Source organism: Brachybacterium sp. (assembly GCF_052095815.1).
Lineage (GTDB): Bacteria > Actinomycetota > Actinomycetes > Actinomycetales > Dermabacteraceae > Brachybacterium.
This window is the reverse complement of sequence record NZ_JBQDLF010000020.1, coordinates 3,165-60,835: the sequence shown is the minus strand read 5'-3', so window position 1 is coordinate 60,835 and position 57,671 is coordinate 3,165. Positions and strand designations below refer to the sequence as shown.

Annotated in this window: 53 protein-coding genes (1 of these 53 only partly in view); 6 read left to right on the top strand and 47 right to left on the bottom strand. The window is 67.7% G+C overall.

Annotation, left to right across the window (positions count from 1 at the left end):
- A protein-coding gene (locus tag ACTH43_RS09770) for a nucleoside hydrolase (protein WP_441444707.1) crosses the window boundary here: on the top strand, positions 1-619 show its 3' portion. It extends 356 nt beyond the left edge of the window; only the last 619 of its 975 coding nucleotides appear in the window; the start codon falls outside the window, past its left edge; its stop codon occupies positions 617-619.
- Between the two features lie 64 nt (positions 620-683).
- On the opposite strand, the gene ACTH43_RS09765 is transcribed toward ACTH43_RS09770, so the two are convergent.
- From ACTH43_RS09765 to ACTH43_RS09755, 3 genes are all read right to left on the bottom strand, one after another.
- The gene (locus ACTH43_RS09765) at positions 684-1,658 is read right to left on the bottom strand and encodes a MaoC/PaaZ C-terminal domain-containing protein (RefSeq protein ID WP_441444710.1); all 975 of its coding nucleotides are present in this window, start codon (positions 1,656-1,658) and stop codon (positions 684-686) included.
- 41 nt (positions 1,659-1,699) lie between these two features.
- Entirely contained in the window at positions 1,700-3,040 is a 1,341-nt protein-coding gene (locus ACTH43_RS09760) for a 3-oxoacyl-ACP reductase (RefSeq protein WP_441444706.1), read from the bottom strand.
- An 88-nt stretch (positions 3,041-3,128) separates the two neighbouring features.
- Complete coding sequence (locus tag ACTH43_RS09755; RefSeq protein ID WP_441444705.1) at positions 3,129-4,451, bottom strand: acetyl-CoA C-acetyltransferase; 1,323 nt, start codon at positions 4,449-4,451, stop codon at positions 3,129-3,131.
- 175 nt (positions 4,452-4,626) lie between these two features.
- On the opposite strand from ACTH43_RS09755, the gene ACTH43_RS09750 reads away from it, so the two are divergent.
- The 3 genes from ACTH43_RS09750 (at position 4,627) to purL (ending at position 9,947) form a co-directional block, all read left to right on the top strand.
- Positions 4,627-5,283, top strand: a complete 657-nt coding sequence (locus ACTH43_RS09750) for a TetR/AcrR family transcriptional regulator (protein WP_441444704.1) — start codon at positions 4,627-4,629, stop codon at positions 5,281-5,283.
- On the top strand, positions 5,280-7,478 hold the full coding sequence (locus ACTH43_RS09745) for an acyl-CoA dehydrogenase family protein (protein WP_441444703.1): 2,199 nt from the start codon (positions 5,280-5,282) through the stop codon (positions 7,476-7,478). Before ACTH43_RS09750 ends, ACTH43_RS09745 begins: the two co-directional genes overlap by 4 nt.
- A 120-nt stretch (positions 7,479-7,598) precedes the next feature.
- Entirely contained in the window at positions 7,599-9,947 is a 2,349-nt protein-coding gene (gene purL / locus ACTH43_RS09740; protein ID WP_441444702.1) for a phosphoribosylformylglycinamidine synthase subunit PurL, read from the top strand.
- A 157-nt stretch (positions 9,948-10,104) separates the two neighbouring features.
- On the opposite strand, the gene ACTH43_RS09735 is transcribed toward purL, so the two are convergent.
- The 21 genes from ACTH43_RS09735 to rplN all read right to left on the bottom strand — a co-directional run bounded on the left by ACTH43_RS09735 (position 10,105) and on the right by rplN (position 24,491).
- Positions 10,105-11,151, bottom strand: coding sequence for a polysaccharide pyruvyl transferase family protein (locus tag ACTH43_RS09735; protein ID WP_345077094.1), 1,047 nt, complete (start codon positions 11,149-11,151; stop codon positions 10,105-10,107).
- A 166-nt stretch (positions 11,152-11,317) separates the two neighbouring features.
- Positions 11,318-13,279, bottom strand: coding sequence for an S-layer homology domain-containing protein (locus ACTH43_RS09730; RefSeq protein WP_441444701.1), 1,962 nt, complete (start codon positions 13,277-13,279; stop codon positions 11,318-11,320).
- A gap of 475 nt (positions 13,280-13,754) precedes the next feature.
- Entirely contained in the window at positions 13,755-14,315 is a 561-nt protein-coding gene (gene rplQ, locus ACTH43_RS09725) for a 50S ribosomal protein L17 (protein WP_441444700.1), read from the bottom strand.
- 27 nt (positions 14,316-14,342) lie between these two features.
- Positions 14,343-15,338 carry a DNA-directed RNA polymerase subunit alpha gene (locus ACTH43_RS09720; RefSeq protein WP_441444699.1) on the bottom strand — a complete coding sequence of 332 codons (996 nt, stop codon included), beginning with the start codon at positions 15,336-15,338 and terminating at the stop codon, positions 14,343-14,345.
- A 154-nt stretch (positions 15,339-15,492) separates the two neighbouring features.
- Positions 15,493-15,897 carry a 30S ribosomal protein S11 gene (rpsK, locus tag ACTH43_RS09715; RefSeq protein ID WP_441444698.1) on the bottom strand — a complete coding sequence of 135 codons (405 nt, stop codon included), beginning with the start codon at positions 15,895-15,897 and terminating at the stop codon, positions 15,493-15,495.
- 104 nt (positions 15,898-16,001) lie between these two features.
- A complete protein-coding gene (gene rpsM / locus ACTH43_RS09710) occupies positions 16,002-16,376 on the bottom strand; it encodes a 30S ribosomal protein S13 (RefSeq protein WP_441444697.1) in 375 nt (124 codons plus the stop codon).
- A 216-nt stretch (positions 16,377-16,592) separates the two neighbouring features.
- Positions 16,593-16,706, bottom strand: coding sequence for a 50S ribosomal protein L36 (gene rpmJ / locus ACTH43_RS09705; RefSeq protein ID WP_299298739.1), 114 nt, complete (start codon positions 16,704-16,706; stop codon positions 16,593-16,595).
- A 22-nt stretch (positions 16,707-16,728) separates the two neighbouring features.
- A complete protein-coding gene (gene infA / locus ACTH43_RS09700) occupies positions 16,729-16,950 on the bottom strand; it encodes a translation initiation factor IF-1 (RefSeq protein ID WP_299298742.1) in 222 nt (73 codons plus the stop codon).
- A gap of 330 nt (positions 16,951-17,280) precedes the next feature.
- Positions 17,281-18,129 (bottom strand): type I methionyl aminopeptidase, encoded by an 849-nt coding sequence (gene map, locus ACTH43_RS09695; RefSeq protein ID WP_441444696.1) that lies wholly within the window; start codon positions 18,127-18,129, stop codon positions 17,281-17,283.
- Positions 18,126-18,731 carry an adenylate kinase gene (locus tag ACTH43_RS09690; RefSeq protein WP_441444695.1) on the bottom strand — a complete coding sequence of 202 codons (606 nt, stop codon included), beginning with the start codon at positions 18,729-18,731 and terminating at the stop codon, positions 18,126-18,128. The genes map and ACTH43_RS09690 overlap by 4 nt, the downstream gene beginning before the upstream one ends.
- Positions 18,728-20,032 (bottom strand): preprotein translocase subunit SecY, encoded by a 1,305-nt coding sequence (gene secY / locus ACTH43_RS09685; protein ID WP_441444694.1) that lies wholly within the window; start codon positions 20,030-20,032, stop codon positions 18,728-18,730. Before secY ends, ACTH43_RS09690 begins: the two co-directional genes overlap by 4 nt.
- 153 nt (positions 20,033-20,185) lie before the next feature.
- Positions 20,186-20,644 (bottom strand): 50S ribosomal protein L15, encoded by a 459-nt coding sequence (gene rplO / locus ACTH43_RS09680; protein ID WP_441444693.1) that lies wholly within the window; start codon positions 20,642-20,644, stop codon positions 20,186-20,188.
- Between the two features lies 1 nt (position 20,645).
- On the bottom strand, positions 20,646-20,825 hold the full coding sequence (gene rpmD / locus ACTH43_RS09675) for a 50S ribosomal protein L30 (protein WP_441444692.1): 180 nt from the start codon (positions 20,823-20,825) through the stop codon (positions 20,646-20,648).
- On the bottom strand, positions 20,825-21,514 hold the full coding sequence (rpsE, locus tag ACTH43_RS09670; protein WP_299298757.1) for a 30S ribosomal protein S5: 690 nt from the start codon (positions 21,512-21,514) through the stop codon (positions 20,825-20,827). The genes rpmD and rpsE overlap by 1 nt, the downstream gene beginning before the upstream one ends.
- A 37-nt stretch (positions 21,515-21,551) precedes the next feature.
- The gene (gene rplR / locus ACTH43_RS09665) at positions 21,552-21,938 is read right to left on the bottom strand and encodes a 50S ribosomal protein L18 (protein ID WP_441444691.1); all 387 of its coding nucleotides are present in this window, start codon (positions 21,936-21,938) and stop codon (positions 21,552-21,554) included.
- Positions 21,939-21,940: 2 nt separating this feature from the next.
- Positions 21,941-22,483 (bottom strand): 50S ribosomal protein L6, encoded by a 543-nt coding sequence (gene rplF / locus ACTH43_RS09660; RefSeq protein ID WP_441444690.1) that lies wholly within the window; start codon positions 22,481-22,483, stop codon positions 21,941-21,943.
- 22 nt (positions 22,484-22,505) lie between these two features.
- Positions 22,506-22,904, bottom strand: coding sequence for a 30S ribosomal protein S8 (rpsH, locus tag ACTH43_RS09655; RefSeq protein ID WP_299298766.1), 399 nt, complete (start codon positions 22,902-22,904; stop codon positions 22,506-22,508).
- Positions 22,905-22,976: 72 nt separating this feature from the next.
- Positions 22,977-23,162, bottom strand: a complete 186-nt coding sequence (locus ACTH43_RS09650) for a type Z 30S ribosomal protein S14 (protein WP_193103395.1) — start codon at positions 23,160-23,162, stop codon at positions 22,977-22,979.
- Between the two features lies 1 nt (position 23,163).
- Positions 23,164-23,733 carry a 50S ribosomal protein L5 gene (rplE, locus tag ACTH43_RS09645; protein ID WP_441444689.1) on the bottom strand — a complete coding sequence of 190 codons (570 nt, stop codon included), beginning with the start codon at positions 23,731-23,733 and terminating at the stop codon, positions 23,164-23,166.
- Position 23,734: 1 nt separating this feature from the next.
- Complete coding sequence (gene rplX / locus ACTH43_RS09640; protein ID WP_441444688.1) at positions 23,735-24,121, bottom strand: 50S ribosomal protein L24; 387 nt, start codon at positions 24,119-24,121, stop codon at positions 23,735-23,737.
- A gap of 1 nt (position 24,122) precedes the next feature.
- Positions 24,123-24,491, bottom strand: a complete 369-nt coding sequence (gene rplN / locus ACTH43_RS09635) for a 50S ribosomal protein L14 (RefSeq protein ID WP_089064412.1) — start codon at positions 24,489-24,491, stop codon at positions 24,123-24,125.
- A gap of 486 nt (positions 24,492-24,977) precedes the next feature.
- Between rplN and ACTH43_RS09630 the strand changes: the two genes are divergently transcribed.
- Positions 24,978-25,385 carry a hypothetical protein gene (locus ACTH43_RS09630; RefSeq protein WP_441444687.1) on the top strand — a complete coding sequence of 136 codons (408 nt, stop codon included), beginning with the start codon at positions 24,978-24,980 and terminating at the stop codon, positions 25,383-25,385.
- A 144-nt stretch (positions 25,386-25,529) separates the two neighbouring features.
- Here the strand turns inward: ACTH43_RS09630 and rpsQ are convergent, their stop codons facing one another.
- From rpsQ to ngcE, 14 genes are all read right to left on the bottom strand, one after another.
- Positions 25,530-25,856, bottom strand: coding sequence for a 30S ribosomal protein S17 (gene rpsQ, locus ACTH43_RS09625; protein WP_441444686.1), 327 nt, complete (start codon positions 25,854-25,856; stop codon positions 25,530-25,532).
- A gap of 20 nt (positions 25,857-25,876) precedes the next feature.
- On the bottom strand, positions 25,877-26,110 hold the full coding sequence (rpmC, locus tag ACTH43_RS09620) for a 50S ribosomal protein L29 (RefSeq protein WP_345077038.1): 234 nt from the start codon (positions 26,108-26,110) through the stop codon (positions 25,877-25,879).
- Entirely contained in the window at positions 26,110-26,529 is a 420-nt protein-coding gene (gene rplP / locus ACTH43_RS09615; protein WP_441444685.1) for a 50S ribosomal protein L16, read from the bottom strand. The genes rpmC and rplP overlap by 1 nt, the downstream gene beginning before the upstream one ends.
- A 5-nt stretch (positions 26,530-26,534) precedes the next feature.
- The gene (gene rpsC / locus ACTH43_RS09610) at positions 26,535-27,386 is read right to left on the bottom strand and encodes a 30S ribosomal protein S3 (protein WP_441444684.1); all 852 of its coding nucleotides are present in this window, start codon (positions 27,384-27,386) and stop codon (positions 26,535-26,537) included.
- A gap of 10 nt (positions 27,387-27,396) precedes the next feature.
- Positions 27,397-27,750, bottom strand: a complete 354-nt coding sequence (gene rplV / locus ACTH43_RS09605) for a 50S ribosomal protein L22 (RefSeq protein WP_299298804.1) — start codon at positions 27,748-27,750, stop codon at positions 27,397-27,399.
- A 53-nt stretch (positions 27,751-27,803) separates the two neighbouring features.
- A complete protein-coding gene (gene rpsS / locus ACTH43_RS09600; protein ID WP_015776373.1) occupies positions 27,804-28,085 on the bottom strand; it encodes a 30S ribosomal protein S19 in 282 nt (93 codons plus the stop codon).
- An 18-nt stretch (positions 28,086-28,103) separates the two neighbouring features.
- Complete coding sequence (gene rplB, locus ACTH43_RS09595) at positions 28,104-28,940, bottom strand: 50S ribosomal protein L2 (protein WP_441444683.1); 837 nt, start codon at positions 28,938-28,940, stop codon at positions 28,104-28,106.
- A 46-nt stretch (positions 28,941-28,986) separates the two neighbouring features.
- Positions 28,987-29,289: a 50S ribosomal protein L23 gene (gene rplW / locus ACTH43_RS09590; RefSeq protein ID WP_441444682.1), complete on the bottom strand. Its 303-nt coding sequence runs from the start codon at positions 29,287-29,289 to the stop codon at positions 28,987-28,989.
- Positions 29,286-30,218: a 50S ribosomal protein L4, sunset domain variant gene (gene rplD / locus ACTH43_RS09585; protein ID WP_441444681.1), complete on the bottom strand. Its 933-nt coding sequence runs from the start codon at positions 30,216-30,218 to the stop codon at positions 29,286-29,288. The genes rplW and rplD overlap by 4 nt, the downstream gene beginning before the upstream one ends.
- 5 nt (positions 30,219-30,223) lie before the next feature.
- On the bottom strand, positions 30,224-30,904 hold the full coding sequence (gene rplC / locus ACTH43_RS09580) for a 50S ribosomal protein L3 (protein WP_441444680.1): 681 nt from the start codon (positions 30,902-30,904) through the stop codon (positions 30,224-30,226).
- An 11-nt stretch (positions 30,905-30,915) separates the two neighbouring features.
- Complete coding sequence (gene rpsJ / locus ACTH43_RS09575) at positions 30,916-31,224, bottom strand: 30S ribosomal protein S10 (protein WP_015776378.1); 309 nt, start codon at positions 31,222-31,224, stop codon at positions 30,916-30,918.
- A 456-nt stretch (positions 31,225-31,680) separates the two neighbouring features.
- Positions 31,681-32,592 (bottom strand): carbohydrate ABC transporter permease, encoded by a 912-nt coding sequence (locus tag ACTH43_RS09570; RefSeq protein WP_441444679.1) that lies wholly within the window; start codon positions 32,590-32,592, stop codon positions 31,681-31,683.
- Positions 32,589-33,560, bottom strand: coding sequence for a carbohydrate ABC transporter permease (locus tag ACTH43_RS09565; protein ID WP_441444678.1), 972 nt, complete (start codon positions 33,558-33,560; stop codon positions 32,589-32,591). Before ACTH43_RS09565 ends, ACTH43_RS09570 begins: the two co-directional genes overlap by 4 nt.
- Positions 33,557-35,020 carry an N-acetylglucosamine/diacetylchitobiose ABC transporter substrate-binding protein gene (gene ngcE / locus ACTH43_RS09560; RefSeq protein ID WP_441444677.1) on the bottom strand — a complete coding sequence of 488 codons (1,464 nt, stop codon included), beginning with the start codon at positions 35,018-35,020 and terminating at the stop codon, positions 33,557-33,559. Before ngcE ends, ACTH43_RS09565 begins: the two co-directional genes overlap by 4 nt.
- A 173-nt stretch (positions 35,021-35,193) precedes the next feature.
- Between ngcE and ACTH43_RS09555 the strand changes: the two genes are divergently transcribed.
- Positions 35,194-36,138, top strand: a complete 945-nt coding sequence (locus ACTH43_RS09555) for a general stress protein (RefSeq protein WP_441444676.1) — start codon at positions 35,194-35,196, stop codon at positions 36,136-36,138.
- 381 nt (positions 36,139-36,519) lie between these two features.
- Here the strand turns inward: ACTH43_RS09555 and tuf are convergent, their stop codons facing one another.
- The 9 genes from tuf to rplL form a co-directional block, all read right to left on the bottom strand.
- Entirely contained in the window at positions 36,520-37,707 is a 1,188-nt protein-coding gene (gene tuf, locus ACTH43_RS09550; protein WP_441444675.1) for an elongation factor Tu, read from the bottom strand.
- Positions 37,708-37,837: 130 nt separating this feature from the next.
- A complete protein-coding gene (fusA, locus tag ACTH43_RS09545) occupies positions 37,838-39,985 on the bottom strand; it encodes an elongation factor G (RefSeq protein ID WP_441444674.1) in 2,148 nt (715 codons plus the stop codon).
- Between the two features lie 90 nt (positions 39,986-40,075).
- Entirely contained in the window at positions 40,076-40,546 is a 471-nt protein-coding gene (rpsG, locus tag ACTH43_RS09540) for a 30S ribosomal protein S7 (RefSeq protein WP_299298842.1), read from the bottom strand.
- Entirely contained in the window at positions 40,546-40,920 is a 375-nt protein-coding gene (gene rpsL / locus ACTH43_RS09535) for a 30S ribosomal protein S12 (protein WP_345076990.1), read from the bottom strand. Before rpsL ends, rpsG begins: the two co-directional genes overlap by 1 nt.
- A 582-nt stretch (positions 40,921-41,502) precedes the next feature.
- Positions 41,503-42,735, bottom strand: coding sequence for a resuscitation-promoting factor (locus ACTH43_RS09530; RefSeq protein ID WP_441444673.1), 1,233 nt, complete (start codon positions 42,733-42,735; stop codon positions 41,503-41,505).
- 562 nt (positions 42,736-43,297) lie between these two features.
- Entirely contained in the window at positions 43,298-47,182 is a 3,885-nt protein-coding gene (locus tag ACTH43_RS09525) for a DNA-directed RNA polymerase subunit beta' (protein ID WP_441444672.1), read from the bottom strand.
- A gap of 114 nt (positions 47,183-47,296) precedes the next feature.
- The gene (gene rpoB, locus ACTH43_RS09520; RefSeq protein ID WP_441444671.1) at positions 47,297-50,785 is read right to left on the bottom strand and encodes a DNA-directed RNA polymerase subunit beta; all 3,489 of its coding nucleotides are present in this window, start codon (positions 50,783-50,785) and stop codon (positions 47,297-47,299) included.
- 617 nt (positions 50,786-51,402) lie between these two features.
- Positions 51,403-56,745 (bottom strand): S8 family serine peptidase, encoded by a 5,343-nt coding sequence (locus ACTH43_RS09515; RefSeq protein WP_441444670.1) that lies wholly within the window; start codon positions 56,743-56,745, stop codon positions 51,403-51,405.
- 324 nt (positions 56,746-57,069) lie between these two features.
- Positions 57,070-57,456 carry a 50S ribosomal protein L7/L12 gene (gene rplL, locus ACTH43_RS09510; RefSeq protein ID WP_441444669.1) on the bottom strand — a complete coding sequence of 129 codons (387 nt, stop codon included), beginning with the start codon at positions 57,454-57,456 and terminating at the stop codon, positions 57,070-57,072.
- Between the last annotated feature and the right edge of the window lie 215 nt (positions 57,457-57,671).

Here is a 57,671-nt window from a genome sequence, read left to right as displayed (position 1 = left end):
GGGTCTGGTGCTCGGCCCGCACACCAACCTGGCCCTCGCCCTGGAGATCGAGCCGGAGCTGCCACGGCTGCTGAAGCGCCTGCACATCATGGGTGGGGCGATCAACCATCGCGGCAACACCGGGCCCACCAGCGAGTGGAACGTCGCGGTCGATCCGGAGGCCGCGCAGCGCGTCCTCGCCGCGTTCTCCGCCGCGCCGCGACGTCCGGTGCTGGGATCGCTCGAGGCCACGGAGAGCGTCCGCTTCAGGCAGCGCGAGCTGGATCGCTTCACCGAGCTCGCCGAGCGCACCGGCCATCCGGTGGCACAGATCCTGGTCGACGCGCTGCGCTTCTACTTCGAGTTCCACGAGGCTGACGGTTTCGGCTGGTCTGCGCATGTGCACGATCCGCTGGTCACCGCTCACGCGGTCACGGGCGACTTCGCGTCCACCCGCCCGCTCGCCGTGGACGTGGAGCTCGCGGGCACCCTGACCCGCGGTCAGACCGTCGGCGACGAGCTGGGCCGGTGGGGCCGGGAGCCGAACGTGGACGTGCTCACCGAGGTGAGGGCCGAGGAGTTCATCGACCACCTGCTGGAGACCCTGGAGACCGGACTCGGCGGGCCCGTCGGCGGCTGAATCCCAAGAGTGCATCTCCGCCACCACAGGTGCTGCGACCCGGAGGCGGCGGAATCCGCGGAGCTCACTTGCCCAGCATGGTCACCTCCACCTCGAAGCAGCGCCGCGGGCCCTTGTCCCCGCGACCGGCGCGCCAGCCCACGCAGCGGACGCTTCCGGTGTCGTGGTCGTCCTCGAACGCGACGAGGACGGTGCCCGGCAGGGTGACGGGGGCGTCGAAGGAGACGTCCCAGCGCAGGGGCCGGGAGAGGTCCACGCGCGCCTCGGTGAAGGCTCTCGAGGCGGTGTACATCCCGTGCGCGATCGCTCTCGAGAAGCCGAAGGCCTTCGCGCTGAGAGCCGACATGTGGATCGGGTTCACGTCGCCGGAGACCGCCGCATAGCGCCGACCGGCATCGGCAGGCAGGGACCAGCGGCCCGTCGGCGTCGGCGCCTCGAAGGCACGACGCTCGGCGCGACCGCCGTCGGCCGAGGATGTGTCGCGCGCCGCCTGCTCGGCGGCCGGCGACTGCTCGGCGGACGCCGACAGCGCAGGAGACGCCGACGGCGCGGGGGACGCCGCGCCGCCCCTGGTCAAGTAGGTCGACACATCGGTGGCGATGATCTCCCCGTCCTCGCCGAGGATCGTGGAGACCGCCTCGAAGGTGCGCCCCTTGCGGTGCGGGCGCAGGTCCCGCACCCGGCATTCGATGTCCACCAGCTCCCCCACCCGCACCGGGCGGTGCTGGAGGATCTGGTTGCGCAGGTGCACCAGGCCCAGCAGGGGGAAGGGGAAGTCCCGCCGTGCCATGAGGGCGAGGGAGACCGGGAAGGCGAGCACGTGCAGCACGCCCGGGTGGACCAGGTCAGTGGCGGGTCCGCCCATCAGGTGGTCGAAGTCCCGGGCGCGCTCGGCATCGATCCGCACGGAGCGCACCCGGTAAGCGGTGCTCGGGAGCACCGGTTCACCGCGGGTACGGCCACCCCGGGGGTCGAGCGCGGCGGCGTAGACGGCGGGGAAGGAGGGGACGTCGGTGAGGTCCTTCATCCGCTCGGGCATCCGCTCAGGAGCGTTCTGCGGCGAGGAGCTCTGCACGGCGCTCACTTCCCGACCATGTTCTGGCCGCACACCCGCAGCGTCTCACCGCGGATCCCGCCGGCCTCATCGGAGGAGAGAAAGGAGATCGTCTCGGCGACGTCGATGGGCAGCCCGCCCTGCTGGAGCGAGTTGACCCGGCGGGCGACCTCGCGGGTGAGGGCCGGCATCCGGGCGGTCATCTCGGTCTCGATGAATCCGGGGGCGACAGCGTTGGCGGTGCCGCCCAGCGGCTCGAGTTTTCCGGCGAGCGCGTCGACGAAGGCGATCACGCCTGCCTTCGAGGCGGCGTAGTTCGTCTGGCCGCGGTTCCCGGCGATGCCGCTGGTCGAGGCCAGGGACACCACCCGGGGCTGCTCGCCGAGCACGTCACCCGCCTCGATCAGCGCCTCGGTGAGGGTGATCTGGCTGGTGATGTTGACCGCGAGGACGGGGTCCCAGCGGTCGGCGGTCATGTTGGCCAGCAGCTTGTCGCGGGTGATGCCGGCGTTGAGGACGATCACATCGAGGGTCAGTCCCCGCTCGCGGAGGACGCCGACCAGCCGCTCCCCCGCGCCCACGGAGGCGACGTCGAGCTGGATCGGCACTGCACGCAGCTCGTTGGCGAGCCGTGCCAGCTCGGTGCCCGCACCCGGGACATCGAGGACCACGAGCTTCGCACCGTCCGCGGCGAGCGTGCGCGCGATCGCCGCGCCGATGCCGCGGGCGGCGCCGGTGACCAGAGCGGTGCGCCCGGCCAGCGGCAGCGTGTCGTCCTCGGTGCGGCTGCCGGCATCGGTGGAGACGGTGAGCAGCTGCCCGGTGACGAAGGCGCTGCGGGCGGAGAGGAAGAAGCGCAGCGCCCCGATCACGCCGGGAGCGTCAAGCTTCACACCGTCTTCGACAAGGACGCCGTTGGCGGTCGCCCCGCCGCGCATCTCGTGGGCGAGGGAGCGCAGGAAGCCCTCGACCCCACCGCGCGCGGCATCCTGTGCCGGATCCTCGCCGCGCGCGGGACGGGACAGGGTGATCACGCGGGCACCGGGGGAAAGGCTGCGCATGGCACTGCCCAGCGGGAGCACCAGCGGGCCGAGATCGGACGGGGAGGTGATCTCGTCGGCCACCACGATCACGGAGCCGATCTTCCGCAGCTCCTCGAAGCGGCGGCGCACGTCGGCGCCCCACTGCAGGAGCAGGCGCGCGATCTCGTCGGCTCCTGCGGAGTCTCCCAGCACCACGACCGGGTCGAGCACGGGTCCGGGCCGGTCCGCGCGGCGCGGAAGCTTCGAGGGGCGTGGCAGACCCAGCTGCTTGGCGAGGGCACCACCGGGGGCGGAGCGGATGAAGCGGGTATAGGCATCGGTCATGGGGACCTCCGGTTCAGAACTGCGGGCACGGGGCTGCGGATCGGGGCGTGAAGGGCTCAGCCGATCAAGGGCTCAGCCGGTGACGGGATCAGTCGGTGACGGACTCGAGCAGCACGACGGTGCCCTGGCCGGCAGCGGCGCACACCGAGATCAGCCCGCGCTGGACGCGGCCGGTCTCCTTGGCCCGCTCGTGCAGGAGCTTGGCGAGGGTCGCGACGAGACGCCCGCCGGTGGCCGCGAAGGGGTGGCCCACCGCGAGCGAGGAGCCCGCGACGTTGAGCTTGGCGCGGTCAATGCTTCCCAGTGCTCCGCCTCGGCCCAGCCGCTCGCGGCAGAACTCCTCGGACTCCCAGGCCTTCAGAGTGCTCAGCACGGTCGAGGCGAAGGCCTCGTGGATCTCGTAGAAGTCAAGATCCTGGAGGGAGAGGTGGTTCGCGTCCAGCAGCTCCGGCACGGCGTAGGCGGGGGCCATCAGCAGGCCCTCGTCTCCGTGCACGTAGTCGACGGCGGCGCTGCGGGCGTCGACCACCCGTGCGAGCGGCGTGAGACCGCGCTCGGCGGCCCATTCGGCGCTGCCCATCAGCACCGAGGATGCGCCGTCGGAGAGCGGTGTCGAGTTACCGGCGGTCATGCTCGGCTCGGCGACCTGCGGGGACTTCACGCCGAAGACGGGCTTGAGGGAGCCGAGCTTCTCGAGCGAGGAGTCGGGGCGCAGGTTCTGGTCGCGTGAGAGCCCGCGGTAGCCGGTGATCAGATCGTCGAAGAATCCGGCGTCGTAGGCGGCGGCGAGATGCTGGTGGGAGGCGAGTGCGAGCTCGTCCTGGTCCTGGCGGGTGATGCCCCACTGGGCGGCGGTGAGCGCCTGGTGCTCCCCCATGGACAGCCCGGTGCGGGGCTCGCCGTTGCGGGGTGGGACCGGGGCGAGATCGGCGGGGCGGATCGCGCTGAAGGCCTTGACGCGCTGCATCGCGGTCTTCGCGGCGAAGGCGCGATGGAGGATGCGGCGCAGGCGAGGGGTGACCTCGATCGGGGAGTCCGAGGCGGAGTCGACGCCGCAGGCGATGCCCGAGTCGATCTGGCCCAGCTGGATCCGGTTGGACACGTGGATCACGGTCTCGAGGCTGGTGGCGCAGGCCTTGGACATGTCGATCGCCGGGGTGCGCGGGTCCAGGGGTGTGCCCAGGGCGCTCTCGCGGGTGAGGTTGAGGTCACCGGCCAGCTTGAGCACAGCGCCGCCGGCGATCTCGCCGAGCTTCTCACCCTGCAGCCCGAAGCGAGCCACGAGGCCGTCGAGCGCCGCGGTGAGCAGGTCCTGGTTGGAGATGCCGGCGTAGGGGCCGCCGGAACGGGCGAAGGGGATCCTGTTACCGCCGAGGATCAGGGCGTCGCGCGGGGAGTCGTGCTGGGTCACTGGGTGCACCTCTTCGTGGTCACTGCGGTCTTCATGGTCACTGCCGTGGTTCGTGGAGATCCTGGGCCGTGGGAGCCCGGGCTGCCGATGCGCTCTCGCTCCCGCAGGAACTCGCCGGAGGATCTTCTCCGGAGCACTTTACATAGAACCGACGGTACTTGATACCCTAGGTCTCGTGAACGCGACGACGCAAGCCCCCGTGGACGGCCGATCGGCCCGTTGGGCCCGCCACCGGGAAGAGAGACGTGCCGAGCTGCTCGACGTGGCCCGGCACCTCATCCATGAGCAGGGTCCCGATGTGACGATGGAGGACATCGCCGCAGCCTCCGGCACCTCCAAGTCCATCGTCTACCGCTACTTCGAGGACAAGGCCCAGCTCCAGCGCGCGCTGGGGCGCAGCATCCTGTCCACGATGCACGGCAAGCTGCTGGAGGAGATGCGAGCCCTCGAGGCTCGCGTCGGCCGCGAACCGGAGGCCGACGAGCGGATCCACGCGATGATCCGCGCCTATGTCGAAACGGCCCAGCGCTCCCCCGGCGTGTACCGCTTCGTCACCCGACCCAGCGACGGGCTGAACCACTTCCTGTCCTCGGTCTCGCGGCTGGTCGCGACCTTCCTGCCCGCCGAGATCCCGGCGCCGCAGGTCTGGGCCCACGGCTCCGTCGGCTTCGTCGAACGCGCCGTCGACATCTGGATGACCGGCCAGGACACCGCCGTCGCCGCCGACGGCTCGCAGGACACGGGCAGCGCTGCCCGACCCTCCACCCCACTCACCTCCGATCAGCTCGTGACCCACCTGGTCACCTGGCTCATGAAGGGACTGCACGCATGACCACCGATTCCCGCACCGCACCCGTCACCTACGACACCACCACAGCCACCCCGATCGCCGACACCTCCGACGCGACCACGACGGCCAATCCCACCGGACCCATCTCGATCCCGCCCGGGGGCAGCCCCCGCCTGGACATCGCGCAGGTCTCCGAGGCCCTGCTCGGCAAGTGGGCCGACGCCCGCCTCGAGGCCCGCGAGCGTGCCGCTCGCCCGGAGCTGCATCGACCGGTGGATGTGACCGTCGCCGAGCACCGCGAGCGCGTCTTCGAGCAGCTCCAGCTCCTCGCCGAGGAGGACGTCTCCCATCTGATGCTGCCCGAGCACCTCGGCGGCCCCAACGACAACGGAGGCAACGTCGCCTCCTTCGAGGAGCTGGTCGTCGCCGACCCTTCCCTGCAGATCAAGGCCGGAGTGCAGTGGGGCCTGTACACCTCGGCGATCATCCAGCTGGGCAGTGAGGAGCAGCAGCACGCCTGGGTGCCCGATGCGATGGACCTGACCACCCCCGGCGCCTTCGCGATGACCGAGATCGGCCACGGCTCCGACGTGCAGGCGCTGGCGACCACCGCCACCTTCGACCCCGCCGGCGGGACCGATGGGGAATGGGTGATCCACACCCCCTTCCGCGCTGCCTGGAAGGACTTCCTGGGCAACGCCGCGATCCACGCGAAGGCAGCGACGCTGTTCGCACGCCTGATCACGAACGGCGTGGACCACGGCGTGCACTGCTTCTACGTCCCGGTCCGGGACGCGGCCGGGGAGCTGCTGCCCGGCATCTCGAGCGAGGACGACGGCGAGAAGGGTGGGCTGAACGGCATCGACAACGGACGCCTGGCCTTCGACCAGGTGCGCATCCCCCGCACCAACCTGCTGAACCGATACGGCGACGTCGCACCCGACGGCACCTACACCTCCCCCATCGAGTCTCCCGGCCGCCGGTTCTTCACGATGCTCGGCACCCTGGTCCAGGGCAGGGTCTCCCTGGACGGCTCCGCGATCCGGGCCAGCCAGCTCGCCCTGCATATCGCGATCACCTACGCGACTCAGCGCCGCCAGTTCAGCGCCGCGGATCCCACGCAGGAGACGGTGCTGATGGACTACCAGGCACACCTGCACCGCCTGCTGCCGAAGCTCGCCGAGACCTATGCCGGCGCCTTCGCGCACGAGCAGCTGCTGCAGGCCTTCGATGACGTGTTCTCCGGCCGGGCCGACGACCCCGAGTCCCGTGAGGACCTCGAGACCCTCGCCGCGACCCTCAAGCCCACCTCGACCCGGCTCGCGCTGGACACCATCCAGGAGTGCCGCGAAGCCTGCGGCGGCTCCGGCTTCATGGCGGAGAACCAGCTGGTGGGCCTCCACCAGGATCTGGACGTGTACGCCACCTTCGAGGGTGACAACACCGTCCTGCTGCAGCTGGTCGCCAAGCGTCTGCTCTCGGACTACACCTCCGAGCTGAGCAGCGTGGACCGGGCGGGGATCGGCCGCTTCATCGCGCAGCGCGCCGAGGTGCTCGCCAAGCGCCACACTCCCTGGGCGCGCCTCGGGCAGAGCGTCAGCGACCGCGGCAACGCCCGGCGCGCCTTCGATTCCATGCGCCAGTCGGAGTTCCAGGAGGAGCTGCTCGCCGACCGCGCCCGCGTCAAGGTCGAAGAGGTCGCTCTCGCCCTTCGCGGCGCCGCGAAGATGAGCCCGGCCGACGCCGCCTCCGAGGTCAACAAGCACCAGGTGGAGATGCTGGACGCCGCACGCGCCCACGCGGACCTGGTCCGCTGGCGCGCCTTCACCAGGGGGATCGAGGCGCTCACGGATGAGGGCTCCCGGGCGGTGCTCACCGATGTCCGGGACCTGTTCGGGCTCACCGCGATCAACGACGACCTCGCCTGGTTCCTGCTCAGCGGGATGATCTCCACCCAGCGCGGCCGCCAGATCGACCATGATCTGCGCCGGCTGCTGTGGCGGCTGCGCCCGCATGTGCTCGATCTGGTCGCCGCCTTCGACGTGCGCCCCGGTCACGTGCGAGCACCGATCGCTCTGGGCGGGGAGCAGGAGCGGCAGGACGAGGCCGCTGTGTACTTCCGTGCGCAGCGCGCCAGCAAGTCCGCGCCGGTCAGCGAGAAGGTCCTGCGGGACCGGGCGAAGAAGGCGAAGAGGGCGAAGCAGGGGGCCGGCCCGCGCGGCAGCGGCGCCCGCTGACCGCTGCAGGGCGGTCCGGGTCTCAGCACCTGCCCCGGTCCGCCCTGTCGTGCGCCGCGATCGTAGACTGTGGTCGCCGGGTCCGGGCCCTCACGGCCCGCCCGCACCCCAGCCCTCGTGATGAACGGACCCGAAACCGCGATGACCGCCGACCTCGCCCCCTCCACCCCGCACGGCACGCCCGCGGACGTCGACACGGTCGAGCATGCCGCCTCCACCCCTGACCAGGCTCAGCCGTACGCCGATCTCGGGCTCAAGGAGGACGAGTACGCGAACATCCGCGAGATCCTCGGCCGCCGTCCCACGAACGCCGAGCTCGCCATGTACTCGGTGATGTGGTCCGAGCACTGCTCGTACAAGTCCTCCAAGAGGCACCTGAGCACCTTCGGCAAGCACACCACCGAGAAGATGCGCGAGAAGCTGCTGGTGGGCATGGGCGAGAACGCCGGCGTGGTCGACATCGGTGACGGCTGGGCGGTGACCTTCAAGGTCGAGTCCCACAACCACCCCTCCTACGTCGAGCCCTACCAGGGCGCGGCCACCGGCGTCGGCGGAATCGTGCGCGACATCATCTCGATGGGTGCCCGCCCGGTCGCGGTCATGGATCAGCTGCGCTTCGGCGCGATCGACCACCCCGACACCGCCCGCGTGGTCCACGGCGTCGTCTCCGGAGTGGGCGGCTACGGCAACTCCCTCGGCCTGCCGAACATCGGCGGCGAGACCGTGTTCGATGCCGCCTACCAGACCAACCCCCTGGTCAACGCGCTCGCACTCGGCGTGATGCGCCACGAGGACATCCACCTCGCCTCCGCGACCGGCCCCGGCAACAAGGTGGTGCTCTTCGGTGCCCGCACCGGAGGGGACGGCATCGGCGGCGCCTCCATCCTCGCCTCGGAGACCTTCGAGGAGGACGGCCCCCTCAAGCGCCCCAGCGTCCAGGTGGGCGACCCCTTCATGGAGAAGGTGCTCATCGAGTGCTGCCTCGAGCTGTTCGCCGCCGGCACCGTCGAGGGCATCCAGGATCTTGGCGCCGCGGGCATCTCCTGCGCCACCAGCGAGCTGGCCGCCAACGGCGCCTCGGGCATGCACATCCACCTCGAGGAGGTGCTGCTGCGCGACCCCACCCTGAACGCCGGCGAGATCCTGATGAGCGAGTCCCAGGAACGCATGATGGCCGTGGTGAGCCCCGAGAAGCTCGAGGAGTTCCAGGCGATCGCCGCGAAGTGGGATGTCGAAGCCGCGGTGATCGGCGAGGTCACCGGTGACGGCCGCCTCACCATCGACCACCACGGACACCGCATCGTCGACGTGGACCCGGCGACGGTCGCGATCGACAGCCCCGTCTACGACCGCCCCTACGCCCGTCCCGACTGGCAGGACGCCCTGCAGGCCGACACCGCGGAGGTCCTCCCCCGCCCCGGCACCGCCGAGGAGCTCGCGGCGACCGTGCGCACCCTGATCGCGTCCCCGAACCTCGCCTCCAAGAACTGGGTCACCGACCAGTTCGACCGTTACGTGGGTGGGAACACCGCGCTCTCGATGCCCGACGACGCCGGCGTGCTCCGGATCGACGAGGCCACGGGCCGCGGCATCGCGCTCGCGACCGACGCCAACGGCCGATACACCAAGCTCGATCCCCGTACCGGGGCCCAGCTCGCGCTGTCCGAGGCCTACCGCAACGTGGCGACCTCCGGCGCGGTGCCGCTCGCGATCACGGACTGCCTGAACTTCGGCTCCCCCGAGGACCCGGGCCCGATGTGGCAGCTGGTCGAGGCGATCGTCGGGCTCGCCGAGGCGTGCGAGACGCTCGAGGTGCCGGTCACCGGCGGCAACGTCTCCCTGTACAACTCCACCGGCGAGCCGGGCCTCATCGATTCCGCGATCCACCCCACCCCGGTGGTCGGCGTGCTCGGCGTGTTCGAGGACGTCGCGCGCCGCGTCCCCTCCGGCTGGCAGGCAGAGGGCCTGTCGGTGCTGTTGCTGGGCACCACGCGTGAGGAGCTCTCGGGCTCGGCCTGGGCGGATGTCATCCACCAGCACCTGGGCGGCATGCCGCCGCAGGTCGACCTCGAGGCCGAGCGCTCGCTGGCCCGAGTGCTGATCACCTCCGCCGAGGAGGGGCTCGCCACCGCGGCGCATGACCTCTCCGAGGGCGGTCTGGCCCAGGCCCTGGTGGAATCGGTGACCCGCTTCGGCACCGGTGCCCAGGTGGATCTCGTGGGCCTGACGGAGCGCGACGGCGTGGATCTCGCCAGCGCTCTGTTCTCCGAGTCGCAGGGTCGTGCTCTGGTCGCGGTCCCCGCCGAGCAGGAGGAGCGGCTGACGGCGCTGGCCGCCGAGCACGGGGTGCCGGTGCTGCGTCTGGGCACCACCGGCGGCAGCGCCCTGGCGGTCGAGGGTGTGGGCACCTTCACCGTGGGTGAGCTGCGGGAGCTGCGGGACGGCACCCTGCCTCGCTACTTCGGCTGACCGCAGAGAGCACGAGGGCCTCCCGGCACACGCGACTGCGTGTGCGGGGAGGCCCTTCTCTGCGAATTCCCCTCTCCGCTCTCGGCTCCGGTCTCTGGCGGCGACCGCTGAGAGGGGATGCCGCGCCGAGAAGAACGTTCCACGGAGCGGCGGACGCTCAGTCCGCCCGGTAGAGACGATGCGCCTCGGCGAGCTTCTCCTCGACAGCCGCTGCGGCGGAGGCGGGCGTGGACAGCCCGCCGAGGTCCAGCACGGGCCCCGTCCCGTCGGAGATGGTCCATCCAGTTCCGCCCTCGACGAGGGAGCTGTGCTTCACGTCGTAATATCCCGGCTTCGCCGTGAGTGCGATACCGCGGGCCCCGTGGAGCGAGGCGACCAGGTGGTGGTGGAAACGGGTCGTGATCCAGCGCTGATGTGCGGCTGGCGTGAACTCGCCGCGCCAGAACTGGGTGAAGGGGACGAACCCATCCTCGGCCACCAGATCCCGAAGCCGGTCATATCCTGCGTAGTCCCCACCGGGCAGTGCCTCCACATAACGAGTCCGCTCTCGCGGGATCCCTGAGGCCTCCACGGTCCTTCGCACATAGTCCAGCAGCTGCTCGAAGGCGCCGACGTCGATAGCGTCCGACTGGACGCACAGCACCAGCTCCGGCGGTGCGGAGCGATCGAGGGCCGGCAGGGCTTCGAGGAGATAGGCGTCGTCGACGCCACGGGCGATTCCCCGTAGCTCCGCACTCGGAGCGTCCCGCACGCTCACGTGGTCGAAATCCTGCAGGAACTCTTCTCCGAAAGGGGCGAAGCCCTGGCCGGTCGCGAGCAGCGGTGCGCCACTGAGACGGGATGCTGCGCGCATGGTGCGGACGATGAGGTCGTTCTCCGGCCACACCGCGTTGAGGAAACCGCCGCCGAGCAGGTGCAGGCTCTGTGCCTCGCGCAGGGCGAGCAGAGACGCGTCGTACAACGGAGTGCCGAGCTCCGTGACGATGTCTTCCACGCTGCGTCGAGAGCCGTGCCGGGAGTCCTCGACCGTACGGAACACCGCATCGGTCACGCGGAGCCGTGGGTGGATGCTGCCGAACAGCGCGGTCGCCGTCCCCGGGTGTCGGACGTCCAACCAGACATCGTCCTCAGGGCGGTGGCGCGCCAGATGTTCGAGCCAGCGCCGCGCGATGAGCTCATCCCCGTAGTTCGGGTAGGACGCCATCGATACCAGGTAGAACGGCGCCCGCGCGGGCCCCTCGAACTGCACTGGTGCTGCCTGTTCAGCACCCGGAGAGCGTGCTGAGCGAGCACCGGGCTCGGGTGCCGGGACACCGGCCGTCGCTGCCGCAGAGGAGGACGCCGGGCGCTGCCGACGGAAACTGAACATCTCAGGCGCGTCCGGTGTGCTTCATCCAGCGCATCACGAAGGTCGCCATCTGGTCGCGCTTGATATAGGCGTTGGGACGGAAGGTCCCGTCATCCCAGCCACGGCTGATCCCAGTCTTCGCGAGCCAGCCGATCTCCTTGGCGAAGACGTGGCTGCGGGGAACGTCCTTGAAGCGATCAGCGTCCGACGTGCTCGCGGCCGGCGATCCGGCGGCTCGGTAGAGGAAGGCCGCCACTGCATCGCGCTTGACGGGTTCAAGGGGCCGGAAGGTGCGGTTGTTCCCGAAGCCCCACCCCTCGGTGATGCCTTCCTTGTACGCCCAGCAGATCTCCTTGTAGAAGACGAAGCTCGGATTCACATCCCGGAAGGGCGAGGTGCGCGGGGGTGTGTACGCCGGCGCGCCCATCGCACGGTGGATGAACACGATCATCGCGTCACGGAGGTTGTTGCTGTTGGGCTGGAACGTGCGATTGCTCCCGTCTCCCCAGCCCTTGGTGACACCGGCGGCGAAGAGATCCTGGATCTCGAGGAAGAACACCCGTGACGGGGAGACGTCGCGGAAGGAGGGCTTCACGAACCGGGTCCTGCTGCCCTCGCGCGCTGCGAGACCGTTCTGGAACGGCTGGATCTGACGGTCGCCGTCGGTAGACGCGTTCCTGGCAGGACGACCCCAGGAGCCACCCCACTGGGGGCCGAACGGCGTCGCATAACCGGCGGCCGAGCCGCCCTCCTGGAGGACCAGCCCCTTGGTGAGTGCGGTCGCGGTGTACTTCCCGGTGCGGTGGGCGCTCTTGACGACCGTGCCGAGCTTCGCCGCGCCGCCCGCTCCCTGGAAGGCCCAGAGGTGCTCTTTCCAGCCGCCGTCGATGAAGCTCTGCGCCTCGCCGCGGATGGTGTCGAACTGGCCGTAGAGGCTCAGCCCCGGGCATTCGGTGAAGTTGACGTCGCGGTGGCCCATCATCTTCGCGAGCGAGATGGTCTTCCCAGCGGTGAATCGCGTGCCGGTGCCGGGAGTCCAGGAGGACTTGGCCCACACGCTGGTCTGGAAGGTGTTCAGCAGCTTCCATCCCACCAGCTCCGCGACGGCGACCCTGGCGGCGCGCGGCGGGGCGGTGTTGCTGTAGTCCCCCATCACCGAGACGCCGAAGGAGCCGGTGTTGAAGCCGTAGGCGTGGGCACCGGTGATGTTGCGGTGCAGACCGCCGCTGCGACCCTCGAAGATCTGGCCGTACTTCGAGACCAGGACGTTGTAACCGATGTCGGCCCAGCCCATGGTGCCGGTGTGGTAGCTCAGGATGCCGCGCACGATCTGCGCGGACTGCGAGGCGGAGTAGTTGTTGGTGCCTGCGGTGTGGTGGATGACCACGGCCTTGAGCTGATCGGCGCCACTGGTGCCGCGCACTACCGATTCGTTGGCACCCCAGCCTGCGCGGGAGACGTACGACGGAGCTCCGGGTCCGAGGACGGGTGTGGCGGGATTCGTCGAGGCGACCGCGGCCATCGTGGTCACCTGATCGGCCTGGGAGACCCGGGCCTCGGGACCGGTGAACTGCTCGACCTGGCTGTCGGCCGGAGCCGGCGAGGTGGTCACCACATGCGCGATCAGGCCCTCGGTGACGTCGGCGCCTTCGAGCTCGGCCCGGATCTGCAGGGCGGAGACCACCCCGACACAGGCGACCTCGGTGCCGGCGGCGTCCTCACCGGTCTCGGGGTTCTCCGCGGTCTCCAGCAGGAGCCACTCGGTCCACTCGCCGTCCTCGCCCCGTCCACGGGCCTGGACTTCCGGGGCATCGTTGTCATTCGGCCAGGTCACGCCGACCATGGTCGCCGGCTGATCGGCGAGGTCGCGCACCTGCGCGTCACTGTCATCGAGCAGCGGGACATCCGCCAGGGCGATGTCGACGATGCGGGTTTCGCCATCGGTCACCGAGGGGTCGGCGAGAGCGGGCGCGGTGCTGAGCACGGCAGCTCCGGCGGGAACTGAGGCGGCAGCGACAAGCAGTCCGCGCCGCGAGAGTGGCGAGATGCGGCGAGTGTCGGGGGCGGGGGGAATGTTCCGCGTAGACATGTATGAACAGCTCCGAATGAGAAGTGGTGGGGCGCGACTGTCGATGCCGAGCCACACCACACACACCACGTGCTCAGAGAACGAGACGAGGGTGCCCGGAGAGCGGACATCCGTCAATCACCGTAATGCACTAAACCCGCGCAGAATCTCTCGCTCGGGTCACGATCAGACAAACTCTGGAGATGCTGGTCTCAACATTGCTGGCCACATCCGGAATGCCCGCTATGCGAGCAAAGCCCTATATTCACTGATCTCGCCCCTCAGTACCTGCTGATTCCTGAACTTCTTCCGAAAAAAGGGCGGGCCGTCGGGATTTCTCCCGGCGGCCCGCCCTTGGTGCGAGGCGATGGCTCTGCTCAGAGCCGTGCGCTCACTTGGTGTCGGCCGTGTCCTCGGCGCCCTCGGCGGGTTCCTCCGGGGTGACGCGCTCGACGCCGGTGTCCTCGCCGGGCTGCTCCGCACCCTCGGCGGGCTCGACCAGGGCGATGTCCTCGGCAGCAGCGGTGTCAGCAGCCTTGGCGTCGTTCTTGGCGGCGCCCTCAGCCTCCTTCACCACGGACTGCTTGGCCGAGAACTCCTCGGTGACCAGCTCGATGACGGCCATCGGGGCGTTGTCGCCACGACGCGGTGCCACCTTGGTGATGCGGGTGTAGCCGCCGGGACGCTCGGCGAAGGTCGGTGCGATCTCCTCGAACAGCGAGTAGACGACGCCCTTGTCACGGATGGTCTCCATGACCCGACGACGAGAGGCGAGATCGCCCTTCTTCGCCTGGGTGATGAGACGCTCCGCGTGGGGGCGCAGGCGCTTGGCCTTGGTCTCGGTGGTGGTGATCGCCTTGTGGCGGAACAGCTCGGTCGCGAGGCTGGCGAGGATCATCCGCTCGTGCGCGGGGGATCCGCCGAGGCGCGCACCCTTGGTGGGGGTAGGCATGGTCGTTCTCCTAGTGAAAGATAAAGGTCAGTACTGGTCGCCGAAGCCGTCGGAGTAGGAGTCCAGGGCAGACGGATCGAATCCGGCCGGGGAATCCTTCAGCGACAGACCGAGGTCGGCGAGCTTCGCCTTGACCTCGTCGATGGACTTCTGGCCGAAGTTGCGGATGTCGAGCAGATCGGCCTCGGAACGGGCGGTCAGCTCGCCGACGGTGTGGACACCCTCGCGCATCAGGCAGTTGTACGACCGGACCGTGAGGTTCAGGTCGTTGATCGGAAGCGCCAGATCGGCGGCCAGAGCCTGATCCGTGGGCGACGGGCCGATCTCGATGCCCTCCGCCTCCTGGTTCAGCTCATGAGCCAGCCCGAACAGCTCGACCAGGGTCTTGCCGGCCGAGGCCACCGCATCGCGGGGCGAGATGGCGGGCTTGGTCTCGACGTCGACGATCAGCTTGTCGAAGTCGGTGCGCTGCTCGACACGAGTCGCCTCGACCTTGTAGGTCACCTTCAGCACGGGCGAGTAGATCGAGTCGACCGGAACCCGGCCGATCTCGCCGTCGACGCCCTTGTTCTGCGCGGCGGAGACGTAGCCGCGACCGCGCTCGACGATCAGTTCGATCTCCAGGCGGCCCTTCTCGTTCAGGGTCGCGATGTGGAGGTCGGGGTTGTGGATCTCCACGCCGGCGGGCGGGGTGATGTCGGCAGCGGTGACGCGGCCGGCTTCCTCGCGACGCAGGTACATCACGACCGGCTCGTCGTTCTCGGAGGAGACGACCAGGTTCTTGACGTTGAGGATGACCTCGGTGATGTCCTCCTTGACGCCGGGGACCGTGCTGAACTCGTGGAGCACACCGTCGATGCGGATCGAGGTGACCGCAGCTCCGGGGATCGAGGACAGCAGGGTGCGGCGCAGGGAGTTGCCGAGGGTGTAGCCGAAGCCCGGCTCGAGCGGCTCGATGACGAACCGTGAGCGGTTGTCCGACACGACCTCTTCGGTCAGCGTGGGGCGCTGTGCAATGAGCACTGTGGATCCTTTCAGCGAGCGTCCGCCATATGACGCTCAGAAGGGGGCGATGGGCCTAGAAGGTGAGTGGTGTCCAGGGTGCCGGGCGCGGCAGGAGCCCCGCCCGGCACGGAACGGCACAGCGGGGAGCAGAGCCCCGCCGTGACCGTAGAGGTCAGACGCGGCGGCGCTTGGCCGGGCGGGTGCCGTTGTGCGGCTGCGGGGTGACGTCCTGGATCGAACCGACCTCGAGGCCGGTCGCCGTGAGCGAACGGATCGCGGTCTCGCGGCCGGAGCCCGGGCCCTTGACGAAGACGTCGACCTTCTTCATGCCGTGCTCCTGGGCGCGGCGAGCGGCGGCCTCGGCGGCCATCTGCGCGGCGTACGGGGTCGACTTGCGCGAGCCCTTGAAGCCGACCTGGCCCGCGGAGGCCCAGGAGATGACGGCGCCGTTCGGGTCCGTGATGGACACGATGGTGTTGTTGAATGTGCTCTTGATATGAGCCTGGCCGTTGACAATGTTCTTCTTGTCCTTGCGGCGCGGCTTGCGCGCAGCGGCCTGCTGGGTCTTGGATGCCATGCGGCAGTACTCCTCTGGTGGGTTTCGGGTGCGCCGGGTCCCTCAGCGGCGCGAAGTGACTACGGGTCCGAAGACACTCGCGGTCCGACGGCGGAAGCCGTGGATCAGCGGGCCTTCTTCTTGCCGGCGACCGTGCGCTTGGGGCCCTTGCGGGTGCGCGCGTTGGTCTTGGTGCGCTGACCGTGCACCGGCAGACCACGGCGGTGGCGCAGGCCCTGGTAGCTGCCGATCTCGACCTTGCGGCGGATGTCACCGGCGACCTCGCGGCGCAGGTCACCCTCGACCATGTAGTTCTCTTCGATGTGATCGCGAAGCTTGACGAGGTCCTCGTCGCTGACCTCGCGCACGCGCAGGTCACCAGAGACGCCGGTCGCGGCCAGGGTCTCCAGGGCGCGGGTGCGTCCCACGCCGAAGATGTACGTCAGGGCGACTTCGAGGCGCTTTTCGCGCGGAAGGTCTACTCCCACCAGACGTGCCATGTGCAGATTCTCCTACTGTCTCGGAGGCCTGATCCGACAACTCGCCCGGGTCTGTTCCCTGGACGCCGCAGCCTCCGCGCTGCGGGTAGCCGACCCGAGGGCCGGTGGTGTCGTCTCTTCTTTTATGTGTGTCCGACGGATCGGACGGTGCCCTTCAGGGCTGCCGCCTCTGGGGCGGCTGTCACGACAGTTGCCGGGATGTGCGGAGTGCTCCGCTCAGCCCTGGCGCTGCTTGTGACGAGGGTTCGAGCAGATCACCATGACGCGCGAGTGGCGACGGATCACCTTGCAGTTGTCACAGATGGGCTTGACGCTCGGATTGACCTTCATAGCTTTCCTTCTCCCGGGACGATCACTTGTAGCGGTACACGATGCGGCCACGGTCGAGGTCGTAGGGGCTCAGCTCGACGACCACACGGTCCTCGGGAAGGATGCGGATGTAGTGCTGGCGCATCTTCCCGGAGATGTGCGCGAGCACCTTGTGCCCGTTGTCGAGCTCGACACGGAAACGCGCATTCGCGAGCGCCTCCGTCACCAAGCCCTCGACCTCGATCACGCCGTCCTTCTTCGCCATGCCTCCCCAATCTCTCGCCCCCGGCAAGCCGGTGCCGAGTTCCGCGTTCCTGATTACTCAGGCTGTGCTCACCGACCGTCAGGTGACGGGACGGTGGTCGACAAGGGTGCGCGTTGTGCGTGTCGTCGGCCTCGCTGATCTTCACGGCTGAGCCGTTGGATCGATCGGCGCGACGGGACTGCACGACCTGCGATGAGGACGACATGCACGGAGCACACCCGATGGATCAGCCTACACGCGCCTCGCGGATCAGGCGAGAGGCAGAGGCGATGACCCCGGTCACGTCGGGCCGGAATCCAGGCGATGAAAGGCCGCGCCCCGTCCTGGTCCTCACGTAGCAGGGTCGGCCAGCGGATCCGGCGCGGCCACGATGCCCCGCCGCGCGAGCTCGGCGGCACCGCCGTCGCCCTCGGTGAGCACCAGCAGCCCCTGCTCGGTCACGGCCACGGAGTGCTCTGCGTGGGCGGCACGGCCCCCGGCGGTGGCACGCACGGTCCAGTCGTCATCGTCCAGCGTCCAGTTGCCGGGACCCTGGATCAGCATCGGCTCGATCGCCAGGCACATCCCCGGGCGCACCCGGGGCCCTCGGGAGCGGGTGCGGTAGTTCATGACGTCAGGCGCCTGGTGCATCGCCGTACCGATCCCGTGCCCGCCGAAGCCCTCGAGGTGGGAGAGGGACTCCCCCGCCGCCTCAGCGACGTAGTCCTCGATCGCGGCGCTGATCTGACCCACCCGGTCCGCGGTCGCGAGCGCGGCGATGCCGGCCCAGAGCGCCTCGCGCGTGGTGCGGACCAGATCCTCATCGGCCACCGAGCGCGCCCGGCCCACGATGTGGGTGCGCGCCGCATCCGAATGCCAGCCCTCGATGATCAGGCCGCCGTCGATCGAGACGATGTCGCCCTCGACCAGCGGACGTTCATCGGGGATCCCGTGGACCACGACCTCGTTGACGCTGATGCACAGCGTCGCCGGGTACCCCTGGTAGCCCAGGAAGTTCGGGGTCGCACCCTCGTCGCGGATCATGTCGTGGGCGAGGGTGTCCAGCTCGTTCGTGGTGATGCCGGGCCGGATCTGCGCGGCGAGCATCTCGTGGACGCGGTGCAGCAGCATCCCGCTGCGGCGCATCACATGGATCTGCTCGGGGGTCTTGAGCTCCACGCGCTCCGGCAGGATGCTCATCGGTCGGCGAGGGCCTCGCGCAGCGACGCGGTGACGTCGTCGATCGTTGCCATGCCGTCGACCCGGCGCACCAGATCACGCTTCTCGTAGACGTCGATCAGCGGCGCGGTCTGCTCCGCATAGACCTCGAGCCGGCGACGGATCGTCTCCTCGGTGTCGTCGCTGCGGCCCTGCTGCTCGCCACGCTCGACGAGGCGGCCCACGACCTCCTCGGTCTCGACCACCAGCAGCAGCACCGCATCGAGCGTGGTGCCCAGCTCGGTGAGCATCCCGTCCAGCGCCTCGACCTGGTCGAGGGTGCGGGGGTAGCCGTCCAGCAGGAAGCCGTCCTGGGCATCGGCCTCGCCGAGCCGCGAACGGACCATGTCGTTGGTGACCGAGTCCGGAACGTACTCGCCCTTGTCCATGTAGGACTTCGCGAGCACACCGAGCTCGGTCTCGCCGGACACGTTGGCCCGGAAGATGTCGCCGGTGGAGATCGCCGGGATGGACAGCTCCTCGGCGAGGCGCACGGCCTGGGTGCCCTTGCCCGCGCCGGGCGGGCCCACGATCAGGAGGCGGCGGGCCTGGACGGGCGAGGCGGCGGAGGTGGGGGTGTTCACCGAAGAATCCCTTCGTAGTGGTGCTGCTGGAGCTTCGCATCGATCTGCTTCACGGTGTCGAGGCCGACGCCGATGATGATCAGCAGGGACACACCACCGAGCGGAAAGTCCTGCGAGGTTCCGAGATAGACGAGAGCGAACAGCGGGATCAGGCAGATCACCGCGAGATAGACCGCGCCGGCGGACTGGATCCGGTTGATCACGTAGCGCAGGTAGTTCTCGGTGGGCTTGCCCGCGCGGACGTTGGGGATGAACCCGCCGTACTTCTTCATGTTGTCCGCGATCTCCTCCGCATTGAAGGTGATCGTGGTGTAGAAGAACGCGAAGAAGACGATCAGGGTCACGTACACCAGGGCGTAGACCCAGGAGAAGGAGAAGCCGAGCACGAGGTGGGTGTTCACCCACGCCACCCAGGGGGCCTCAGGATCACCGAAGGAGGAGGCCATCTGCGGCAGCGCGAGGATCGAGCTCGCGAAGATGACGGGGATGACGCCGGCCTGGTTGACCTTGACCGGGATGTAGGTGGAGGTGCCGCCGTACATGCGGCGCCCGACCATGCGCTTGGCGTACTGGACGGGGATCCGCCGCTGAGACTGCTCGACGAAGACCATGCCCACCATGACGACCAGCGCCACGACGATGACCAGGGAGAAGGTCAGCCAGCCCTGCAGCTGCCACACCTGGCCGAAGGAGCCGGGGAACGAGGACGCGATCGAGGTGAAGATCATCAGCGACATGCCGTTGCCGATGCCGCGCTCGGTGATCATCTCACCCATGAACATGATCAGCACGGTGCCGACGGTCATGGTCAGGACCATGGTCAGCAGGGTCGGGATCGACTGGTCGGGAACCAGCTCGAGCTGGCAGCCGACGAAGAAGTTGCCCGAGCGCACCAGGGTGATGATGGTGGTCGATTGGAGGATGCCCAGACCGATGGTGAGGTACCGGGTGTACTGGGTGAGCTTCGCAGTACCGGATGCCCCCTCCTTGTGGAGGGCCTCGAACCGCGGGATCACCACGCGCAGCAGCTGCACGATGATCGACGCGGTGATGTAGGGCATCACGCCCAGGGCGAAGATGGAGAGCTGCAACAGGGCGCCACCGGAGAACATGTTGACCATGCCCAGCACGTTGGAGCCACCGGCCGAGGCGGCCTGATCAGCACAGAACATCACGTTGGAGGCGTCGAATCCCGGGGTGGGGATAAAGACACCGAGGCGATACACCGCGATCAGACCGAGTGTGAAGAGGATCTTCGCTCTCAGCTCGGGGGTGCGCAGCGCGCGCACGAACGAGTTCACCTGTTTCCCTCCTGGAGGTCCGGGGACGGGACCAAGGGTGTCACGGTCCGTCCCGGTGCCGCGGGATTGCGCGGCCATCGGACCGGCCCCGAAATGACGACAGGGCACCGTGGCACAGAATATTCCGTGCCACGGTGCCCCGTCAAAAGAGACTCACGCGGTGGTGACGGACCCGCCAGCCGCCGCGATCTTCTGCTCCGCCGAGGCGGAGAACTTCTGGGCGGTGACGTCGAGCTTGACGCTCACGTCGCCGGCGCCCAGCACCTTGACGGGCTGGTTCTTGCGCACGGCGCCCTTGGCGACGAGATCCTCGACCGTGACGGTGCCGCCCGCGGGGAACAGCTCCTGCAGGGTCGACAGGTTCACTGCCTGGTACTCGACGCGGAACGGGTTGGTGAAGCCGCGAAGCTTCGGCAGCCGCATGTGCAGCGGCATCTGCCCGCCCTCGAAGCCGAGGCGCACCGTGTTGCGGGCCTTGGTGCCCTTGGTGCCACGCCCGGCCGTCTTGCCCTTGGAAGCCTCACCGCGACCGACGCGGGTGCGTGCGGTCTTCGAACCCGGCGCGGGGCGCAGGTCGTGAAGCTTCAGAGGGCTCTGGTTGGAATCAGTCATGTCAGTCCACCTCTTCGAACGTCACCAGATGGGTGACGGTGCGGATCATGCCGCGGATCTCAGGGCGGTCTTCCTTCACCACGGTGTCACCGATGCGCTTGAGGCCGAGGCCGCGCAGGGTGGCTCGCTGGCTCTTGGTGCCGCCGATGTCAGAACGGGTCTGGGTCACCTTGATCTGCATCAGGCACCCACCTTCTGTGCACGGGCTGCAGCGCGACCCGCGGCCTGGGCCCGCAGGAGCGGTGCCGGGGTGACCTGCTCGACCGTGAGGCCACGACGTGCTGCCACGGCCTCCGGCTCCTCGAGCATCTTGAGCGCGGCGACCGTTGCCCGCACGATGTTGATCGCGTTGGTCGAGCCGAGCGACTTGGAGAGCACGTCGTGCACTCCAGCGCACTCGAGGACGGCGCGGACCGGGCCACCGGCGATCACACCGGTACCGGGAGCGGCCGGGCGCAGCAGGACGACGCCTGCTGCATCCTCGCCCTGGACCGGGTGGACCACGGTGCCCTGGATACGAGGGACGCGGAAGAAGTTCTTCTTCGCCTCCTCGACGCCCTTGGCGATCGCCGCGGGCACCTCCTTGGCCTTGCCGTAGCCGACGCCGACCGTTCCGTCGCCGTCACCCACCACCACGAGGGCGGTGAAGGAGAATCGACGGCCGCCCTTGACGACCTTCGACACGCGGTTGATGCTCACGACGCGCTCGAGGAATGCCGACTTCTCGGCTTCCTGACCGCGGCCGCGGCCACCCTGACGCCCACCGCGATCGTTGCCGCCCTGGCGGGCACCGCGATCATTGCTGGTGTTCGTGTTGTCGTTCCCACGGCCGGAGGCCGCGGGACCGTTGCTACGCTGCTGTGCAGCCATATTCAGATCCTCTTCTCGTCCTGTGTCCGGGCGGCGATCACAGCGCCAGGCCAGCCTCGCGGGCGCCGTCTGCGACGGCGGCCACACGGCCGTGGTACTTGTTGCCGCCGCGGTCGAACACGACGGAGTCGATCCCGGCAGCCTTGGCACGCTCAGCGACGAGGGTCCCGACGGTGCGGGCCTTGTCGGTCTTCGCTGCCTCGGTGCCGCGCAGGTCGGCTTCCATGGTCGATGCCGACGCGATGGTCTTGCCGAGAGCGTCGTCGACGACCTGGACGAAGACGTGGCGTGCCGAGCGGGTGACCACCAGGCGCGGACGCTGGGCGGTGCCGACGACGCGACGACGGACCCGCAGGTGACGGCGGCCGCGCGAACGCAGCTTGCTGCCGCGGTTGCCCTTGGTGTGCTTGAGTGCGTAACCCATGATCACTTACCAGCCTTTCCGGCCTTGCGGAGCACGACCTCGTCGGCGTAGCGCACACCCTTGCCCTTGTAGGGCTCGGGCTTGCGCAGCTTGCGGATGTTCGCTGCGACCTCGCCCACCTGCTGCTTGTCGATGCCGTTGACCGAGAACTTGGCCGGCGACTCGACGACGAAGGTGATGCCCTGGGGCGCCTTCACCACGACGGGGTGGGAGAAGCCGAGGGCGAACTCGAGGTCCGTACCCTTCGCGGTGACACGGTAGCCCGTGCCCACGATCTCCAGCTTCTTGGTGTAGCCCTCGGTGACACCGAGGACGATGTTGTTGATGAGGGTGCGGGTCAGGCCGTGAAGGGCCTTGCTCTCGCGCTCCTCGTCGGGGCGGCTCACCACGATGGTGCCGTCCTCACCGCGCTCGACGGTGAGGGGAGCCGGCACGATGTGCTTGAGCTCGCCCTTGGGGCCGGTCACCGTGACGGTGCGGTCCTCGATGGTGACGTTCTGGACTGAGGCCGGCACTGCGACCGGCAGGCGTCCGATGCGGGACATAGCTGTTTGTCTCCTCTCCCGCTCACCAGATGTAGGCGAGGACTTCCCCACCCACACCCTTCTTGGCTGCCTGCCGGTCGGTCAGAAGGCCGGAGGACGTGGACAGGATCGCCACGCCCAGTCCGCCGAGGACCTTGGGCAGATTGGTGGACTTCGCGTACACACGCAGGCCGGGCTTCGAAATACGACGGATCCCGGAGATGGCACGCTCACGGCTGTCCGAGTACTTGAGCTCGAGGACGAGCTTGGAGCCCACCTCGGCCTCTTCCTCGGTCCAGCCGAGGATGTAACCCTCTGCCTTCAGGATGTCCGCGATGCGGGCCTTCAACTTCGAGTACGGCATGGACGCGGTCTCGTGGTACGCCCCTGAGGCGTTACGGATCCGCGTCAGCATGTCCGCGATCGGGTCGGTCATGGTCATGTCTGTTGCTTCTTCCTCACCTGGTTTCCCTCGGCCGCCATGTATGCGACGAGGGACCTCTGGCGGTAGTCCTTACCAGCTGCTCTTGGTCACGCCGGGGAGCTCACCGCGGTGAGCCATCTCGCGAAGGCAGACTCGGCAGAGCCCGAACTTGCGGTACACGGAGTGCGGACGGCCGCAGCGCTGGCAACGGGTGTAGCCGCGCACAGCGAACTTGGGCTTGCGCTCCGACTTCTTGATCAGGGCTGTCTTCGCCATATCAGTTCTCCTTGAAGGGGAAGCCGAGCAGCTTGAGCAGCGCGCGTCCCTCGTCGTCGGTCTTCGCAGTGGTCACGACCGTGATGTCCATACCGCGGACGCGGTCGATCTTGTCCTGGTCGATCTCGTGGAACATCACCTGTTCCGTGAGACCGAAGGTGTAGTTCCCGTTGCCGTCGAAGTGCTTCGGGGACAGGCCCCGGAAGTCACGAATACGGGGCAGCGCGGTGGACAGCAGGCGGTCCAGGAACTCCCACATGCGGGCGTTGCGCAGGGTGACGTGGGCACCGATCGGCATTCCCTCACGCAGCTTGAACTGCGCGATGGACTTGCGAGCCTTGGTGACCTGGGGCTTCTGGCCCGTGATGTCCGCGAGATCGCGGATGGCACCGTCGATGACCTTGGAGTCGCGAGCGGCGTCGCCGACGCCCATGTTCACGACGATCTTGGTCAGACCGGGGACCAGCATGACGTTGCTGTAACCGAACTGCTCGGTCAGCTGAGCCTTGATGGTCTCGTTGTACTTGCTCTTGAGGCGCGGGGTGGTCGCCTGGGTGGCAGTCTCGCTCATCTCAGATGTCCTTCCCGGAGCGCTTGGCGAAGCGGACACGCACCTGCTTGGTGCGGCCGTTCTCGAGCTCGAGGGTCTCGACGCGGTAACCGATCTTGGTCGGCTTGTTGTCCTCCGGGTCGACCAGAGCCACGTTCGAGACGTGGATCGAGGCCTCGCGCTGCTCGATGCCGCCCGCGCCGCCAGCCTGGTTGGGCTTGACATGGTGCGTGCGGCGGTTGATGCCCTCGACCAGCACACGCTGGGAATCGGGGAACACCTGCAGGACACGGCCCTGCTTGCCCTTGTCGCCGACCTCGAGACCGCGCTTGGCGGCGGTGTCGCTGTCGCTGGTGCGACCGGTGATCACCTGGACGAGGTCGCCCTTCTTGATCTTCATCTTTGCCATGTCACACCACCTCCGGTGCCAGCGAGACGATCTTCATGAAGCGCTTGTCGCGCAGCTCGCGGCCGACGGGGCCGAAGATGCGGGTTCCGCGCGGCTCCCCATCGGTCTTGAGGATCACCGCTGCGTTCTCGTCGAAGCGGATGTAGGAGCCGTCGATGCGACGGACTTCCTTGGACGTGCGGACGACGACCGCCTTGACGATGTCGCCCTTCTTGACGTTGCCACCGGGGATGGCGTCCTTGACGGTCGCCACGATGGTGTCCCCGATGCTGGCGTAACGGCGACCGGAGCCACCGAGAACACGGATGCAGAGAATCTCCTTGGCACCCGTGTTGTCGGCGACCTTCAGTCGCGACTCCTGCTGAATCACTCGTTCTCCTATCGTCTCACCGGTTCTCTTCCCACCCGCGGGAGCGGATGAGCCGAGCCTTGCGGAACGGAATATGGACACTGCATATTGCACTTCACCGACTCTGGGCAGAACTTCGACCAAAGGCGTGACCGTCGACCGGTCCCGGGCACCAAAAAACTCCTCATCCGGACTCAGGCACTAGCGTGAGGAACGCACAGCGTTCGCTTCTCGTGCGAGGTCTCCGGGGAGGATGGATCTGGTGACACCGGATCCTGTCGCAGCCGTCCATCCGCCAGCATCCGAGGATGCATGCGCACAGCCGTCCGGCAACTGCTCAAGACTACGCGCCGCACCAGCCGCTGTCACCCCTTCTCCCCGAGGCGAACCGTGTGTGCTTGCTCTCCTGCCGATCACCGCCGGCAGCACTCCCCCACGACACTCCCCCACGACGGCGATCACCGGTCGGGCACGGCAGATTCTGGGGTGGGGCATAGGCTCGTGCCCATGATCGACATCGACATCGCACGGCGCCTGCGGGACGCAGGACTGCAGTGGGCGCCGGCGGACGGCGACCTCTTCATCATCGACAACGAGCAGCTGCGGGACGAGACCTTCATGCTCTCGGCGATGGTCATCGAGCTCGGGAATGGGCGCAGCGGAGAGCGGGTCTTCCGGTTCAACGGGACCACCGAGTGGGCGCTGGATTCCGTGGAGCAGGAGGATGCGCTCTGGATCCCCCGGGAGGATCAGCTGCGCGCAGCACTCGGTGAATCCTTCAGCGCGCTACGCCGCACCGCGGACGGCAGCTATGCCGTCGCGCTGATCGACGGCGAAGGCGCCACCCGGGAGGTCCCCGCGCCCGCAGCGGAAGATGCGCTTGCCGGCGCACTGCTGATCCAGTTGACCGCCTGACCCGGCTGGGACGGCGCGGCGCACCACCCCCGCGGCCACAGCGGCCAGCTCGGCAGCAGCGCAGAGACGAAGAGAAGGGCCGACCCTCCCTGTGGGAGGACCGGCCCTTCTCTGGATCACGGAGCGGTCACTGGGACCGCCCGATCACTTGGCGCGCTCGACGATCTCGACCAGACGCCACCGCTTGGTGGCGGAGGTGGGACGAGTCTCCATGACGACGACACGGTCGCCGATGCCGGCGCTGTTCTCCTCGTCATGAGCCTTGAACCGGCTCGTCTTGGTCGTGACCTTGCCGTAACGGGCGTGCTTCACACGCTCCTCGACCTCGATCACGATGGTCTTGTCCATCTTGTCCGAGACCACGTAGCCACGCTGGGTCTTGCGGTAGGGACGCTCGTGGGAGGACGCGTGCGCGCCTTCCTTGTCGAGCTCCTCGACGGCCGGGGTCTCGGCCTGGGTGTTGTCAGTCATCTCTGTTCCTCGCTTCGCGGTCACTCGGCGGCGCCGGGCGCCTGACGGATGCCCAGCTCTCGCTCGCGCAGGATCGTGTAGATCCGTGCGATGTCCTTCTTGACGGACCGCAGACGGCCGGAGTTCTCGAGCTGACCGGTCGCGGACTGGAAACGGAGCTTGAACAGCTCGTCCTTGCCCTTGGCAAGTTCTTCCACCAGCTTCGCGTCGTCCAGCTTGTCGAGTTCATCGGCGGTGAGCTTGGTCGCTGCCATCAGATGTCACCACTCTCTCGGCTCAGGATGCGGCTCTTCATGGGGAGCTTGTGCTGCGCCAGGCGGAGTGCCTCGCGAGCCACCTCCTCCTCGACGCCGGCGAGTTCGAACATGACTCGACCCGGCTTGACATTGGCGATCCACCACTCGACCGAACCCTTACCGGAGCCCATGCGGACCTCGGCAGGCTTCTTGGTGAGCGGACGATCGGGGTAGATGTTGATGAACACCTTGCCGCCACGCTTCATGTAGCGCGTCATGGCGATACGTGCAGCTTCGATCTGACGGTTGGTGACATAGGCGGGCTCGAGAGCCTGGATGCCGTAGTCGCCGAACGCGAGATCGGTGCCGCCCTTGGACATGCCACTGCGGTGCGGTCGGTACTGCTTGCGGTGCTTGGTCCTGCGAGGGATCAGCATGTCGCTCAGGCCTCCGTTCCGGGCTGCTGTACGGGCGCGGGTGCCGCCTGCTCGGCGGAAGCGGACGGAGCAGCAGCCGGAGCTGCACCCTCCGAGCCGTCCCGACGCGCGGTGGCGTTGCGCTCGTTGCGACGGCCACGCGGGCGCTCTGCACGCGGGGCGCCACGTCCGCCGGAGCGGGGACCCTGCGAGGCGGCCTGCTGAGCCGCGAGCTCCTTGGCGGTGACGTCGCCCTTGTAGATCCACACCTTCACGCCGATGCGGCCGAAGGCGGTCTTGGCCTCGTAGAAGCCGTAGTCGATGTTCGCGCGAAGGGTGTGCAGCGGCACGCGACCCTCGCGGTAGAACTCGTTACGGCTCATCTCGGCGCCACCGAGGCGACCGGAGACGGCCACTCGGATGCCCTTCGCACCTGCACGCTGCGCGGACTGCATGCCCTTGCGCATCGCACGGCGGAAGGAAACGCGGGCGGCGAGCTGCTCGGCGATGCCCTGAGCAACCAGCTGAGAGTCAGCCTCGGGGTTCTTGACCTCGAGGATGTTCAGCTGGATCTGCTTGCCGGTGAGCTTCTCGAGCTCACCGCGCAGGCGCTCGGCCTCCGCGCCACGACGCCCGATGACGATGCCCGGGCGGGCGGTGTGGAGGTCGACGCGCACACGGTCACGGGTGCGCTCGATCTCGACCTTCGAGATGCCAGCCCGCTCCATGCCCTTGGACATGAGCGTGCGGATCGCGACGTCTTCCTTCACGTAGTCGCGGTAGCGCTGACCCTCCTTGGAGGAATCAGCGAACCACCGGCTGCTGTGCTCCGTCGTGATCCCGAGACGGAACCCATTCGGATTGACCTTCTGGCCCATTCGGGACTCCTTACTTGTTCACGGGAGCGACGACCACGGTGACGTGGCTGGTGCGCTTCTTGATCTGGAAGGCTCGACCCTGAGCACGCGGCTGGAACCGCTTCTGGGTCGGACCCTCATCGACGAAGGCGGCGGCGACGGCGAGGTCGCGCTCGTCAAAGCGCTCCCCTGCCTGATCAGCCTTCACCCGCGCGTTGGCGATCGCGGACTCGACGAGCTTGAGGACGGGCTCACTGGCGGCCTGCGGGGCGAACCGCAGGATGTCCAGGGCCTCGGCCGTGCTCTTGCCACGAATCAGGTCCACAACGCGGCGAGCCTTCATGGGCGACATGCGGAGATGCCGCACCTGCGCCTTGGCTTCCATTGCTGTCCTGCTTTCTTCTGGGTGTCGGGACGTGCTGCCGTGCTGACCTCAGGTCAGCGACGACGGCCCTTTCTGTCGTCCTTCTCGTGGCCCTTGAAAGTCCGCGTAGGAGCGAACTCGCCGAGCTTATGGCCGACCATCGACTCGGTGACGAACACCGAGACGTGCTTGCGACCGTCGTGCACTGCGAAGGTGTGGCCGAGGAAGTCCGGGGTGATGACCGAACGACGCGACCAGGTCTTGATGAGGTTCTTGGTGCCCTTTTCGTTCTGGACATCCACCTTCTTCTGAAGGTGGTCGTCCACGAAGGGGCCCTTGGCGATACTGCGAGGCATAGTTCCTGGTTCTCCCTATCAGCGCTTCTTGCCGGTCCGACGACGGCGCACGATGAGCTTGTCGCTCTCCTTGCCCGGCCGACGGGTACGGCCCTCGGGCTGACCCCAGGGCGACACCGGATGACGACCACCGGAGGTACGGCCCTCGCCGCCACCATGCGGGTGATCGTGCGGGTTCATGACGACGCCACGCACGTGAGGGCGCTTGCCCTTCCAGCGCATGCGGCCGGCCTTGCCCCAGTTGATGTTGGACTGCTCGGCGTTGCCGACCTCGCCGATGGTCGCGCGGCAGCGCGCATCGACGTTGCGGATCTCGCCGGACGGCATGCGCAGCTGCGCATACGGTCCTTCCTTGGCGACCAGCTGCACGGAGGCGCCGGCGCTGCGGGCGATCTTGGCACCGCCACCGGGCCGAAGCTCGATGGCATGGACCACGGTGCCCAGCGGGATGTTGCGCAGCGGCAGGTTGTTGCCGGGCTTGATGTCCGCGCCTGGACCGTTCTCGATCCAGTCGCCCTGACGCAGCTTGGCCGGCGCGAGGATGTAACGCTTCTCGCCGTCCAGGTAGTGCAGCAGTGCGATGCGCGCGGTGCGGTTGGGGTCGTACTCGATATGAGCGACCTTCGCGTTGACGCCGTCCTTGTCGTGACGGCGGAAGTCGATCACGCGGTAGGCCCGCTTGTGGCCACCGCCCCGGTGACGGGAGGTGATACGACCGTTGTTGTTACGACCGCCGGACTTGGACAGCGGGCGGACCAGCGACTTCTCCGGCGTGGATCGGGTGACCTCGACGAAGTCGGCGCCACTCGAGAAACGACGACCGGGCGTGGTCGGCTTGCTCTTACGAATTGCCATGTGGGATTCCCTCAGACTCTCTTCGGCTCCTCGGATATCGGCCGCCTCAGGCGACCGACCCTCCGAAGATGTCGATGGCTCCGTCAGTCAGGGTGACGATGGCGCGCTTGGTGTCCTTGCGCTTGCCGGTCCCGAAGCGCGTGCGGCGCGTCTTGCCCTGACGGTTGATCGTGTTCACCGAGGAGACCGTGACGTCGAAGACCTTCTCGACGGCGATCTTGATCTCGGTCTTGTTGGCGTCGGCAGCCACCAGGAAGGTGTACTTGCCCTCGTCCATCAGCCCGTAGCTCTTCTCGGAGACGACCGGGGCCAGCAGGATGTCGCGGGGGTCCTTGTTCAGCGAGGTCACTTCGACTCCTCCTCGGTGGACTCCTTGACTGCGTTCACGAACCCGGCGGCCTTGGCGGCCTCCTCAGTCGCGAACCAGACTTCGGCCTTGGTACGGCCGTACCACGGGGAGTCCGGGGTGTGGAACTTCATCGAGTCCTGGTTGCCCTTGATCGTGAAGCCCTCAGGTGCGGAGTCGTCGGCCAGCGGGGCCGCCGATCCCTCACCGAAGGGGGCTTCCTGCGCAGCGGCCGGAGCGGCAGCGGCAGCAGCCGGTGCAGACTTCGCAGCGGCGAAGGTCGAGGTGGACAGGGACAGGGTTGCCTGGGCCACGAAGTCCTCGAGCGCAGCGGCGGTGAAGACCACGTCGTCGGAAAGCATGACGTCGTAGGTGTTCACCTGGTCCGCGTACAGGACGTGGGTGGCAGGCAGGTTGCGCGAGCTCAGCGCGCCGAGATCGTCATCGCGACGCACGACCACCAGCAGGTGGCGACGATCGGAGACATTCGCCAGGGTCTGGCGGGCGGCCTTGGTGGACGCGACGTCACCCTCGAGCAGCGAGGAGATGACGTGGATGCGGCCGTTGCGGGCGCGGTCCGAGAGGGCTCCGCGCAGGGCGGCGGCCTTCATCTTCTTCGGGGTCCGCTGGCTGTAGTCACGCGGCACGGGGCCGTGGACGACGCCACCGCCGGCGAACTGCGGCGCACGGAGCGAGCCCTGACGGGCACGACCGGTGCCCTTCTGCTTCCAGGGCTTCTTACCGCCACCACGCACCTCGGCGCGGGTCTTGGTCTTGTGCGTGCCCTGACGAGCGGCCGCCTGCTGGGCGACGACCACCTGGTGGATCAGGGGCACGTTGGTCTGCACGTCGAAGATCGACGCAGGCAGCTCGACGGAGCCGGACTTCTTGCCGGCCGGATCGAGCACGTCGACAGAGAGATTCGCTGCCATCGGGCTCAGGCCTCCTTCGCGGGGCTCTTGACAGCCGAGCGGACGAGCACGAGGCCGCCCTTGGGGCCGGGAACGGCACCCTTGACGAGCACGAGGCCCTTCTCGACGTCGACCGCGTGAACGGTCAGGTTCTGGACACTGGTGCGGTCGCCGCCCATGCGGCCAGCCATGCGCTGACCCTTGAACACGCGACCGGGGGTGGATGCGCCACCGATGGAACCGGGCTTGCGGTGGTTGCGGTGCGCACCATGGGAGGCGCCGACACCGGAGAAGCCGTGGCGCTTCATGACGCCCGCGGTGCCCTTGCCCTTGGAGGTGCCGACGACGTCGACCTTCTGGCCGGACTCGAACACCGAGGCGTTGATCTCCTGGCCGACGGTGTAGTCAGCGGCGTCGACGGTGCGCAGCTCGACGAGGTGACGGCGCGGGGTCACGCCGGCCTTCTCGAAGTGGCCCTTCAGCGGTGCCGACACCTTGCGGGGGTCGATCTGGCCGTAGGCGATCTGCACGGCGTCGTAGCCGTCGGTCTCGATAGACCGGATCTGGGTGACGACGTTCGCACCGGTCTGCACGACGGTCACAGGGACGAGCTTTCCGTTCTCGTCCCAGACCTGGGTCATGCCGAGCTTGGTGCCGAGCACGCCGGACACCGGACGGGCCTTCTGGCCGGTCAATTCGTTGCTCATCTCCACCACCCTCAGAGCTTGATCTCGATGTTGACGTCCGCCGGCAGGTCGAGGCGCATGAGCGAGTCCACAGCCTTGGGCGTGGGATCGACGATGTCGATCAGTCGCTTGTGCGTGCGCATCTCGAAATGCTCACGGGAGTCCTTGTACTTGTGGGGAGAACGGATCACGCAGAACACGTTCTTCTCGGTCGGCAACGGCACCGGGCCCACCACAGTCGCGCCAGCGCTGGTGACCGTGTCGACGATCTTGCGCGCCGAGCTGTCGATCACCTCGTGGTCGTACGACTTGAGCCGGATGCGGATCTTCTGTCCCGCCATGGCGTCCTGTCTCTCTTCTAGGTCTGGCATGGAAGCAGCCGTCTCCCGGTACCCGAGGACGGGCGTGTCGGCCTCTGCGGGGCACACGAGCCCAGCACAGAACCGCCGAAAGTCGGCTGCTGCTGCGTCGATTCCCTCGTTCGATGCGCGATCCATGCCAGGGGCAAGGTTCGCATCCTCGGGACGGGCCTCATCCGGTGATCATTCGCCGAGGTGCCCCAGGGGACACTCAGAGAACGGAACCGGGTATGTCGGCCCACGCAGACAACTTGAACAGTGTGCCAGAGATCGGACCGCCCCCACAAGGGAGGGGCAGGTGCAGCCGATCACATGCTCAGCACCGGCGCCGGTGCCGGAACTCAAGAAGGGCCCGGACGCTGCCGCCCGAGCCCTTGCCACCGTACCCTCCCACGCCGTCCCGCTGGCACATCCGCCGTTCAGAGGGGAGGCGACCGATCACTTGTTCGTGCTCGGCCCGATCCCGCCCTGCAGCTGACGTTGGAAGATGAGGTACACGATCAGCACCGGGATGATGGTGATGGTGACGGAGGCGAACATCGCGCCCCAGTCCGAGTCGTACCCCTGCTGGGCCTGCATGTTCGCAAGACCCTGGGCGAGGACGTACTTGTCCCGATCGGTGTTCAGCACGATCGGGATCAGGAACTGGTTCCACAGGCCCAGGAAGTTGAAGATCGTCACGCTGGCCATGCCCGGGCCCGCCATCGGCAGCATCACCTGGAAGAAGGTCCGGAAGTCCCCCGCGCCGTCGATCGCCGCCGCCTCCGCGATCTCTTCCGGCAGCTGCCGGAAGAAGGCGTAGAGGAAGAACACGGTGAACGGGAGCGCGAAGCCCACATACGCCAGGATGAGGCCGATGTAGGTGCCGCGGATGTACAGCGACTCCATGATGAAGAACAGCGGCACCACCGCGAGGAACAGCGGGAAGGTGAGCCCGGCGATCAGGCCGTAGTACAGCACCTGCCGGCCCGGGAAGTCGTACCTCGCCAGCACGTAGGCGCACATCGCGCCGAGCAGCATGACCAGCACCAGTGCGACGCCCACCACCAGCACGGTGTTGCCGAAGAATCGGCCGATGCCGGCTTCCGTCCAGGCGGTGACGAAGTTGTCGAAGTTCCATGATTCCGGCATGGCGAACGGAGAGGCGAGGATCCCGCCGGAGCTCTTGAAGGAGCTGAAGACCGTCCACAGCAACGGCAAGAGCACGACCAGCGCCCACAGCGAGAGGATGGTCTGGGCGACCACCGTGAACACGCGGTCCTTCGGATTGGCCCGGCGCCGACGGGACGCGGCTGTCGCGCCGGTGGAGTGTGCCGGCGCGGATCGGGGCGCCTTGAGCTCGGTGTTCATCGCTCCCCCTTCTGGCGGGTGCTGAACAGGACGATGACAGCCATCAGCATCGTGATCAGCGCCATCACCACACCCATCGCCGAGGCGAGGCCGAATCGGGAGTCACTGAATGCAGTCTGGTAGAGATACCTCGAGACCACCTCGGTGCTCTTGCCGAGCCCGCCGTTGGGGGTCATGACGTTGATGTACACGAACATGTCCAGCGCCATGATCCCCATATAGACCGCCGCCGTGGAGACGTTCTCCCGCACCATCGGCAGGATCACCGCCACGGAGAGGCGGAAGCGACCGGCCCCGTCGATGCGGGCCGCCTCGACCACCTCGGAGGGGATCGACTTGATCGCCGCGACGAACAGGACCATGTAGAAGCCCACCAGGCTCCACACCACGGCGGCCACGATCGCCGCCAGTGCGAAGCGCCGATCGCCCAACCAGGCGATGTGGATGTCCAACCCCACCAGGTTCAGCAGCCCGTTCAGGAGCCCGCCGTTGGGCGAGTAGATGAAGGCGAAGAGGATCCCGACGACCACCGCGGGGATGACGTAGGGAAAGAAGCTGACGACCCGGAAGATCGTCGCGCCGCGGATGCCGCGGATCGTGCCGCGGCTGTCCCCACCCACCGTCACCAGGATGGCCAGGATGAAGGCGAGGGTGATGGTCACGGTGGGCAGCACGATCATGAAGATCATGTTGTTCCGCAGTGCCCGACGGAAGACGTCGTCGTGGAAGAGCGTGACGTAGTTGTCCAGCCCGATGAACTGCGGCGCCCTGGCCAGGCCGCGCCAGTCGGTCAGCGAGTAGTAGAACGCCTGCAGGAACGGCGAGACCACGAACACGACATAGATCAGCATCGGGAGGCCGAGGAAGAGCGCGAAGAACAGCACGCGGGAAGGGGTGATGCGGGCACGCCTCCCCCGGGAGCGCGGGGCGCTCACCGGAGGAGTGGCCGCGGGGACTACCGCCATCATTCGACGTCGAACTTCTCGATGCTGTCGTCTTCGCGGACCTTGTCGATCGCAGCCTGCGAACGCTCCCGCGCCTCGTCGGCGGTGACGTCACCGTTGAGGAACTCCGCCCACAGGGGCTTGAACTCATCACCCATGCCGTACCAGTCGGTGAAGTTGTAGGTGAAGACATCCTCTCCGGCGGCGTCGATCATGGAGCTGACCGAGGCCAGACCCGTCGAGCCGAAGCCGTCGTCGGGGATGGTGTCTTTGACGATCGTCATCGAGGAGGTGAGCTTCGAGAAGTTCTCGCACTGCTCCTTGGAGAGCATGACGCGGAGGAACTCGAGCCCGCCTGCCCCGTTGGCGGCCTTGCTGGGGACCATGAAGGGCTCGCCGGCAGCGCCGTGGATGGCGGTCGGGCTCATCGTGCCGCCGTCGGCGAGCATCGGGGTCGGGGCGCCGGTCATGGCGTAGTCCTCGGGCGTGGTGCTGCGCTGCTCATTCTCGATCCAGGACCCGGAGGGGTACATGACCGCCTTGCCGGTCACCCACTGGGTCTGGGCCTCGGTGTGCTTGATGCCGGCGCCGCCGGAGAGGAAGTACCCGGCCTTGACGGCCTCCTCGATCGCGGCGAAGGCATCGACCACGGTGGGCTGCTCATAGGCGCCCTCCTCCAGGCGATCCAGCATCTTCGCGACCTCCGGGCCGCCCTGCTTGATCGCCATCGACAGCGCGAGCTCGTGATAGTAGTCGGCGGCGTTCTGACCGCCCCAGGCGAACATGGCCAGACCCTCACCCTTGGCGGCCTCGGCGATGGTCATGACATCGTCCCAGGTGGTAGGGGCCTCCCAGCCCTTGTCCTCGAACTGCTTGGCCGAATACCACAGGGCGAAGACGGTGTACATGTAGTTCAGCGCGTACAGCTTGCCGGAGTAGGTGCCCGGCACCAGCACACCGGGCAGCAGGGACTCCTCGATGGTGCCGCCGTCGAGCGACGGCGCCTTGATGAGGGCGGCGAGGTCCGCGAGGCTGCCCTCGGAGATCAGGGCGCTGGCGTTCATCGACTGCGCACCTGAGTTGTCGAACAGGTCCGGGGGGTTGCCGCCGATGAAGCGGGGTTGGAGGTCGGGCTGGATGTTCACGGTCGAGGTCACCGCAGCGGTCGCCTCGGGGTAGAGCTCCTCGAACTTCGTTCCGGCATCCTTTGCATACTGGTCGCCGTAGCCACCGTTGAAGATGACCACGTCGACGGTCGAATCCGCTTCGACACCGAAGGGGTTCTCATCGCTGACGTCGCCGCCACCCGTGGCGACAGCGCCACCGCCGTCACTTCCTTCGTCGTCACCGCCACCACCGCCAGCCGCACAGGCGCTCAAGGCCACGGCACCGGTGCCGAGGGAGGCGAGAGAGAGGAAGCGGCGGCGGGAAGCGCCCATTCTGTCCAGGGGAGTCTCGAGCAGGGGATCGCGCTCAGCGTCCATGGTGTCCTCATTCGTTGTTCGTCGTCGAATACGAGTGCTGTACAGGACAGTAGTCGTTTATGTCGCGCGTCACGTGGTTTTCAGCGGCGTGCCCCGGATCGTTACCTGCACCCCCTGCCGCCGTGCGGGCGGAACCCAGCAAGTTCTCTCACGACTGCTCTACCGTGGGCTCCATGAGCCAACCGATGCAGTCCCCCCGCTCCGCGTCGCCGCTGACGGCGCGCCTGTACGACCTCGAGTACCCGCGCTCTCTCGGCGTCTACAACACCTACCAGGAGGTGCAGTCCGTGGTCGACACCCTGGCGGACCGTGAGTTCCCGGTGCAGAGCACGCTGATCGTGGGCACGGATCTGAAGCTGATGGAGCGGGTCACGGGGCGAAAGACCTGGCCGCGGGTGGTCGGGCAGGGCGTGCTCTCGGGCCTGTGGATGGGACTGTTCCTGGGCCTGCTCCTGATGCTGCTGAACCCGGGCGACCTCATGATCGTGGTGACCAGCGTCCTGATGGGCATGGTGTTCTTCACCGTGTGGTCCGTCATCGGATATGCGATGACCGGGGGCAAGCGTGACTTCACCTCGATGACCTCGACCATCCCGATGCAGTACGAGCTGCTCGTCGAGCACAAGCACGCCGCGCAGGCGCGCCAGATCCTCGCTGACTCCGGTGCGGGGCCCGCTCCCACCGCTGCACCCGCCCCGGTGACGGCTCCGCCTCACGGCCATACCCCGCTCCCCCACGCAGGCGCACCCTCCAGCGGGGGCCAGCAGTTCGGCGCACGCACGCCGCAGCCCGGCGCACCCGTGTCCGGCGCACCCGCCCGACCCAGCTACGGACAGCCGGCCTCCGGCGCGTCCCCAGCCCAGGGAGAGCCTCGCAGCCACCGGCCCACCTTCGGGAAGCCGGCCGGTGCACCCCTCCATGAGCAGGCGACCTCGCCGTCGACTCCGCAGGCGTCTGCCGCCTCCGGCAGCTTCGGAGCGCCGGCACCTGCGCCCGAGCCTGCGCCTGGTGCCGGGGGTGCCTCACAGTCCCACTCCACACCGGACGGCCGTCCGAGCAGAGGCGATCATGCCGCTCCCCCGCAGGACGGCAGCCAGGACGGCGACGCCTCGCGCTGACCGGTTCGGCTCAGGGGGCAGGCCCCCGCATCAGCACGTCGGGCGTGCTTGGTGCGGGGGCCTTTCTCTGCCCCGTGCCCCTGAGCTCCGTGGTCCTCAGGAGCTCACTGGCCTGCCGTCCCGCCGTCCTCGCCGCCTGCCGGCCTGCCCTCCAGCTGGCCCGGGCACCTGCCGCCAGCCCTTCTGCTGCCCTGCTGCCCTGCTGCCCGTCCTGCTGCTCACGCGCATCGGCAGGATGATCAGCTGTACGGCGTGGGCCCGAAGACGGAGCGGGCCCAGAGACGACGAAAGACCCCGCACCGGTCATCCCGGTGCGGGGTCTTCGTTGCTCAGCGCTCGCAGAGAGAGCGCCTCACGGTTGCGGGGTCACCCCCGCGGCGATCACTTGGTGATCTTGGTGACGCGGCCGGAGCCCACGGTGCGGCCACCCTCACGGATGGCGAAGCCGAGGCCCTCCTCCATGGCGATCGGCTGGATCAGCTCGACCGTCATCTCGGTGTTGTCGCCGGGCATGACCATCTCGGTGCCCTCGGGCAGCGTGATGACGCCGGTGACGTCGGTGGTGCGGAAGTAGAACTGCGGGCGGTAGTTCGAGTAGAACGGGTTGTGACGCCCGCCCTCGTCCTTGGACAGGATGTAGACCTGCGCCTCGAAGTTCGTGTGGGGGGTGATGGTGCCGGGCTTGGCGACGACCTGGCCGCGCTCGACGTCCTCACGCTTGGTGCCACGCAGCAGCAGACCGCAGTTCTCGCCGGCCCATGCTTCGTCCATCTGCTTGTGGAACATCTCGATGCCGGTGACGATCGTCTTCTGCGGCTCGCGGATGCCGAGGATCTCGACCTCGGAGTTGATCGCGAGCTTGCCGCGGTCGACCTTGCCGGTGACGACGGTGCCACGACCCTGGATCGTGAAGACGTCCTCGATCGGCATCAGGAAGGCCTGGTCGAGATCGCGGACGGGGTCCGGGATGGACTCATCCACGGCGTCCATGAGCTCTTCGATGGCCTTGACCCACTTCTCTTCACCCTCGAGGGCCTTGAGAGCGGAGACCTGGATGACCGGCGCGTCCTCGTCGAAGCCCTGAGCGCCCAGCATCTCGCGGACCTCCATCTCGACGAGCTCGAGGATTTCCTCGTCGTCGACCATGTCGGACTTGTTGAGAGCGGCGAGCAGGTAGGGAACGCCGACCTGCTTGGCGAGCAGGACGTGCTCACGGGTCTGAGCCATCGGGCCGTCGGTGGCGGCGACCACGAGGATCGCGCCGTCCATCTGAGCAGCGCCGGTGATCATGTTCTTCACGTAGTCAGCGTGCCCGGGGGCGTCGACGTGCGCGTAGTGGCGCTTGTCGGTCTCGTACTCGATGTGCGAGACGTTGATCGTGATGCCGCGCTGCTTCTCTTCGGGCGCGTTGTCGATCGTGTCGAAGTCACGCTTCTCGTTGAGATCCGGGAACTTGTCGTACAGAACCTTCGAGATCGCAGCGCTCAGCGTGGTCTTGCCGTGGTCGACGTGACCGATGGTGCCGATGTTGACGTGCGGCTTGGTCCGCTCGAACTTGGCCTTCGCCATGATGGTGTCCTCCTAGGACTTCTAATCGTGGTACTTCTGGATCGGGATCGGATCCCGCCTCGGCGAGGCGGAGCTCCGAAGGGAGTGTGGGGGAAACAGGAGAAGGAGCCTACCTGCTTCCCCCGACTCCTCACTCGCCCCGGGTCTTTGCGATGATCTCGTCCGCGATGCTGGACGGGACCTCCGAGTAGCTGTCGAACTGCATGGTGTACATCGCACGGCCCTGGGTCTTGGACCGCAGGTCGCCGACGTAGCCGAACATCTCCGACAGCGGCACGAGAGCACGGACGATCTTGACCCCGCTCGCGTCCTCCATCGACTGGATCTGACCTCGCCTGGAGTTCAGATCGCCGATGACATCTCCCATGTACTCCTCAGGAGTACGGACCTCGACGTCCATGAGGGGCTCGAGGAGGACCGGCTGCGCCTTGCGCAGGGCCTCCTTGGCCGCCATGGAGCCGGCGATCTTGAACGCCATCTCCGAGGAGTCGACGTCGTGGTAGGCGCCGTCAAGCAGCGAGGCCTTGACGTTCACGACCGGGTAGCCGGCGAGGATGCCGGAGACCAGGGCGCTCTGGATGCCTGCGTCCACGCTCGGGATGTACTCGCGCGGGATGCGGCCGCCGGTGACCTTGTTCTCGAACTCGTAGAACACGCCGTCTTCGGCATCGGTCAGCGGAGCGAAGGTCACCTGGATCTTCGCGAACTGGCCGGAGCCACCGGTCTGCTTCTTGTGGGTGAAGTCGAACTTCTCCACCGTCCGCTTGATCGTCTCGCGGTAGGCCACCTGCGGCTTGCCGATGTTGGCCTCGACGTTGAACTCGCGACGCATACGGTCCACGAGGATGTCGAGGTGCAGCTCGCCCATGCCCTTGATGACGGTCTGGCCGGTCTCCTCGTCGAGCTCGACCTGGAAGGTCGGGTCCTCCTTGGCGAGCTTCTGGATGGCCACACCCAGCTTCTCCTGGTCGCCCTTGGTCTTCGGCTCGATGGCGACCGAGATGACCGGCTCCGGGAAGCTCATGGACTCGAGCTGGATCGGGTTCGCCGGATCGGTGAGGGTGTCACCGGTGGTGGTGTCCTTCAGACCGATGAACGCGTAGATGTGGCCCGCGAAGGCCTCATCGACCGGGTTCTCCTTGTTGGAGTGCATCTGGAACAGCTTGCCGACGCGCTCCTTCTTGCCGGTGGTGGCGTTCAGGATCTGATCGCCCTGCTTCACCTGGCCGGAGTAGACGCGCACGTAGGTCAGCGACCCGAAGAACGGGTGCGCGGCAACCTTGAAGGCGAGGCCGGAGAAGGGCTCGTCCCACTCGGGCTTGCGGGTCAGCTCGACCGACTCGTCGTTCGGCTTGTGGCCGACCATCGGGGGCACGTCGAGCGGCGAGGGCAGGTAGTCGATGACACCGTTGAGCATGGGCTGGACGCCCTTGTTCTTGAACGCGGTGCCGCAGAAGACCGGGTATGCCTCGGAGTTGACCGTCATCGAGCGGATGCCGGACTTCAGCTGCTCGAGGGTGAGGTCGCCCTCCTCGAGGTAGGCCTCCATGAGCTCCTCGGAGCTCTCGGCGACGTCCTCGACGAGCTTGCTGCGGTACTCCTCGACGGTGGCTGCCAGATCCTCGGGGATCGGGATCTCGCGCTGCCACTGGCCGAGCGAGGGGTCACCCTTCTTCGAGTTGATCGCGGGCATGTCCTCTTCGAGGGTCTCGGGCCAGTCGTAGGCCTTCATCTCGACGAGGTCGACGATGCCGGTGAAGTCGTGCTCTGCACCGATCGGGACCTGCATGACCAGCGGCTTCGCGCCGAGGCGGTCCACGATGGTCTTGACGGTGAAGAAGAAGTCGGCGCCGAGCTTGTCCATCTTGTTGACGAAGCAGATGCGGGGCACGTCGTACTTGTCGGCCTGGCGCCAGACGGTCTCCGACTGGGGCTCCACGCCCTCCTTGCCGTCGAACACTGCGACAGCGCCGTCCAGCACGCGCAGCGAACGCTCCACCTCGACGGTGAAGTCGACGTGGCCGGGGGTGTCGATGATGTTGATCTGGCTGTCGTGCCAGTAGCAGGTCGTCGCGGCCGACGTGATCGTGATGCCGCGCTCCTTCTCCTGCTCCATCCAGTCCATCGTGCCGGCGCCGTCGTGGGTCTCGCCCATCTTGTAGTTCACGCCGGTGTAGAAGAGGATGCGCTCGGTCGTGGTGGTCTTGCCAGCATCGATGTGAGCCATGATGCCGATATTGCGGACCTTGTTCAGGTCGCTGAGCACTTCAAGTGCCACGGGCTGTGCCTTTCTGGAGAACGGATGCTGGTGGAGCTGCCGAAGGACAGTCGGTGGGGTCCGCCCAGACGGGCGAACCCCACCGTGAACTCACCAGCGGTAGTGAGCGAAGGCGCGGTTGGACTCGGCCATCTTGTGGGTGTCCTCGCGGCGCTTGACAGCTGCACCGAGGCCGTTGGAGGCGTCGAGGATCTCGTTCATCAGACGCTCGGTCATGGTGTTCTCGCGGCGGGCGCGGGAGTAGCTGACCAGCCAGCGCAGCGCCAGCGTGGTGGAGCGGCCGGGCTTGACCTCGATCGGCACCTGGTAGGTCGCGCCGCCGACTCGGCGGGAGCGGACCTCGAGGGAAGGCCGGATGTTGTCCAGAGCCTTCTTCAGGGTGACGACCGGATCCTGGCCGTTCTTCTCACGGGCACCCTCGAGGGCGCCGTAGACGATGCCCTCGGCGACGGTCTTCTTGCCGTCCAGGAGGATCTTGTTGATGAGCTGCGTGACGATCGGCGACCCGAAGACGGGGTCGACGGCCAGCGGGCGCTTGGGAGCGGGGCCCTTACGAGGCATTACTTCTTCTCCTTCTTGGCGCCGTAGAGCGAGCGCGCCTGCTGGCGGCCCTTGACGGACTGGGTGTCCAGTGCGCCGCGAACGATCTTGTAGCGCACGCCGGGGAGGTCCTTCACACGACCGCCGCGGACGAGCACGATCGAGTGCTCCTGGAGGTTGTGGCCCTCGCCGGGGATGTAGGCGCTGACCTCGATGCCGGTCGACAGCCGCACACGCGCGATCTTGCGCAGCGCAGAGTTCGGCTTCTTGGGGGTCTGGGTGTAGACGCGGGTGCAGACACCGCGGCGCTGGGGCGAACCCTGGAGCGCGGGCGTCTTGGAGGAGGACGAACGACCGTCCCGCCCCTTGCGCACCAACTGCTGAATAGTAGGCACAGCTTCTCTTCCTTGTCAGCCCTCGGAGCTGTTGGCACCGAAGGATCAACATCTTCGACCGCTTGCACGGTCGGCGACCCGATATTCACCGCCCCCATGGCCCGGGAGGCTCGGCGTATCGGCCCGCCCGACAGGTGATGGCACCAGTCGGGCGTCCAGGAGGACCGTGATCGGCGCCCCGGGGCAGGAGGCCGGGCATGGCCACCCTTCCCATATTCGGGCACACCGCGAGGATCCGCTCCTCGCGGGGGACACCCCCCGCAGCCCCGAAGGGCACGCGGGTCAGTCCCGGGTCACGACCAGAGGGCACTCCGGACGCATACGCAGTCTACTGAGATGCGCGGGATGCGGTCAAAGCTTCTGGGAGGTTCCGACACAGATCACATGACGCCCTGTGACCGCCGGCCGAACCCGCAGCAAAGCGCCCGGCGAGAGCCAGCATCTCCCCAGGTCAGCGCTATGCGAGCTGTACTGCACATCCCTGACGCCGTGGATCCCACTGGATCCCACGCACAACGGGACCCCGGGCCAGAAGCCCGGGGTCCCGTGGAAGATCAGTGCATCAGCACGTCAGTACGTCGCTCAGCGGATGCCGAGCTTGGAGGTGCAGGAGGGCCATGCGCCCCAGCCCTGCTGGGCCTGAACCTTCTTGGCGATGTCGATCTGCTGGCCGCGGGTGGCCTGGTTCGCGGTGGAGGCGTACTTGCCGCCGCCGAAGGCCTTCCAGGTTCCTGCACTGAACTGCAGGCCGCCGTAGTAGCCGTTGCCGGTGTTGATGGACCAGTTGCCACCGGACTCGCACTGGGCGATGCGGTCCCACACGGAGCCCGACGGAGCAGCCGGCGCCGAGGCACCGGTGTTCCCGGAGGACTCCGACGAGCTGCGCTCGGAGCTGCGGTTGGACTTGCTGCCGGTGCTGCGCTTCTCGCTGGAGGACTTCTCGGAGGACGACTTCTCCTCCTGCACGGGCTCCGGCTTCGGGGCGGGCTTGGTGCCCTTGGCGACGACCTCGGTCACCGGCTCGGTGACGACGGTCTCGGAGACCAGCTCGGACTCGGTGACCTCACCGTCGACGGTCTTCTCGGCGAAGACCTTCTCGGTGGCGCCCGCCTTGCCCTCGGTGGTGGTCTTGGTCTTGCCCTCGAGCAGCGAATCATCCTCGACGGTCTTCGTCTCGAACGGGATCTCGACAGACTCGGTGCGCTCGCCCTCGCGGACGCGTTGGACCGTGTGGGTCGCGCCGTCCTCGAGCAGGGTGTCGCGGGGGACGTCGGCGGTGTCGGTGTCCTCGATATCTCCGAGCACCTTCTCCATCGCCTCGCCAACGGTCAGGGCGGACACCTCGAAGGTGTCCTGGCCCTTCTGGCCGACGAAGGTGACCGTCTTACGGGTGACGATCTCGACCTCGCCGTTCGCGGCGCTGAGCGAGGAGGTGGGCTCCGGGGTGATCACGGCGCCCTCGGCCTTGTAGTCGGTCTCCTCGAGCGCATCGGCCACGGTGTCGCCGGTGGTGAGCAGATCCTTCGCCACCCCGTCGATGGTGACGGTGACCGGGGTGCGCTGGATGACCTGGATCTCGAGGCCGTCGGTGACGGCCTCCGTCAGGGCCGGCACCACCAGGTCGGTGTCCTTGACCTCGATGCCCTGGGCGGAGAGCAGATCCCCCACGGTGGGCTGCGAGAAGGTGCGCACCGAGGATTCCTCGCCGTACACGTTGAGCTGCGCCTCATTCGACATGGCGAACGCGGTGCCGCCACCTCCGACAGCGACGACGCACACGGTTGCGGCTGCGACGATCCACGGGGTCTTCTTCACTGTTCCACCTGTTCCTTGCCGCGGCATGCGGCGTTCGTGTCGTTCTCAGAGCTCCGGTCCCCAGCAGGTGGGGCATGCAGCTCCGGCACGCGCACGCACTCCGACGGAGATGCGGCAGGAAAGCCTGCGCGGGAACTGCCAGGTGCCATCGTTTCCCGGTTCGTCCCATTGCGTAAGGGGAGAGGCGAGAGTTTGAAGAAGCACCCGAGAGGTCTTTACCCTCTCGTGAACCTCAGGGTCTGCCAGGTCACGCCGCAGAGCCCTGGATCCGCCTGGAACGCGACCGGGACCACAGCGGACGCGTTCGCCGCCACTCCCCCACAGCCATCTGCCGCGGATCCCTCCCCGTGCCCTCTCGCGCCAGTCCCCCGTGCCCTCGTGCGGGGGTCCTTCCCTAGACGGGAGCAGCGCCAGTCCCTATACAGGGGCATCGGCAGCAGGCCCCGGACGCAAAGACGCCGCGGGGCGGCCCCACCGAAGTGGAGCCGCCCCGCGGCGTGTGGTCGCTCGTGCGCCGCCTCGACGGCGGACGAGCTCCCGCGCTCAGCGCAGGATCACCGGATCACCGGAAATCAGTGCGGAACGGATCTGCGTAGTCGATGTCGTCGAGGTTGACGGCACCGGTCTGGCCGAAGCCGGAGAAGTCCAGCTCGTCGTAGCCCGGCACCTGGTACATCTGTGCCTTGGCCTCGTCGGTGGGCTCGACCGCGATGTGGCGGAACCGCGACAGGCCGGTGCCAGCGGGGATGAGCTTACCGATGATGACGTTCTCCTTGAGCCCCATGAGCTTGTCGCTCTTGCGGTTCAGGGCAGCCTCGGTGAGCACTCGGGTGGTCTCCTGGAAGGAGGCCGCCGAGAGCCACGACTCGGTCGCCAGCGAGGCCTTCGTGATGCCCATCAGCTCCGGACGACCCGAGGCCGGCTGACCGCCCTCGGAGAGGACCCGACGGTTCTCCCGCTCGAAGTTGACCCGCTCGGCGAAGTCGCCGGGCAGCAGACCGGTGTCACCGGACTCGATGACCGTCACGCGACGGAGCATCTGGCGCACGATGACCTCGATGTGCTTGGCATGGATGTCCACACCCTGGCTGATGTAGACCTTCTGCACCTCGTCGACCAGGTGCTGCTGCACGGCACGCGGGCCGAGGATCCGCAGGACCTGCTTCGGGTCCACCGAACCCAGCGTGAGCTTCTGGCCGACCTCGATGTGGTCACCGTCGGCGATCAGCAGGGACACGCGCTTGGAGACGGTGTAGGACACCGGCTCGGAGCCGTCGTCCGGGGTGACCGTGATCCGGCGCTGCTTGTCGTTCTCCTCGACCTCGACCCGACCCGAGAACTCGGAGATCGGCGCGAAGCCGGCCGGGGTACGGGCCTCGAAGAGCTCCTGCACACGCGGCAGACCGTGCGTGATGTCGCCCTCGGCGCTGGCCACACCACCGGAGTGGAAGGTACGCATGGTCAGCTGGGTGCCGGGCTCGCCGATCGACTGGGCCGCGACGATGCCGACGGCCTCGCCGATGTCGACCAGCTGGCCGGTCGCGAGCGACTTGCCGTAGCACTGGACACAGGTGCCCACCGCGGAGTCACAGGTCAGCACGGAGCGGATCTTGACCTCGCGGACACCGGCCTCGACGAGCTGCTCGATGCGCACATCGCCCAGCTCGGTGCCGGCCGGAGCCGCCTCGGTACCGTCGGCGCCGATGGCCGCAGTGGCCAGGACGCGCCCGTAGACGGTGGATTCCGCGTGCTCGTGGGGACGGAGCACGCCGGCCTCCTCGACCGCGATCGGAAGCACCAGGCCCTTGGTCGTGCCGCAGTTGTCCTCACGGATGATGACGTCCTGCGAGACATCGACCAGACGACGGGTCAGGTAGCCCGACTGCGCGGTCTTCAGCGCGGTATCCGCCAGGCCCTTGCGGGAGCCGTGCGAGGCGATGAAGTACTCCAGGACCGAGAGCCCCTCCTTGTAGTTGGAGAGGATCGGGCGCGGGATGATCTCGCCCTTCGGGTTGTTCACCAGACCACGCATACCGGCGATCTGGCGGACCTGCATCCAGTTGCCTCGAGCGCCCGAGTCCACCATCCGGAAGATGGTGTTGTTCGAGTCGAAGTTCGCCCGCATCGCCTGGTCGACCTCGTTGGTCGCCTCGGTCCAGATGTCGATGAGCTCCATGTTGCGCTCGTGCTCGGAGATCAGGCCCAGGTCGCGGTTCTCCTGGATCTGGGCGTTCTTCTCCTCGTACTTCGCGATGATCTCCGCCTTGTTCGGCGGGGTCACGACGTCGGACAGGGCGAAGGACGCACCCGAACGAGTCGACCAGGAGAAGCCATAGGACTTCAGCGCATCCAGCGATGCGGCGACCTGGCCCTTGTCGTAGCGCTCCGCCAGGGCGTTGACGATGCCGCCCAGACGCTTCTTGCCGACCTGACCCTGCACGAAGGGGAAGTCCTCGGGCAGCGTCTCGTTGAAGTGGACGGCGCCCAGGGTGGTGGTGAGGATGATCGGGTCACCCTCGGTCCAGCCCTCGGGGGCCTCCCAGTCGCTCGGCGGGACGATGTCCGTGAAGCGGATGTCCACCAGCGCGTTGAGATCCAGCTCGCCGCGGTCGTAGGCCATGATCGCCTCGGCCTCGGAGGCGAAGCGCCGACCGATGCCGGGGACGCCCTCGCGCACCGTGGTGAGGTGGTACAGACCGATGATCATGTCCTGTGCGGGCATGGTCACGGGGCGGCCGTCGGACGGCTTGAGGATGTTGTTGCTGGACAGCATCAGGATGCGGGCCTCAGCCTGCGCCTCTGCCGACAGCGGCAGGTGAACAGCCATCTGGTCGCCGTCGAAGTCCGCGTTGAACGCGGCGCACACGAGCGGGTGCAGGTGGATGGCCTTGCCCTCGACGAGCTGCGGCTCGAACGCCTGGATGCCCAGACGGTGCAGGGTGGGCGCACGGTTCAGCAGCACCGGGTGCTCGGTGATGACCTCTTCGAGGACGTCCCACACCTCGGGGCGTGCCCGCTCGACCATCCGCTTGGCGGCCTTGACGTTCTGGGCGTGGCTGAGCTCGACCAGGCGCTTCATGACGAAGGGCTTGAAGAGCTCGAGCGCCATGCCCTTGGGCAGGCCGCACTGGTGCAGGCGCAGCTGCGGGCCGTTGACGATCACGGAGCGGGCGGAGTAGTCCACGCGCTTGCCGAGCAGGTTCTGACGGAAACGACCCTGCTTGCCCTTGAGCATGTCCGAGAGCGACTTCAGCGGGCGGTTGCCCGGTCCGGTGACCGGACGGCCACGACGACCGTTGTCGAACAGCGAGTCGACCGACTCCTGCAGCATCCGCTTCTCGTTGTTCACGATGATCTCGGGAGCACCGAGATCCAGCAGCCGCTTGAGGCGGTTGTTGCGGTTGATCACGCGGCGGTACAGGTCGTTGAGGTCGGAGGTCGCGAAGCGGCCACCGTCCAGCTGCACCATCGGACGCAGGTCCGGCGGGATCACCGGGACGGCGTCCAGCACCATGCCCACCGGCGAATTCGTGGTGGTGAGGAAGGCGGAGACGACCTTGAGGCGCTTGAGCGCACGGGCCTTCTTCTGCCCCTTGCCGGTGGCGATGATCTCGCGCAGCAGCACCGACTCGGCCTCGAGGTCGAAGTCGGCCAGACGACGCTGGATCGCCTCGGCGCCCATGCCGCCCTCGAAGTACGTGCCGTAGCGCAGCTTCATCGCACGGTAGAGCTGCTCGTCACCCTCGAGGTCAGCGACCTTGAGAGTCTTGAAGCGCTCCCAGATGCGAGTGATGCGGTCGATCTCGGCGTCGTACTTCTTGCGGATCTGGGCCTGCTCACGCTCGCCGGAGTCGCGGACCTTGCGCTTCGCGTCGGCCTTCGCACCCTCCTCCTCGAGCTGGGCGAGGTCCTTCTCCGCGGACAGCGCGCGGTTGTTGATCGCGGCGTCGCGCTCGTTCTCGAGCTCCTTGACCTCGAGATCGAAGCGGGCCTGGAGGTCCGGCATGTCGTCGTGACGTGCCTGATCATCCACTGCCGTGATCATGTACGCGGCGAAGTAGATGATCTTCTCGAGATCCTTCGGCGCAAGGTCCAGCAGGTAGCCCAGGCGGCTCGGCACGCCCTTGAAGTACCAGATGTGGGTGACGGGGGCGGCGAGCTCCACGTGGCCCATGCGCTCACGGCGCACGGAGGACTTGGTGACCTCCACGCCGCAGCGCTCGCAGATGATGCCCTTGAAGCGGACGCGCTTGTACTTGCCGCAGTAGCACTCCCAGTCCCGGGTGGGGCCGAAGATGCGCTCGCAGAAGAGGCCGTCCATCTCGGGCTTCAGGGTGCGGTAGTTGATGGTCTCCGGCTTCTTGACCTCGCCGTGGGACCAGCCGCGGATGTCATCGGGCGTCGCAAGACCGATGCGCAGCTCGTCGAAGGTATTGACGTCGATCACAGGTGTCCTTCTCTCGATCGGAAGAGTGGTGTCTGAGGGAACGGGGTCGAGGGCGGGGCTCAGGGGGCGGGTGCCGCGTCACGCGGCGACCCGGCCGCCCGAGCCCTATATCCCTCAGACCTCTTCGATGGAGCCGACGCCCTCGTGAGGCCGGCGGGACAGGTCGATGCCGAGCTCCTCCGCGGCGCGGAAGACCTCCTCATCGCCTTCCTGAACTTCCTGGGCCGTGCCGTCGGAGGACAGGACCTCGACGTTCAGGCACAGGGACTGCATCTCCTTGAGGAGCACGCGGAAGGACTCCGGGATGCCGGGCTCGGGGATGTTCTCGCCCTTGACGATCGCCTCGTAGACCTTGACGCGGCCGGCGATGTCATCGGACTTGATGGTCAGCAGCTCCTGCAGGGCGTAGGCGGCGCCATAGGCCTCGAGGGCCCAGACCTCCATCTCGCCGAAGCGCTGGCCGCCGAACTGCGCCTTACCGCCCAGCGGCTGCTGCGTGATCATCGAGTACGGGCCCGTGGAGCGCGCGTGCAGCTTGTCGTCCACCAGGTGGTGGAGCTTCAGCAGGTACATGTAGCCCACGGAGACCGGCTCCGGGAACGGCTCGCCGGAGCGGCCGTCGAACAGCCGTGCCTTGCCGTCCTCCTTGACCATCCGCTCGCCGTCCCGGTTGGGGCGGTGGTTGGCGATCAGGCCGGTGACCTCGTCAGCGGTGAGGCCGTCGAAGACGGGGACGGCGACCGGGGTGCCGGGCTCGCCGTGCAGAGCTGCCTCGGGCAGATCAGCGGCGGTGGCATCCGTCGGATCCAGATCCCAGCCGGACTTGGCGACCCAGCCGAGGTGGGTCTCCATGACCTGGCCGATGTTCATTCGGCCGGGCACGCCCATCGGGTTCAGGATGATGTCGACCGGGGTACCGTCCTCCAGGAACGGCATGTCCTCGACCGGCAGGATCTTCGCGATGACGCCCTTGTTGCCGTGACGGCCGGCGAGCTTGTCACCATCGGTGATCTTGCGCTTCTGGGCCACGTACACGCGGACCATCTCGTTGACGCCGGTGGGGAGGATGTCCCCGTCCTCGTCGTCGTTGAAGACCTGCACACCGATGATGGTGCCGGACTCGCCGTGAGGGACGCGCAGGGAGGTGTCGCGCACCTCGCGGGCCTTCTCGCCGAAGATGGCGCGCAGCAGGCGCTCCTCCGGGGTCAGCTCGGTCTCGCCCTTGGGCGTGACCTTGCCGACCAGGATGTCTCCCGGCTCGACCTCGGCGCCGATGCGGATGATGCCGCGCTCGTCGAGATCGGCCAGCACGTCGTCGCCGACGTTCGGGATGTCCCGGGTGATCTCTTCCTTGCCCAGCTTGGTGTCGCGGGCGTCGACCTCGTGCTCCTCGATGTGGATCGAGGTGAGGACGTCATCCTGGACCATCCGCGAGGACAGGATGATGCCGTCCTCGTAGTTGTGGCCCTCCCAGGACATGAAGGCGACCAGGAGGTTCTTGCCGATCGCGAGCTCGCCCTGATCGGTCGAGGGGCCGTCGGCCAGGATCGAGCCCGCTTCGACGCGGTCGCCCTCGTCGAAGAGCACCCGCTGGTTGTAGGAGTTGCCGGCGTTGGAGCGCTGGAACTTCCCGATCGGGTAGGTCTGGCGGGTGCCGTCGTCGGCCATCACCACGACCAGATCTGCGGAGAGCTCCTCGATGACACCGGCCTTCAGCGCGGTGATCACATCGCCGGCGTCGACGGCGGCGCGACGCTCCATGCCGGTGCCGACCAGCGGCATCTCGGAACGGAGCAGCGGCACGGCCTGGCGCTGCATGTTGGAGCCCATGAGCGCACGGTTGGCGTCATCGTGCTCGAGGAAGGGAATCATCGCCGTGGCGACAGACACCATCTGCCGAGCGGAGACGTCCATGTAGCCGACGTCCGCGACGGCGACCAGGTCGGGCTCGCCGCCGGGGAGGCGCACCAGGACCTCTTCCTCCAGGAAGCGGCCCTTCTCATCGATCTTGGCGTTGGCCTGCGCGATGATGTGGCGATCCTCGTCGTCCGCGGTGAGGTAGACGACCTCGTCGGTGACGTGGCCGCCCACGACCTTGCGGTACGGGGTCTCGATGAAGCCGAAGGGGTTGATGCGGGCGAAGGTCGCCAGCGAGCCGATCAGACCGATGTTCGGACCCTCAGGGGTCTCGATCGGGCACATGCGGCCGTAGTGCGACGGGTGGACGTCACGGACCTCCATGCCGGCGCGGTCGCGGGAGAGGCCGCCCGGGCCCAGCGCCGAGAGCCGGCGCTTGTGCGTCAGGCCCGACAGGGGGTTGTTCTGGTCCATGAACTGCGAGAGCTGGGAGGTTCCGAAGAACTCCTTGATCGCCGCCGTGACCGGTCGGATGTTGATCAGGGTCAACGGCGTGATCGCCTCGACGTCCTGCGTGGTCATGCGCTCGCGGACGACGCGCTCCATGCGGGACAGGCCGGTGCGGACCTGGTTCTGGATCAGCTCGCCCACCGCGCGGATGCGACGGTTGCCGAAGTGGTCGATGTCGTCGGTCTCGACGCGGACCGGCTTGTCGTCGGTGCTGGTGTACTCGCTGACACCGTCATGCAGGGCGACGATGTACTTGATGGTCGAGACGATGTCCTGCAGGCGCAGGGTCGACTCGGAGAGGCTGCCGTCGAGACCGAGCTTCTTGTCGATCTTGTAGCGGCCGACCTTCGCGAGGTCGTAGCGCTTGTTGTTGAAGTAGAGGTTGTTCAGCATCGCCTCGCCCGCATCGCGCGTGGGCGGCTCGCCCGGGCGCTGCTTGCGGTAGATGTCGATGAGCGCCTCGTCCTGGGACGCGATGCGGTCCTTCTCCAGGGTCGAGCGCATCGACTCGAACTCGCCGAACTCCTCGAGGATGTCCGAGTGGGACAGGCCCAGGGCCTGGAGCAGGGTGGTGACGGACTGCTTGCGCTTGCGGTCGATGCGGACGCCGACCTGGTCGCGCTTGTCGATCTCGAACTCGAGCCAGGCGCCGCGCGACGGGATCATCTTCGCGGAGAAGATGTGCTTGTCGCTGGTCTTGTCGATCGACTCCTCGAAGTACACGCCCGGGGAGCGGACCAGCTGCGAGACGACGACACGCTCGGTGCCGTTGATGATGAAGGTGCCCTTGGGAGTCATGAGCGGGAACTCGCCCATGAAGACCGTCTGGGTCTTGATCTCGCCGGTCTCGTTGTTCATGAACTCCGCGATGACGTACAGCGGAGCCGCGTAGGTGAGATCCTTGTCCTTGCATTCGTCGACCGTGTACTTCGGGTCGTCGAAGGTGTGGTCCCGGAAGGACAGCGACATATTGCCGGCGAAGTCCTCGATCGGGGAGATCTCCTCGAGGATGTCCGCAAGACCTGAGGTCTGCGGGACGTCCTCCCGACCTGCGGAAGCGGCTTCCTGGGCACGCTCCTGCCAGCGGTCGTTGCCGAGCAACCAGTCGAACGAGGTGGTCTGCAGACTCAGCAGATCCGGGACCTCGATCGGGTCGCCGAGCTTCGCGAAGGTGACGCGAGGTGAGGCGGTACGAAGTGCGATGTCAGTGGTGCGATCGGTGCTCGAGGCAGCCAAGGGGGGTCCTTCCACAGGCCGATGACGGAATCCCAGGCGCGGCGAACACCCGTCAGGCGGTGGAGCAGACAATGTGGTGAACAGAGCGGCAGAACCGACGGGCGACGCGTAGCGCAAGGACCGAGCATACAGAAATTCGCGGATGGACACAAGTGCCGCGACGCGACTGGTCCATCCACGTCGGCCGCTATATGCCTGGCGCAGAGGTTCTGTCGGTGCTTCCTGCCCGTCTGTCTCGACCGGCCCGGCGGTGTGAACACACCGGGCACGTGCAGCAGGAACAGCTCCGTACGGGAAAAAGCATGAAGGGAAATCGCGCCAGAGTCAAGCAGGCAGGGTCCCGCCCGGAGTGTCGGGGCACGTCAGGGCACCTTTGGGTACCTTTTGGGCATCTTCCTGCCTCCGGGCGGAGGGTGCGCGTCCGGCGCCTTTGCAGCCCCGCAGGGCCGGCCGCGCGCGGCGCGCGAGCACCTTAGGGACAGCACGTGGGGCCGCGTCCTCTCTCAGAGGATGCGGCCCCACATGATCTGCCTCACCGTTCCGGCTCGGAGTCCGTTCCGGCTCGGAGCCGTGTTTCAGCGCCGGAGCTCAGGACCGGGACTCAGGGCCCGTGGTGTTCAGCTTCGGCGGCGAAGCGCGATCAGCCCCCCACCGGCCAGCAGCAGCGCCGCCGCCGCCCCGAGCGGGACGAGGATCTCGGTGCCGGTGCGGGCGAGTGGACCGCCCGAGCCCTTACCGGCGCCGTCAGCCGTGCCGGTGCCCTGTCCCCCGCCGCTGCCAGATCCGCCTCCGGCGCCGGCATCGCCACCGTTGCCATCTCCGCCGGAGCTGCCGTCATCACCGCCCCCGTCACCGCCGGTCCCGCCGCCGGGTACCTCGGCCGGCAGGATCAGGTACGAGGCCTGGGAGGGCCCGGAGAAGGTCAGCATCCCGTCCGCCCAGGTGGAGGTCACCGGCAGGCGGGTTCCGTCCTCCAGCAGCTGCAGGACCCGCTCGCCCTCTGCACCAGGCACGGTGATGACCGACTCCAGGGAGCCGTAGACGTTGGCGAGCGTCACCACCCGGCCTTCGCCGCCCTCGGCATCACCGATGGTGGCCGTCAGCGAGTCATCGCTGCGGAAGGTCGCCGTGGCGCTCACCTCACCCGCGGTGAGGGTCACCTGCTGCAGGGCCACCGTCACGGTGATCCCCAGCTCGACCGCCTCGCCGCCAGCGCCCATGACCGGGTCACCGGCCGCATCGACCACAAGGGCCCGCACCGCTTGCTCTCCGTCGGCCAGGACGGTCCCCGGCGCGAGCCGCAGGCTGTATCCGGCCGCGGCGGCGGCCTCGGCGTCACCGTCGAGTGTCACCTGGTAGCTCGCGAGCGCCGCCTGGGCCAGCGCGGCCTGGTCGCCCAGCTGCTCGCGGTGGATGCTCAGCTCCACCGTCTCGGGACCGCTGATCCCCAGCTCGGGCTCGGCGGCGACGACCTGGAAGATCCGCTCTGAGGTGGACGTGCTGCCGGCGAGGTCGGTGGCGAGCACCGTGAGGGTGTGGTTCCCCTCTGCGAGGTCGGCCGTGGGCACCTGGGTGCTCAGCTCGGTCTGCGCGGCACGGGTGCTGGTGCCGAAGGTCGTGACCTCGTCGACGCCATCTGTGCCGTCGGTGTCTGCACCCTCAGCGTCTGCGCCGTCGGCGTCTTCGCCCTGCAGCTCCCGCAGGTCGACCAGCGCGTCTTCGAGGGCGTGCTCCTCGGTCGCGAGGTCGGTGGCCGCGTCGTGGACCACCTCACCGTCCAACAGCACCTGCATCCCAGCCAGGTTCTCGTCCGCGACGGAGACCTCGATCTCGCGGGCGTCGTCGATGACTTCGCCGTCGGCCAGGTTCGCGATGTCGACCCTTGTGACGTCCTGGTCGAGGATGACCGGGATCAGACCCAACAGCACATTGCCGTTGGAGTCCACGAACTCGACCAGCAGCGTGTCGCCATCGGCCACGGTGATCTCGGTGGAGAAGTCGCGCTGGTTGGACTGCTCCCCCGGGCTGCCGATGTCGAACCGTTCGATGACCGTGGAGTCGTTCAGCCGGAGCCCGTAGCCCCAGCCGTCATCGGACGCGGTGCCGGCCACGGTCACCTGCTCTGTGTTCGTGTACAGGGTCCCGCCCACCAGGGTGGGTTCGTCGATCTGCAGGGTGGGTGCCGTGACATCGAAGTACAGGCGGACCCCGCGGTCGTAACGGATGGTGCCGTCCGCGTCCTCGATCACCATGCGGTAGTGGTTCTCACCGGTCGTGACCGGGAGCTCGGCGGCGAAGGCGCCGTCCTCCGCGATCTGGGCCGTGATCGGCTCCGGGTCGGTGTACTTCCCGTCCTCGTCCACGCGGCTGCCCGGGGTCAAGGTGATCGTGCCCCCGGACAGGTACTCGCCGCGGAGGGTGAAGACACTGCCGTCGGCACTCGTATCCGGGGTGTCGCCGGGCACGAAGCATGCGGCCTGCTCGAGCACGCAGTCGGCGTTGGTGATCTCGGGCATCGCCCAAGTCTCGGCAGGGGCCCGCCCGGAGATCGCGAAGGACTCCGAGCTCGTATTCACGCCGTCCGAGGCGGAGAGCGTGAAGGCCGCTGCGATCTCGCCCGGAGTGACCGTGATCTCGAAGCTGCCGTCCTCGGCGATCTGCGCCGTGATCTCACCGGAGGTGACGCTGAGCTGGGCGCCCTCGCGCTCGTCGGCGACCGTGCCGGCGACCGTGAGGGTCCCGTCCTCGCCGACCACGGCGTGTCCCTCCGCGTCGGTCTCCATCGCGGTGATGGTGAGCTCCGGTGCGGTCGAGTCGAAGGTGACCGGGAGCGTCCGTTCCTGCAGCACCGTGCCATCCTCGCCGAGCCCCTCGACGAGGAACTCCTGCGTGCCCTCGGCCAGCGGGAGCACGTGGCGGGAGCGCCCCTCGGGGGTCTCCACCGTCTGGTCACCGACACGCACGGCGACGATGTCGGAGGAGACATAGCCGCTCAGCAGCAGCGATCCGTCCTGCACCAGCAGCGACTGCGGGCCGAGGACGCCCTGCTCGAGCTGGGAGGCGTTGGCGATCAGCATCGTCGAGGGTTCGAAGACCTTCGTGCCGACGCCCAGGTTGAAGCCTGCATCGAGCACCGAGACGGTGACGAACGGGACCGACTCCGGGTCGACCTCGATCGAGAACGTGCCGTCAGGCGCCTCGGTCACCGGGATGTCCTCGCCGGCGGCGCCGGTCGCGGTGGGCGGGGCGAGGATGCCGGAGCCGTCCTCGAGGACCGAGAAGGAGAGCAGCCCAGCCTCGTAAGGACCGAAGTCGACCTCGGGCGCGGTGGCGTCGATCCCGAAGGAGAAGTCGGTGCTCTGCCAGTCCTGCTCCTCACCGAGCCGGGCCTCGACCCGGTAGGTGTACTGCCCATCCGGCAGCGCGGCGTAGCCCACCGCCTGCGGGTCGTAGAGGGTGCCATCGAAGGCAGCCCCGGTCCACTGGAGCTCGCGCGGATCGGCGACGAGTCCCCAGTCGCCGAGCAGGTTCCGGTAGACCCCCTGCTCCTGCCCCAGGACCTTCACCTGCGCACCCGAGGCGTCCAGAACGCTGTAGCGGATGTCGGAGGCATTGCGCATCGTCACCAGATTCGGCGCGATGGTGTCCATGTCGCCGTCACCGTTGGGCGAGAGCCAGAACTCTCCGATGTCGCTGCTGAGCGGCAGGGTGGAGCCGCCCCACATCGTGATCAGCTCGCTCTGCACGCCGACGCCCTCGAGCGGTTCGCCCACGGGGAGCACGATCGGCTCGGCATTCCAGTCACCGGCGAAGCCGAGGAAGGGGATGGAGAGGTTCGGCTGGTCGGCGTCATTCGAGGTGAACTGCACCCAGCCGCCGGTGAAGTGATCAGCACCCGCCTCAGGGGTGACGGCGACCTCGACGGACGCGGTGCCACCGGCGGGCACGGTCACCGTGTTCGGCGTGGCCACGGAGCCGCTCGAGCTGCGCACCGTGGTGGCGCCGCCGGCGTCGTTGGTCTCAGCCAGCAGGGTGGTGCTCGGGAGGGTGAACTCCGCGGCGGTGTCGCCGCTGTTGGTGAGCGTCACGGTGAAAGAGGCGGTGCCGGAGATCTCGCGCAGCGCGGCCGCGCCCTCGCCGTCGACGGTGGCGATGACATGGGAGTCCAGCGCCTTGTCGACCTGGGCGAGGCCGGCGCCGACCTGGCGCGGCGAGGCCGACGGCACGGCGGTGTCGCCCTGGACGGGGATCATCGCCGTGTTCATCAGCATGATCTTCGCCAGATCCACCCGCTCGGCACCGGTGACGTCGGGACGGGTCTGCTCCAGATGCTGCAGCACCAGCGCGGTCATCCCGGCGACGTTCGGGGAAGCCATCGAGGTGCCGGAGTTCATGCCGTAAGTGCCGTCGTTGTACGTCGAGTACACATTGCCGCCGATGCCGGCGATCTCGGGCTCGAAGTCGAGCGTCGGGGTCGAGCCCCACGAGGTGAAGCTCGACGGGGTCAGCGCGGTCGCGCTCGCACGCACATCGACCTCGTCGGTGATGCGCAGCGTGGTCTCCCCCGCCTCGATGGCGGCCTGCAGCTCGAGGCCGACGGACTGGCTGACGGTGATACCGGGCAGGGTGAAGCTCTCCACCCCCGCCATCCCGAAGGCTGCATCCTCGGTGTTGTAGACGACGACGCCGCCGGCGTTGGCCGTGATGGCGTTCTCGTACTTCTCGGTGAAAGAGATCTCGCCGCGGGAGATGAGCGCGTAGGCGCCGTCCAGATCCACCCCGTCGATGTCCGCTGCGGTGCCGAGGCCCAGGTCGACCAGGCGGTGCGGCTGATCATCGAGGGTCCCGGTGGCGGGCGAGTAGGGCACGCCTTCGGTCTCGTCGTTCACGTACGCCATCAGCTGCGTGAGGACCGAGTTGTCGATAGAGGCGACGGTCAGCGCGGAACCCAGGGTGCCCGGCGCGCCGACGGTGCCGTCGTCATGGAGCCCGTAGAGATCATCGGCGACCCCGCTGGGCGAGAAGTTCTGGCCGTCGTTGCCGGCGGCGATCACCGTGACGACCCCCGCGTCACGGGCGGACTCGATCGCGAGCGAGCTCGCGTCGGAGGCGTTCTTCTGCCCGTTGGAGGAGCCGAGCGACATGTTGATCACGTCGGCGCCCTGCTTCACCGAGTCCTCGATCGCGGCGACGATGTCCGAGTCCGTGGCACCGCCGCCGGAGTTCGAGAACACCTTCATCGCGAGCAGCTGCGCGTTGGGCGCGGCGCCGTCCAGCTCGCCGGTCTCGACGAAGTCACCGGGGTGGTCGCCCTCGGAGCCGTTGGCCGCGGCGATGCCGCCGACGTGCTGGCCGTGCGCGTCGACCACGCCGTCCTTGATCACGTAGCTCTCGTCGGCGTAGTTGTAGCCGTCGGGGATCTTGCAGGTGAACCCGGCCTCGGCGGCCGGATTGATCTCCGAGATCGCGGCCGCGCCGCAGTCGTCGAGTCGCAGGGCGGGGTGGCTCGGGTCCAGGCCGGAGTCGATGATCGAGATGACCATGCCGGTGCCGTCCACGCCGTGGGCATCGAAGGCCGCGGGCACTCCCTGCAGATCGCGGGCGGTGTGCTCGGTGCGCTCGTAGACCCGCTCCCGTCGGACCGAGAGCACCTCCGGCTCGAGCGAGAGAGCGGCGAGCCGGTCCCCCGGCACGGAGGCGCTGAACCCGTTGACCAGGTAACCGAACTGTCGGTCGATGACGAGCCCGTGCCGCTGGGACCAGGTGTCGATCAGGGACTGCTGAGCCTGCAGCCGCGAGCTCTCCTGGGACATCGAGAGGGTCGAGTCCTCGCCCTTCAGCAGCACCACGACGTCCACCGGATCCGAGGTGACGTCGTCCGGGAGGCTGGGGACACCCTCCACCGGGCTGGGTGCGGCCGGTGGCGTCGGCACCTCAGGGGCCGCGACCGCGGCACTCATACCGAGACCGAGGGTCCCGATCAGCAGTGCGCCGGACAGAGCGGCGAGACGACGAAGCGGCCGAAATGGCACAGGAACCCCCGGGTGATTCACGACATAGGCGGGGTCAGCCTATGGAGCATCCAGCGAACTTTCACCTGGTCGTCAGCATCCGGAAGTCACGAAACGGTGACGGTGCGCCGATGCGCCCCCCGGAGCGGGCAGGCATCGCGGCCCCGGGGCGTCTCCGGGCATGCAGAAGGGCCGCCCCGCATCGCGGGACGGCCCTTCGGAAGCAGTACGACTGCCGTCAGATCAGGCGCGCGCCGGAGCGCACGCCACGGATCACTTGACGGAAGCGGACGCGCCGGCCTCTTCGAGCTTGGCCTTGGCAGCCTCGGCGTCTTCCTTCTTGACACCCTCGAGGACAGCCTTGGGGGCCTCGTCGACGAGCGCCTTGGCCTCCTTCAGACCGAGGGAGGTGAGGGCGCGCACCTCCTTGATGACGGCGATCTTCGCGGAACCGGCCGACTCGAGGATGACGTCGAACTCGGTCTGCTCCTCCTCGGCAGCGGCCTCGCCACCGGCAGCGCCACCGGCAGCGGCGACGGCCACGGGGGCAGCAGCGGTGACGTCGAAGACGTCCTCGAACTGCTTCACGAACTCAGAGAGCTCGATGAGGGACATTTCCTTGAAAGCTTCGATGAGCTCGTCGTTGCTGAGCTTTGCCATGGTGGCGTTCCTTCCTATGGTCGGGACCTGCGTCCCTGCGGTGTGAGGCGGCGCTTTCGCGCCAGGTCTTGCGGACCGCGCTTCCTGTGAAGGAGGCACGGGGGACAGCGCTGAGGCTGTGGGTGCGGAGAGCTGAGAGGCTCAGGCCCCTCAGGCCTCCTGCTTGGCCCGCAGCGCGTCCACGGTGCGTGCTGCCTTCGACAGCGGCGCCGCAA

Coding starts and splice junctions, on each gene's coding strand:
- ACTH43_RS09765 (WP_441444710.1), bottom strand. CDS start 1,658: ATGCCCGAGCGGATGAAGGACCTCACCGACGTCCCCTCCTTCCCCGCC.
- ACTH43_RS09760 (WP_441444706.1), bottom strand. CDS start 3,040: ATGACCGATGCCTATACCCGCTTCATCCGCTCCGCCCCCGGTGGTGCC.
- ACTH43_RS09745 (WP_441444703.1), top strand. CDS start 5,280: ATGACCACCGATTCCCGCACCGCACCCGTCACCTACGACACCACCACA.
- purL (WP_441444702.1), top strand. CDS start 7,599: ATGAACGGACCCGAAACCGCGATGACCGCCGACCTCGCCCCCTCCACC.
- ACTH43_RS09735 (WP_345077094.1), bottom strand. CDS start 11,151: ATGGCGTCCTACCCGAACTACGGGGATGAGCTCATCGCGCGGCGCTGG.
- rplQ (WP_441444700.1), bottom strand. CDS start 14,315: ATGCCTACCCCCACCAAGGGTGCGCGCCTCGGCGGATCCCCCGCGCAC.
- rpsK (WP_441444698.1), bottom strand. CDS start 15,897: ATGGCATCCAAGACCCAGCAGGCCGCTGCGCGCAAGCCGCGCCGCAAG.
- rpsM (WP_441444697.1), bottom strand. CDS start 16,376: ATGGCACGTCTGGTGGGAGTAGACCTTCCGCGCGAAAAGCGCCTCGAA.
- rpmJ (WP_299298739.1), bottom strand. CDS start 16,706: ATGAAGGTCAATCCGAGCGTCAAGCCCATCTGTGACAACTGCAAGGTG.
- infA (WP_299298742.1), bottom strand. CDS start 16,950: ATGGCGAAGAAGGACGGCGTGATCGAGGTCGAGGGCTTGGTGACGGAG.
- map (WP_441444696.1), bottom strand. CDS start 18,129: ATGAGCATCCTGCCGGAGCGCGTGGAGCTCAAGACCCCCGAGCAGATC.
- rplO (WP_441444693.1), bottom strand. CDS start 20,644: ATGACTGATTCCAACCAGAGCCCTCTGAAGCTTCACGACCTGCGCCCC.
- rpmD (WP_441444692.1), bottom strand. CDS start 20,825: ATGCAGATCAAGGTGACCCAGACCCGTTCTGACATCGGCGGCACCAAG.
- rpsE (WP_299298757.1), bottom strand. CDS start 21,514: ATGGCTGCACAGCAGCGTAGCAACGGTCCCGCGGCCTCCGGCCGTGGG.
- rplR (WP_441444691.1), bottom strand. CDS start 21,938: ATGGGTTACGCACTCAAGCACACCAAGGGCAACCGCGGCAGCAAGCTG.
- rplF (WP_441444690.1), bottom strand. CDS start 22,483: ATGTCCCGCATCGGACGCCTGCCGGTCGCAGTGCCGGCCTCAGTCCAG.
- rpsH (WP_299298766.1), bottom strand. CDS start 22,904: ATGACCATGACCGACCCGATCGCGGACATGCTGACGCGGATCCGTAAC.
- ACTH43_RS09650 (WP_193103395.1), bottom strand. CDS start 23,162: ATGGCGAAGACAGCCCTGATCAAGAAGTCGGAGCGCAAGCCCAAGTTC.
- rplE (WP_441444689.1), bottom strand. CDS start 23,733: ATGAGCGAGACTGCCACCCAGGCGACCACCCCGCGCCTCAAGAGCAAG.
- rplX (WP_441444688.1), bottom strand. CDS start 24,121: ATGGCAAAGATGAAGATCAAGAAGGGCGACCTCGTCCAGGTGATCACC.
- ACTH43_RS09630 (WP_441444687.1), top strand. CDS start 24,978: ATGATCGACATCGACATCGCACGGCGCCTGCGGGACGCAGGACTGCAG.
- rpsQ (WP_441444686.1), bottom strand. CDS start 25,856: ATGACTGACAACACCCAGGCCGAGACCCCGGCCGTCGAGGAGCTCGAC.
- rpmC (WP_345077038.1), bottom strand. CDS start 26,110: ATGGCAGCGACCAAGCTCACCGCCGATGAACTCGACAAGCTGGACGAC.
- rplP (WP_441444685.1), bottom strand. CDS start 26,529: ATGCTGATCCCTCGCAGGACCAAGCACCGCAAGCAGTACCGACCGCAC.
- rpsC (WP_441444684.1), bottom strand. CDS start 27,386: ATGGGCCAGAAGGTCAATCCGAATGGGTTCCGTCTCGGGATCACGACG.
- rplV (WP_299298804.1), bottom strand. CDS start 27,750: ATGGAAGCCAAGGCGCAGGTGCGGCATCTCCGCATGTCGCCCATGAAG.
- rpsS (WP_015776373.1), bottom strand. CDS start 28,085: ATGCCTCGCAGTATCGCCAAGGGCCCCTTCGTGGACGACCACCTTCAG.
- rplB (WP_441444683.1), bottom strand. CDS start 28,940: ATGGCAATTCGTAAGAGCAAGCCGACCACGCCCGGTCGTCGTTTCTCG.
- rplD (WP_441444681.1), bottom strand. CDS start 30,218: ATGGCAGCGAATCTCTCTGTCGACGTGCTCGATCCGGCCGGCAAGAAG.
- rplC (WP_441444680.1), bottom strand. CDS start 30,904: ATGAGCAACGAATTGACCGGCCAGAAGGCCCGTCCGGTGTCCGGCGTG.
- rpsJ (WP_015776378.1), bottom strand. CDS start 31,224: ATGGCGGGACAGAAGATCCGCATCCGGCTCAAGTCGTACGACCACGAG.
- ACTH43_RS09570 (WP_441444679.1), bottom strand. CDS start 32,592: ATGAACACCGAGCTCAAGGCGCCCCGATCCGCGCCGGCACACTCCACC.
- ACTH43_RS09565 (WP_441444678.1), bottom strand. CDS start 33,560: ATGATGGCGGTAGTCCCCGCGGCCACTCCTCCGGTGAGCGCCCCGCGC.
- ngcE (WP_441444677.1), bottom strand. CDS start 35,020: ATGGACGCTGAGCGCGATCCCCTGCTCGAGACTCCCCTGGACAGAATG.
- ACTH43_RS09555 (WP_441444676.1), top strand. CDS start 35,194: ATGAGCCAACCGATGCAGTCCCCCCGCTCCGCGTCGCCGCTGACGGCG.
- tuf (WP_441444675.1), bottom strand. CDS start 37,707: ATGGCGAAGGCCAAGTTCGAGCGGACCAAGCCGCACGTCAACATCGGC.
- rpsG (WP_299298842.1), bottom strand. CDS start 40,546: ATGCCTCGTAAGGGCCCCGCTCCCAAGCGCCCGCTGGCCGTCGACCCC.
- ACTH43_RS09515 (WP_441444670.1), bottom strand. CDS start 56,745: ATGAGTGCCGCGGTCGCGGCCCCTGAGGTGCCGACGCCACCGGCCGCA.
- rplL (WP_441444669.1), bottom strand. CDS start 57,456: ATGGCAAAGCTCAGCAACGACGAGCTCATCGAAGCTTTCAAGGAAATG.